Raw genomic sequence first — 57,671 nt, 5'->3', positions numbered from 1 at the left:
ACTTTTCGCCCTATCCAATGTCGCAATGTTCTCACCTCCATCTGTCTAGTTTTCAGGTATCTTCCAATCGATCGGTTCAATACCTTTGGAGGTCAAGAAATCATTGGCTTTGGAAAAGGGACGACTGCCGAGGAATCCGCGATGCGCAGCAAGCGGACTGGGATGTGTAGACTCCAGTACCAGATGCTTGTCCCTGTTAATAAATGTACCTTTCTTCTGGGCATGACTGCCCCACAGCATATATACCATCGGCTCTGAACGTTCATTCAGCGCGCGAATGACAGCATCCGTAAACGTCTGCCAGCCCAGTGCCTGATGGGAGTTCGGCTGACCTTCACGGACCGTCAGAACAGCATTTAATAGCAGGACTCCCTGCTGCGCCCAATGAACCAGAGATCCATGATTCGGAATTGGCAGGTCCAGATCGGCATGAAGTTCCTTATATATATTTTTCAGAGAAGGAGGTACACGTACCCCCGGTCTAACCGAAAAGCTTAAGCCATGAGCCTGTCCCGCTCCGTGATAAGGGTCCTGACCAATAATAACGGCCTTAACCTGATGATACGGCGTCAGCTTCAGTGCGGAGAACAGGTCTTCTTTGGGCGGAAAGACCGTCTGCGTTTTGTACTCGGCGGCGAGAGTGTAACGAATCTTGTTAAAATATTCGGCTTCCGTCTCTTCCTGAAGCACCTTGTCCCAATCGTTTCCAAACATATGTATAGGCTCCTTTCCCCTGATGAATGCAGTTGCGTTCAGCCCAACTACTGAGCTCTTCCTTCTGAGAGCCGCATGTCATGCAACTCATAGACTATCCACCATTTTAACATAACCGGGGACAGCAGACCAGAATTGCACATCAGGGTATAAGTTCACCTCAAAATAAACCTTGTTCTTACTGCAATCCGTATACTCATACAAAAAAGTCATCTCGCTGTTGCGTGATGACTTGATGAATTTACACTTGGACGGGCACCTCTTCGACTTCTTTCACAAGCACACTGCTGATTCTCCGTAATCCTTCCTGAAGGACAGCACGGGGACAAGCCAGATTCAACCGAATACAACCCTCACCATTGGCTACAAACATATGACCATCTTCGAGCAACACACCCGCTTGCTCCGCGAAGAATAACGGTAAACTTACATTTTGGGGAGCATATGCCGAGATATCAATCCAGGCCAGATATGTTGCTTCCGGAATGTGAAAAACAGCTAGTGGTAGATGCTGCTTCAAATACTGTTCTACGCAGGCGAAATTGGCGTCTAGATAACCTTTTAATTGTTTCAGCCACTCATCACCCGTTTCATAAGCCGCTTGCGTGGCAGCAATGCTCAGTGGGTTTTTGAAACCATAATGACGTGTCTGCCAGATGTCTCGAAGTGCCTTATTCGGGATGATGACATTGGAGAACATCAGACCAGCCATATTGAATGTTTTGCTCGGAGACATGCATGTAATGATTCGATCGGTATCCGGGAACAGCTTTGCGAGTGGCGTATGTCTCTTGCCAGTCCGCAGCAGATCACAGTGAATTTCATCCGAAATAATCCATACATTGTTCCTCAGACAGATCTCACCCACACGTTGTAACTCTTCCGTTGTCCAGACGCGTCCAGACGGATTATGGGGGTTGCAGAAAATACAAACCCTTACCTTTTCATCCTTGGCCTTGGCTTCAAAATCCTCAAAATCAATCGAGTAACGTCCCTGCTCATTGAGCATATCCGAACATACCAGTTCAAGATCATTATGCTCCGCTGCTGACTTGAAGAAACCATAAGACGGGGTCACGATCAGTACTTTCTCATCCGATTGACAGACATATTCCACCAGTTCATATAAAGCGGGAATAATTCCGTTTGAGGTCTCCAAATGTTCCTTCGGGAAGGACCAGTCATAGTACCTTTTCATCCAATTCGAGACAGCTTCATAGTATGCCGGATCAAATACCTGAGAGTAACCCATGATTCTACGGTCCAGACGCTCCTTAACTGCATCCAGAATCTCGGGAGGTGTGGCGAACTCCATATCTGCAATCCACATGCGAATGAATTCTTCATCTTTGAATGGAAACGTCATGTCCTCTGTGGCGTTAAAAATATATTGACGGAAACCATCCGTATTCATGGCATTTGTTCCTGTGCGGTCTATAATCTCATCAAAGTTATATTTCATAGCTTCTGCTCCTCTATCTGCTTTACTTTTTCATTGTCGTTTCATGTCGTATTACACCTATTATTTCATGACGCAAGAATTGCATCAAATGCAATACAATCTACCCTGACGAAACAAATGAAGTTAATTGTTTCTCCAAAATAGGTATTTCGATGAGAAAGTGATATATTTCTCATATAACATCATTTTTATGAATGACTTTCATCATTTTCACGTACTCTCAAGAAACATTGCATAAGGAGAACCGATTATGAACAATATCAATCAGGAAGTTGGAAAAAAAATACGAAACTTTCGGAAGTGGCGGGGACTGACCATCCAACAGCTTGCGGATCAGATCTTCAAGAGCAAGGGCACGTTATCCAAATATGAGAGCGGAGATATTACACTTGATCTGGTGACGTTACATCATATTGCGAACGCGCTCAACATCCAGGTAGAGCAACTCTTGTACCAAGAACCTAGGCATGCATCTCCCCTGATGAACGCGGTCCCGTCCAGCTTTTTCAAGAACTCCACCCGCTTCTATTCCTACTTCTATGACGGGCGTAACAACAGTCTCATTCGTTGTGTCATTGACATGATGGCTCAGTCGGATGCCAACCGTTATCGCACCGTGATGTATATGAATGTGAAGGACTTTGAGAACTACCAAGAGTGCGAGAATATGTATTGGGGTCACACCGAGCATTATGATACACTCACCACGCTGATTTTGAAAAATCAGGCCACACCGCTGGAGAACCTATATATTAATATTCTGGCGTCTTTTCAGGAATCAGAGAAAAAATGGGGACTGATGGCTGGTGTCTCTTTCAGACCTTTCATGCCTATCGCGCTCAAAATGTTATTCTCCAGAACCCCGTTGCCCGAGAATCAGGAGTTATATAATGAATTAAAAATCTCAAAGGAAGATCTGCGGACCCTGAAAATATACAACATGCTCGCTGTCACTTGAACAACGCAGCGTTTCTCACAATCTCATATCATATGGATGGAGACAGTCCCTACCCATTAGAAAAGGCACTTCTATAAGCTGTTGAAACCAGCTCATAAAAGTGCCTTTCGCTTTGACGCTTATTGGATCGTGGAATAAGCGAGACTAACGCTTAGTTTTTAATTAAATCAAGCGTTTCGTCAAACATTTGCTTCTGTTCCTCAATCTTGTTCTCATTACCGATCACACAGCGCTGTTGCTGTTCAAGTATGGCCGATAAAAGCTCAGCAAAACCGATAATGTCGCTTTCCTTTGTGCTTAACACTTCGTCACGTTCCTGTTGCAGATCCGCTTCAGTCACATTTGACAGATAACACTCCAGAGAGAATGCACCTTCACCATAAGGTGTTCTCGGCGTATCAAGATCCTGGATCGCACCAATGATATAACGCGTCATTTCCCGCTCGTCTGCCCGGAAATCGGTCAAATATTGCGGTATCTCTTCATATACTTTGTACGTTTTATCGAGGTTCGGATCACGATACGATGCAACGTAGCTGTCTCCGTTCCGTCTGAAGCCTGACATACAGCCATAGGCTCCACCTTTGGCGCGGATATTGGTCCATAAGTAATCCAAGGACAGGATTCCCTGCAAGACCCGTAGTGAACCGGTGTATTGATATCCTTTGTCGATATAATTGCCCGTTTGCACCACGTACTGCACTTCTGACGGGGAACGGAATCCTTCCTTATGAGTAGCAGGTAGGAACGTAAACTCTTCCTTGGCAACCTCATGTGTGAATAGCTTTGCTTTCAGATCGGATACCTGTTGCTCCAGTCCTTCATATCCCTGCTCATCCGCAGTGTAACTAACAAGCAAGTTCTCCGGTCTGAAAATATACCCCGTTAGCTCTTGCAGACTGGAAGATAACTCTTCTTTTCTCGCCTCAAAATTCGCCTGAAGATCCTCTAACCACTGGTAAAAGGCGATACCACTTACAGCTTCCCTGAAATCGGCAACCGCTGAATGTTTGGACGAAGACCGGCCAATTCCCGCAGAGTGTCCGCTGTTGATCAGATTACGTTGCAGATTACCTTTCATCTGAGAGATGATCTCATACAACCGTTTCGAATTATCAAATCGGGACGTGAACACAATTTCTTTGATCATATCAAAGGCAAATCCAAGCTTGTCATACAACACTTTTGCGTTGAACTCATAGGTAGCCTTGAATTCATTATGCTTATGTGCGTTGGCATAAGATCCAATCCCGCTATGAATACCGCCTGAATGAATATGAATTTCATTGGACAGTTCATTGAACGAGTAGTTTTGAGTGTCCACATAACCCAGCACATTCTTAAGCAATCCTGCATACGGCAGGAGATGACGTGGCACTTCTTTGATATCAAACAGCAGTCTCAGATAACCAATTCCGTTGGTGTAGAGGTTATGATGGAGAATGGTTGTGCCGTCGACTTGGTTCACCGTTTGATGCAACGTAGAGGCCTTCGGTTCAATATCTTCAATCGATAACGTCGGAATGACCTGCTGCTGCTCTTTGGTTGAAGGTGTATTCTGATACTCGGCGAGTGCCTCCGTTTTCTGAATCAACGTCTGGACTTCTTCCTTGCTAAGACCGGCCTGAATAGTTTTCAGACGTTCTTTCAACGCTTCTTCTTTGCGTGAGTTCAGCCCTTTGTCCGGTGTCAGAGCTACAAAGGAAGTATGTGTGTTTTGCAATAAATACTTCTCGATCAATTGTTCGAAGTACCCTTCGTTCATTTTTGTCCGCAGCTCAGCAAATACGTCATTGGCTTCCAAATGAGTGAAAGGTGCTTCTTCATCGTATAACCAGCTTTGCAGGGAGGAGAATCCGTAGATCAGGCCTTTCGGCATTCTGCCATAGTCCGCTTCTCTGTGATTGAACTCATAGGAGTTAATTCCTGCAAGGAGCGCTTTAGGATCAAAGCCTTCTTTTACCACACGCTCAAGCACTTCTTTGACCGTTCCGAGGAAATCCTCTTTGCTCGCCAGATTACTCTTCTTCAGTCCAACCGTGAACACAGGCTGATACAGGCTGTCATCATACGAACCGTAGACGTCCTTCGCAATTCCTTTATCCAGCAAAGCCTGTTTCAATACCGCTCCCGGAGCGTTCAGCAGGGCGTATAACAGAATTTGGAACGAAATGTTCAGTTCCTTGTCCAGACTTGTGCCGATCACCGCATTATAGGTCAAGAAGCTGTTATCCACTTCCGATTCCGTACTTCCCGCAGAGTAAGTCTTAACTGTGTCTACCCGTTCTGCAAAGGCAGGTTGAAGTTGAATGGCCGAATCAATCTCGATTCGATCATATGCACTCAGGTAGTTCTCATCGAGCCATTGCAGCTTCTCTTCCATATCCATATCTCCGTAGAGATAGATATAACTGTTGGAAGGATGATAGTATCTCGTGTGGAAATCCAGCAACCCTTGATAAGTCAGATCCAGGATAGCTTCCGGGAACCCGCCAGACTCAGAGGAGTAAGTGGTATCCGGGAAAAGGGAGTTCAACACTTCTCTGCGCACCATTCGTTCCGGTGAAGAAAAGGCACCTTTCATCTCGTTATATACAACTCCGTTGTAAGTTAACTCATCATCTGCAGAGGTCAGGTTGTAGTTCCAGCCTTCCTGCAAAAATATCTTTTCATTCTCATAAATGTTTGTATTTAATACCGCATCCAGATATATATCCATCAGGTTATGGAAGTCGTGATCATTACGACTCGCGATCGGATAGATCGTCTTATCGGGATACGTCATGGCGTTAAGGAATGTATTCAATGAACCTTTCAGCAACTCAACAAAAGAATCCTTGGCCGGAAATTTCTTGGACCCACAGAGCACGGAGTGTTCGAGGATATGGGCTACCCCTGTATCATCTTCCGGAGGTGTGCGGAAACCAATACTGAATACTTTGTTGTCGTCCTGATTGGACAAAAGTACAATTTTGGCCCCGGATTTCTGGTGCTCCAACAGATACGCATCCGATTTCAATTCTTCGATTCTGCGCTCCTGTAACACCTTGTATGGCTTAAGCTGTTTCAACATAAACTTGAGTCCTCCGTCCATAAGATTGTTTTATTGATTTTGTGACTCAATATAAGTTCACATATGGTTATTTACACGAGCATTCCGATGACAGAATAACCTTCCGATCGCTGTATCGTGTAAATGTGTAGTTGAACTTATATCGTTCAGCAAGGTAAAGGTAATATATGCCTACGGATAGTATACACCATTGTTCCGTCTCTTCATAAAAGTCAGATAAATGTACCTTCTGATATGTATTATGCAGGGTTTATGTTTATGAGCTGCATGGTGATGTGGTCTACAATGAAGTGACATTGATATTAAAGAACATAAAAAAAAGATCGCATGCAGCTTGATTAACAAGCGTCATACGATCTTTTCTTTAAGATGCCGAGGACCGGGATCGAACCGGTACGGTAGTCACCTACCGCAGGATTTTAAGTCCTGTGCGTCTGCCAATTCCGCCACCCCGGCAGGATTATGTATTTCTTGGCGACAAGAAATATCTTACCATGAACTAATTAACTTTGCAACACTTTTATAAAAATAATCTAACTATATAAGTTTAACTAATGATTTACACGATAACGGAGAGGACAGAAAAAACTGAAAAAGCGAAGCGCTCGCCTAAAAGCTTTCTGAAAGAAAGCTGCATCGGAAGCATACGCTATCACCGGATTTTCCCTTGAGAAAAGGGAATCGAAAAAATCTGGGGATAACAGCGATTAGAAGGTTATTCTGTCATCGGAGTGTCAGTGTAAATAATCTTTAGTTCAACTTATATAAATGAAACAGGCACTGCAAGCGTCAGCTCGCAGTGCCTAGAAAGTCCGAGTTGCGGTCCCGGACTTCCGGTAAACCAATCTATATTAAGGGAGGTGTGAGATAAGAATACCTCCCCAACATTAAAGAAACCTAAAATCAGCCTTAAATTAAACTAAAAAAGTAAAATAGGTCGAACACGAGCCGCTTCTTCCTCACTGCACTCCACAATAACCAAGATATGGTCCTTTAACAGCCAATCTTCGTAATACCGCGCATCCTCCTCCGAAATCCCCGCTTCAGTCAGTGTAAGCACCAAATCATCAGTCTCACTCCCAATCTCATTACCAGCGAGTCTACGCACTGCATTTCCGATCGACATCGTCTGATCCATTCGCTTCCCCAGACCAGCCAATATGCCTTTCAGAGCGCCAAAGGCACCATCCGTTCCGGCACCCTTCAGAGGTTTGGGCAGACCTGTCTTCTCGCTCACCAGCTCCAGATTAAGCTGCTCCTTCGCCACCGCTCCTACATATTTATCCTTGATGCCTTCCTCTTTCACCTGATTCAGCATCAATATAGCCTCGTTTTCGGTACGGGCCAGCCCAATAATCAATTGTGTCATTCCGTTCCCCTCCTTTTACCCTAATATAACCCCGTAATCCCCATTCAAAAACGGATCGTCCACAGCTAAGACAAATCACCTAGAAGAATGTTGATTTCTCTTCTGGAAATCTATACCTAGTTCTGATAGACTAGATAAAGAAGACAAATTAACCATTGAAAACATTGACATATGGATTTAACATCTCATAATCAGGAGCAATGACTTATGAAAAAAGAGGTAGAAATTGCCATCCGGCGCAAACAACAGATCATGGTTCGTAATACAAGCGGTCAGACGGTAACCGGATTTCCCGAGCGTACCGCTGATACATCCATTCTCTCCTTACGTACCGTTCACGGCAATCTGTGGATACCGTTTGATGAGGTTGAACATGTTACACGATTGTTAAGTATCCGTTCTCATCATTTAAGCGGAATGCAACTCGTTTAGTCGGCTCTGTAATCCTAGAAACTCAGTTCCCGTATAGATACGTTAACTAGATCTATTTATGCCAGCACTTTATACCAAAAAACCAGACGCATGCACGTCTGGTTTTTCTCTTCTACTTATCCTGTAACATACTGCCACTGCCTCACAACGAATGCCTTACTCTATCCTTGTTTCTGTCCACCCATATCCTGTTGTTACTTCACTACAAACTTCACTCGTGTTCCATCCGGATATGTACTTAACTGATTCCCTACCCATGAACCCGCACCGCGATTATCCTTCGGAGTAATGTACTGGATATCTGCACCTGTTCCTCCCTCAGCGCACATCGCCATGGGCCACTCGTCACGATCCTTACCTTTTTTGACCGGAACACCCTTAAGTGATAAATCCCGATTGCCTTCCGCTCCATTACGATCAATGGTGCATACATCCGAATGCCCTGCCTTGATGGCAGCTTTAATATGGTTGGCCGTTTCGGGATAACGCTCTGAAGGGAACGTAATGGTATGGTCTACACTCTTAGTAGTCCCTGCGAATGGATTAGGTATCTCCTCCGGCCATTCGCCCCCAGCCCAGGCATAGAGGGCTACCAGCAGCATCGCTACCAGCGTCAGAACCTGCTTTTTGAAACCTTGCTTACCTTTGTGTTTTCTTCTTGTGCGTCTCTTACTCATGCTGTGTCTCCCCCATTCAACACTTGCATTATAACAGAACGCCCGTTCGTAAAACAATCCAAAAAAATAAAAAAAACAGCCGAGACCGCCCGGCTGTCCTGATTGATTATTATCCTACATTGGGAATGGCCTGTTGGCGCAGCAAGGGCAGTGTCACCTCAAACTGTGTGCCTTTCCCTTCTTTACTCTCCACCGAAATCTGACCATTCATCAGTTCCAGCAGTTCTTTGCAGATGGTCAGACCAAGACCACTTCCGCCAAATCGGCGCGCATGGGAGATGTCGGTCTGGGTAAATGCATCAAACAATTGTTCGATCTGATGCTGAGGAATGCCAATTCCCGTATCACGCACAGAGAATACCAATACAACGGTATCCATCAGTTGTTGCCTCACATCCACCTGTAACTGCACTTCACCTTGTTCCGTGAACTTGATCGCATTACTCAGCAAATTATCCAGTACCTGCCGAAGTCTTAACGGATCACCGATAAGCACATCAGGAACATTCAGATCAGCATGACAGAGCAAACGTATTTGTTTATTCTGTGCCGCAGGTTCATGTGTCTTCACAATCTGTTGAATCAGCTTCAATGGTTGAAACTCAATGTTTTCAACATCCATTTTGCCTCTGCCCAGTTTCGCCATATCCAGGCTATTGTTAATGATGTTGAGCAGCGCCTCACCTGATTGACGTGCAAGCTCCAGATATTCTTTCTGCTCATCCGTAGTTTCACCCATACTGGCAAGTTCGATCATGCCCATAATGCCGTTAAGCGGGGTACGAAGCTCGTGATTCAACTTGCCGATGAATTCCAATTGCCCTCTGCTGTTCATCTCAGCCATGGAAGTTGCAAACTTCAACTGCTGTTCAGCATACTTCCGTTCTGAAATATCGTATTGAATGCCTACAAAATATAAACACTCTCCGGATTCATTAAAAATCGGATCAATATTCAGTTCGTTCCAGAACTTCTGACCACTTTTTGTATAATTTAAAATATCAATCTTAATGGATTGTTGTTTCTTTAATGCATCACGAATCTGCATTACCGTTTCGGGGTCTGTATCCTGCCCTTGCAAAAATCGGCAATTGTGTCCGACAGACTCTTCATACGTGTATCCTGTCAGTTGGGTAAAGTGTTCGTTTACATACATGAGCGGAAGCTCAGGCAAGGTAGCATCGACCACCGTCACGGAGGATTTCACTTTCGAGATGATAAATTCCCATTGTAATGAGAGTTGATTATGTTGGCTCATGCCTTCCTCCTTCATCTCACACACATTAATGTTTATATATTCTGCAATCGTACATTATAAGGAGAGAAAACTAACCAAACGGAATGTGTTGATATTAAATCAATATATTTTAATTGTAACACAGTTATTCAAGTCATGTGGTTCTTGGGTAATAGTTGATAACTAACATTACACAATAACCTAACTACTCATCAGGAGGAACATACATGAAATTTCTGTTAATTATCATCATTATCATTTTGATTGTAGTCTTTTTTACCAGACGCAAACGTTAAGATGAGATCCGTTATGTAAGTGAGAAAGGAAGATGGGTATGAGAACCCTCTTTTTTATATTCATGGTACTCTGTATCATCAATCTCTGTTTCCCAAAATTCGGCTGGTATCTGCGTTATGGCTGGATTTCCCGGGGTGAAGCCGAACCCAGCAGGCCTTATATGACTATGGTCAGAACGACCAGCCTGCTGATGTTGCTTATCGCCTTCACACTCGCTATGGCATGAACTATAGGCATTAGAAGATGACTGCCCTGTTGGGCAGTTTTTTTGTGGTGAAATGACGGGAAAATGATAACTTTGTTTGTGGTGCAATGATGACAATGCCCGTAATATAGATATATCGTTTCGGAAAGGACATCATTGGCATGAACATCGCATTTTATCCGTACTGGGCCGCCAAAACGCTGCTCTCGCTTATTAATGTCATATATATCATGGTCATTACTACGTATATATACGGTCTCACTGGATCGGTACTCTCTGCTGCAATGTTTCCACTTATTCAAATCATTGCACGCAAGATAGCAGATCTCACTTTGCCATTACTTGTGAACCGTTTCCCATTCTCCAGACTATTGATCAGCATTTCCATAGCCAAAACATTAATCATGACCTGTATAGCCATTTCGTTGAATCACTTGATTTCACAACTGCCGCTTCTATTGTTCGGCGTGGTCATACTATCCTTATTGGACGGATGGGAAACTCCGTTACTGAATGCTTTAACGCCACGATTGGTTCAAGGAGAAGACCTCGTGAAGGCAAATAGCCTACTATCTTTCTCCAATCAGACTGTAACCATTGTCGGTTACGCCATGACGGGATTCGCCGTGATGAACTGGGGGGCGTCACAGACCTTCTGGGCAGCTACAAGCCTGTCCTGGGCCGTTCTGATCTTCATGATTGCCATGGGCTCGCTCACACGGAATGTAGAACAACCTCAGAAATCTGCTGTATCGTGGAATGTATTGAGGGAAGGCTGGAGTATACTTTGGAACATTCCATCATTACGACTGCTCACGCTGATGGACATTGCTCAGGCTCTTGCGGGTTCCATCTGGATTGGAGCTGTCACACTGGCCTTTGCAAAAGAAGCTCTGGGACGAGGAGAAGGTTGGTGGGGACTCATGAACTCGAGTTACGCTGCTGGAACCATGCTTGGAGGTATTCTGGCTCTTGCGCTGGCCAAACGTATTAAGAAGCATCTAATCGCAAGTATGACCATGGGTTCTCTCCTCTTCAGCCTGCTGACCGTCGTTTATGGTCTAAACAACCTGCCATGGCTCGCTTTGGTGTTATGCATACTCATGGGTCCAGTTCATCAGATTCGTGATGTGACTCAGCAGACAGCGCTTCAGAACAGTGTACCTGTCGAATCCTTAACCAAGGTATACGCCACTCATGGCTTCCTGATATCCACGGTTATGAGTGTATCCATAGTCATCTTTGGTCTAGTCGCAGATCAACTGGGCGTTCGGTGGGTATACCTTATCGGTGGAGCCTTGTTTATTGTATCTGCGATATGCTCATTATCGTTGAGCAGGGTTCACAGGAACCAGCCCATTGCTAAACATACGAAAAATATGTAAATCAAAGAGACGAGCAACATTCTGCTCGTCCCTTACAATCTCAATCCAATCGATAATCTGTCAGCGGCCTGCCTTTTTTATAATACAAATTAGGTGACAATATATTGAAGAAAATATGCACATCCGGCATGTATGCTTCTTCCAAAATAGCTTGCACCGACGATGCAATCCGATTATGAATCTCCTGGTCACGTTGAAACATCAGAATCTCTATAGAAGCCGGAGAAGGTGTTAGCGCTTGTACATCATGACGCTCTGCCTTCATTCTCTCCCTTGGAATATGAGTAATTAGGGCCATCTGCTCTGTAATTTGGGGTACAACTTCCTCTAGCTGAGGACCTGTGAATCCTTTAAAGCGAATAAACGGCATTGCTATCCCTTCAATCTCTGTTAATAGTCTCTTATGTGATTTTAAGCACATTGTTTTCAGTTGTCAAATATCATGGATGGCTATGTTGCTGCTTATAAATAGGAAAAGCCCCGCTGAAGTCTCAGCGGAGCCACTGTTTGTACGTTTCTATACGTGACTTACAGCCAGAAAGATTTTGTGATGATCACCAGCAGGATGAAAAGCACAAGAATTGCACTTGTAGAAGTCCATCCGCCACCAGCATTACAACAACCGTATCCAACTTGACTCATTTTGATTGGCCTCCTTTGAATTTCAAGGTATGCCATAACATATGCGTATTCCGCGCAAGTGACCGGGCGAATCGGCAAGTTCATCAGCCCATTCATCAAGGATTCATACCCGGTGATTTAACCGGATGGTTCGATGGAGATTTTCAGTTGTTTTTCTTGTGACTCCTGAGGTGACGGGTCTGTATTTTCTCTGTCCAGAAGGATTGTACGAGTACGTGTATCACTTCGGGATGTCAGAACAACCTTTCCATCAGGTGTAATAAAATAGGCGATTGGAATGGAGATCTCGCTATCACGGTACGAACCATCCGCATGGCTTGTCCCCATGACAATACATTGATGCTTCAAGGCGATCTGCCGAGCCTCTTCGACCCACTCACCGTACTGCTCTTCACTGAACATGCCCACACCAATGGAATGCATCACAATGTCCACATTCCCTATATTCTCATTGCCAAATCCTTGCAGGACCAGCTCATCACACAATAAAGTGCTTATTACCCAACCCTGTTCCTGAGCCGTCTCAGCAGGTGTATATTTAGCTTTCTCCAATACAATCTCTCCAGCCTTATTGATGATGATGGATCGGTCCTTTGGACGTTCGTCCAGTCTGCGATGACCTGATACAATCATGGTCCCATATTCAGCCGCCAGGCGGCAAGCGTCCTCTACATTCTGATTCAAATAACCTTCAGGAAAAAATAATACATCTGCATCAGGGTGTTGCTTGAGTTCGGCTTCAAGCTGCAGCAAATCCTGTTCCAGCCTCGGTTGTCCAATAATAATCTTCATCTGGTATCCCCCATTCATCAATAAAAGCCGGTTCATACCTGAATAAGGTACAAAACCGGCTTAAAGGTTGTACGGACAGACAGTGTTCCTGCTCAACGCACTTCGCTTCAAGAGTAATTGTTTCTCATGTTATTGCTCGACGACACAATTACCTTTACAGTTGAATGATATGTAGTTAGGCATTTCTACGTTCAATACTATCATAGATAGCCTGTCCATCATAGCTTCGATCTGTAGCGATATCTTTCACCAATAGGACACTGTCTGCATTTCCAGATAAAATACTCAGTGCCCCCAACACCCAAGCAAATGGATATAATGCAACGGATAACATTTTCTTCATAGCTCTGTCTCCTTTATGTACTATAGAAATAATTGGTTGAATATCCCATTAATACGATGAAGTTCAATTAAAGGTTTCAATTTCTATATAAAAATTACCAATTACATCCAAGATACATATAGGAGACAAGACTTCAATTGTTCCGTTCAGATCAACTCGAAACTCTGGAGCAACGCTGCTGCCTCTTCATGATCAGGTTCCAGAGCTAGTACCTTACGGGTATATGACAGGGTTTCTTCTTCCAGTTCAAGTTCGTAACAGCACACAGCCAAATCGTACAAGACGGCTGGATTATGATTACTCGGGTCTGCAACCAATGATATCTCCAGAAACCGTTTTGCATCCTCATACATATACATCTCATATAACAGCTGCCCTGCCAGAAATGCGAGACCTCCTTGCTGCTCCATCACATAGTAGGAGGACCACATCGTATGAATACCAGACTGAATATCAAGCATTTCCTCATCACTTGCATCAGGAAGAAGACTGGAAATGTGGGTAGCACTGTGAATCAAGAACTCAGCATCATATCCACCCAGACGCCAAAACGGTAAAATATGCTTCAACTCCATACTTTCCATTCGAGAGTCTACCCATTGTTTCATACTGAAAAAGTCATCCGGCCCAAAACGTTCAACAAATCGATGGTAGGCCAGTCGCGTGTTCACATAACTGATCGGTTCGTCCACCATTAACATGCACCCAACGTTCAGATCTTTATAATGATGTGTTGTGAATCGCGTATGTGCTCCCTGTTGTTCCAAGACATATTGAATCGCATGGTAGTTAGCCGTTAAAGAAAAACTCCCGTGCAGAACGAATTCAGGTGGCTCTGCGAACTTCCAGTTATCCAGTCGATGATCCCCTTTATCAGCGGTAATCAACACATAACCTGACTGAGACAGCCTGTTCAACCGTTCGAGACAGGACAAGCCAATTGCGGGAAAAAGGATGTGTGAATCCTCCAGTTCCTCTTTGTACAATGTGATCAGTTCCGAATACGGATAGTTATCTGCACTGTATTCCGGCGCTCGGCGATACTCATAACTCAGCGTCATGTTCTTCAGCATCTCAGCGGGTTCAAGATCATGACGACGATCCGGAGACTGAACAAGCAGATCGCACTCGTAGATCTCGCCATCCCCAATATAGATTAATTCCTGCGGAATGCTGTCAAAAAAGTAATTGGCAATCAACAACAACGGTTGTTTCAGATCACCCGGCCGAATAACTGTACCCGCAACGACCAGTTTTAGCTCCGTATCTGCTACAGCGTCAAAACGCGCAAAATCCACTATACCTTGTTGAATAAAGGATTGCATGGATGGATGCTCTCTCCAACCCCGCACATTCTCCGCTACGAGATCTGTCAATACATATCTGAAAGGAGGTAAATCTATTCCTGCAAAATCCTTTAATTCAATCAGTTTAAGCAGGATTTGGTGTGCCAAACGCCCTACACCCGCCCCAAGTTCCAGAATAGTCACGGTCTCGGTGATCTGTCCCTTATTCGCGAGGTCCTGAAGAAAGCCAAAAATCATCTCTGCATACGCCGTGGCAATCATCGGATTACTGGTAATATATTGAGGGACCTGATTCTCTGTCCAAGCCTCTAGCCCCTTTTGTTCATAATAAGCTCTCTGCCAATCCCAGACTGGAGCTTCGCTGTAACGAAAACGTTGACTTTCATTTGACGTCATTAAAATGGAAACCTGCTTTCTATCACTAATTTCATAAGATTCTCAGATGTTGACGGACTACTTTAGTTCGAATACCATTCAGTCTCTGTAATGCATTATATCATAGAACCCTGCCTACTCGATGAAGTTCAGTTTTCCCCTTTAACTAGAAAAAAACCTGCTTTTGAGGGCAGGTCTGTGATGTCCTTCATTCAAGAAGAATATTGATCTAATTCATTTAGGCAAGGCCGCTGAGCATTAGTCGGAATACAAGACTCCGTCGAAGTTCTCGGGGCCTACACGGATCGTACCCAACAAGTTGGAACTCACAAATGCAGTGTACGTCAATTGAGGTGTAATTGGTGGGTTGAAGTCATCGGCAGAGAAGGTAATAATCTGAGGTGCCAGGATGCTCAAACTAAATGTGGAAGTTGCAGAATAAATAACAGGATCTGTTGGCGCAGTTCCTCTGACAATTGTGATGGTGATACCAACCAGCGCTAAAGGAAGTTGTACAGACACAGTTCCCTTGAACTGCACCCGCGGGTTTGCTCCAATGCCAGCAGTGGTGATCAAACCGATTTGTCCAAATAATTGAGGCGTGTTAATTACAAGGATTGGTATGGCAATTGAGTTAGCCAAACTCGCATTCTGCGAGGTTCTTGCATCAATAAATTGACTCATGAAATCTACCTCCTATGTGTGGGATAGGATAGTATATGCGAGATTTGGTGTACGGCGTGGACATACACTGAATTACGCAAAAAAAGGGCATATTAGAAAGACACTATTAACAAATTACCTTTTTGACTCTAGCACCTAAATGAAGACAGAAAAAAACCCTTGCTAGGCAAGGGTTTTAAGAGTATGGGCCCTACAGGACTCGAACCTGTGACCAATCGGTTATGAGCCGACCGCTCTAACCAACTGAGCTAAGGGCCCTAGACATAATGTATAACGTGCAGATGATGGCTGTGAATCATCCAAGTGAAACTAAATTGCGGGGGCAGGATTTGAACCTGCGGCCTTCGGGTTATGAGCCCGACGAGCTACCGGGCTGCTCCACCCCGCGTCAGTAAGAAATATTAAAACAGCGACTTAATTAATATACACTATCGTCACCCTATAAGTCAAGGGGTAAAGTCAGGGAATAAAACGTACACCATAACGACCTTTACGTGATCGATAAACTTCAACTTCCGCCGGTTCATTATGACCGTAAATCCACCCATCCTGCTCCATACGTTTGGCCAGACATCCTGCCTGAAATTTGGTTGCATACAACTTGCTGAAATATACCCAGTGCATACCGCTCGTCCTTTCCGGAGTCGTCATTTATTCCTGCTTTTTGTAGAATACCCCATTTTCATAAAAATAGCCGCCAAAGATTAAAATCTTCAGCGGCTATATCCTGATCATGATATGACTACTTCATCAAATCTCACTGAAACGTAGCTTTAGGATCCTTTTTCAATTTCTCCAGCATCTCGTTTCCTTTAGCTGCCCACTCACCAAGTGCTTCTTTTGGTGTCTTTTTGTTTTCTAGCACTTGGTTGAAATATTCCATACCTTTTTCATTTACTTGCCATAAACCTGGGGATTTTTGATACATTTTATCCAGATTGGTATTTGTTGGCGGAATCGGCTTCAGCGCATAGAATGCTTGAATGTTATAATCCAGGCCGTCTTTGGGCTTAATGAAGCTCTTACGTGATACCATCTCATAGCTGCTGCGTGCTTTGATCTTAGCCCAGTCCTCACTGTTCATGTACTTGATCAGCTCCCACGCATCATCCGGGTTCTGAGCCGCACTATTAATCGCCATGAGGTTGCTCAGGTAGATGCTGCCTCCAATTTCAGGAGCTTCCGGGTGAACTGGAGGTGTTACAACATCCCAATCCACTTTCGTAAAGTCTTTCATTTTATCCGCATTTTTATTCGCATCAATTAATTGATTAATATAGCTGTAATCACCAATAACCATGGCTGACTTGCCGCTCAGGAATAGGTCACCCTGTACCGGATCGTATCGTCCACTCGGATTCTGATCTTGTGGTTCGTCACCTTTAGGAATAACTTTGTCAATCGCAAGTTTGCTGATGGTGCTCCATACTTTCTCCCATTGAGGAGAATCTACTGTCATCTTCTCTGCTTTGTCATCAAACGTCTTCAGCTGCAACGAGCTGTAGTACTGTTGCATGGAGTAGTACGGCGAACCACCCTGATATGTCGTGAAGGAGAAACCAAATACATGGTCTTTACCTTCACCTTTCGTTAGACGGGTACCCAGATTGAAAATATCGTCCCATGTCATGTTGTCCGTTGGCGGTTCCACGCCTGCTTTTTCAAACATACCCTTGTTATAGAACAAAGCCGATGAAGAGAACGTTGGTGTCAATGCATAGATGCTCTGATCCCCAAGGTCCTTAATTCCCTCCAGTACACTAGGCACGATATCACTGGTATCAAACTTATCTTCCTGCATCAGTGGGTCCAGCTGTTTCACCAGATTCTCCTGAATTAATGATTTCACAGTGGCGGTATCGGCCACGATAACGTCAACCGGGTTATCCCCAGTCATAATCTTCTTCAGACTCTCCATCGTATCCGGGACTTCCGGCTGTTCTTCCGTGTTGCCATAACCATACATGCTGCTCTGATCAACAGCAGCTACAATTTCGATGGTTACATTGGGATGTGTCAATTCAAAAGCATCGGTGAATTGCTGACGGAAGTAACTGTCATCCTGTCCTCCCCACAACGTAGCCACACGTAATACACGCTGCTCCGTATCCTTGGCCTCACTTGCCGTACAGCCAGCAATCAGCGGCAGTGCTAGCGTCGCAGTAGCGATGACAGCCAGCACACGTTTTCCCCACATACTATTCTTCATTTCCCAGTTCCCCCTCTTAATTATCTTGGCGGTGTAATCACAATACGTTCACCGTCAAATTCCAATGTAGCCCGGTTATCAATGGATAAGGCCTCCAGATACTCTTTTGGCACCTGAAGCCGCCCTGCACGGTCAATAATGACAAATGCTTCGTGAATGTCCGGCATACCCGATTCGGACAAGTTATGCTCATCATCCAGATTCGGGTTGCGCTTCACAAACTCGGTACTGGTCAAGCCGTCCCGAATCGCAACGATCCGGTCTACCTTGCCAGCAAGCGTCAAGTCATGGGTAACGATGACAATCGTAACGCCGAGTTCCTTGTTCATTCTTCGGAAAATGCCCATAATTGTATCACATGTCTCGGAATCGACCGAACCGGTTGGTTCATCTGCAAGCAGAATTTTGGGACGATTGGATAATGAGATCGCAATCGCTACCCGTTGCTGCTCTCCTCCTGACAATTGATGCAATTTGTTATGCATCCGATCCTTAAGACCTACCCATTCGAGCAACTGTTTCGCGTAAGCACGATCACGCTTGCCTCCCAGAATCATGGGAGTCTCTACATTTTCCAATGCAGTGAGATAAGGCAGCAAGTTACGACCGTTATTTTGCCAGATAAAACCTACCGTATGACGTTTGTATTCGACCAATTGGGCATCTGTCATTTTCAGCAAATCCCAGTCTCCCACAACAGCCGTACCAGCTGTAGGACGATCAAGCCCGCCCAGAATATTCAGCAGCGTGGATTTACCGCTACCGCTGTTACCGATGATGGCCATCATTTCACCTTGATTGACAGTCAGGTTGAGACCCTGAAGGGCAACGACTTCCACATCGCTGGATTTAAAAATTTTGACAAGTCCTTCGCATTGGATCACGTTTACCTCTCCTCTCCCATTTTGACTGCCTGGTGAACCCGCAATCTGCGAATCTGCCAGAGCAACATCGTTGCACCAATGACCAGCATCACTACGGTGACCCCATACAGTTGCAACATATCTTGCTGTTCAAACACAATCCGGAACGGAGGTACCTGAGCAGATACATTATCCGTTGTTTGCAGGAATGGCAGGAATAAACGACTGGATACCTGACCAATACCGATACCGAGCAGGATCGATAGACCTGCTGTGAACACCTGCTCCAGCAGCAGCATACCGCTCAGTTGTGCGCGTGATAACCCCATGGCTCGTAATACACCAAACTGCACAACACGTCCAGACAGGTTGAAGAACCAGTACAGCACGTATCCGATCAACGAGATAATAACCGAAACCAGGAAACCAAGGCTCAGAATCCCGAATACGCCACCTCTTGACGGATGTTTACCCTGAGATACCAATTCGGTCCGTACGTCACGCACAGACGATAACTCAATGCCTTCTGCTGCAAGTTTCTCCATTAGTGGAGCCACTTTGGCATCCGGTTCCATTTTCAGCCATACCTCATAAGGAATCAGAGGCACCTGATCATAGATATAATCCAGATTCGCCACGAAGAATGGCATCTGATCCGGATACTGGGCTGGCCAGTAAGGAATGATCCCAAACACGACGAATTCAATCGCCTGTCCCTGTACACCCATGGAGACGAGGTCTCCAGTTTTCAACTTAAATTTGTCAGCAAATTTGGAAGAGATCAATACAGCCCCTTCATATTTACCAAGCAAGTCAAGATACTTGTAGGGATGTGCCGGGAACAGATCGTTGCGGAACCATGCCACTTGAGCAAAGTCCACATTATCAATTCCGACCAGCATCCCCTGTCCGCCCGATTTACCAGAGACGATAATATTGCCTTTGGTCTGCAGCACTCGTGCTGCATGTTCAACCCCGTCTAATCTGCGGAACACTTCGAATGGAGGTTCGGAGTAGATGACTTTGGATGGCTGCGAAGAACCGCCGCCACCACCTGGAGCACCTCCGCCGCCATTGCCTCCGCCGGAACTACCACCAGCAGAACCTCCTCCTCCATTGCCACCACCTTGTTGACCTCCACCCGTACCGCCATTCTGTCCGGAACCACCGGGTTTAACCTCAGGTGTTCCTTCCCACACAGTCTGCATAATCACATCAGAACCATAACGGTACAAGGTACGCTCAGTTGAATTCAGATCAATCGTCCGAGCAGCAGCCGAGTTGTACACCCCAAGTCCCAGTGTCAGTACAAGGAGGATCATCAGCGGATAATATGAAGAAGATGAACGCGATAGCTGTGTTAATGTCAGATACAACGGGACCGGGAGAAACTTGCGACCGATCAACTGAATGAGCTTTAATATCCACGGGAACAAGCGCAGGAAGAATAGTCCAAGCGCAAAGATCGCGAGTGCTGGTACAAAGAACAGAAACGGCTGTACCTGCAACTGATCAGTTGTCATTCCGGTCTGGAAGGTCAACATCTGACGTTCATAGAACAGGTAGTATCCATATCCGGCCAGACCCAGCAACACAACGTCCAGGAACCAGCGTTGCCATACTGGAGCACGGTCTGTCCGTGCTTGCCGCCGTTTGGCAGATACAATGGTTGCCCGTGCATAGGTTATCGCAGGGATAAGTGATGCGATGATCGCAACAAGGACCGCTGCTACGCCCAGGAGAATAGCTTCTTTTGATACACCGATCGGAATAGACTTCCGATCTACGAACGAGAGAAAACCACTTGCTGAACCGATACTCTTGGCCATAAACCAACCAAGCAACGGCCCAATAACCAGCGCAATAGCGCCCAGAAATATGCCTTCAAGCAGGTAAAGAGAGAAGATCTGCCGAGCTGAAGCTCCACGGCTGCGCAATACCGCAATATCACTCTCTTGCTTTTGTAATGACTGTCTGGCATTCATCGCAATGAAATAAAAGACCATCGCAATCATCGGTGCTGCCAAGGTAAACAACATGGTCTGCAATTGCAGACTCTGACTGCGGAACTGCTTGAGCAGATCACCAAAGGTGATGTCCACTTTTGTATCTTTCAGCCGCTGGTACAGATCGATATCCAGCCTTTCCAGCATGGAAGTCAGACCTGATAACTGGCTGGTTTGAATTTCTTTCAGATCAAAGGCATAATACCAACGTGAATTTTGAAGTGGAATCCCTTTTTCCTTCAGTAAAACATCATTAAAAACCGATTCATCCACATAAAGTCCATTCATCATGCCGTCAAATCCTTGTACCCAGTAAGGGCTGTTCGGATCATCTGCCTTGAAGGACCCCGTAATCTTCACACGTAACGTAATATCAAGGCCGCTATACACCGGATATTCCAGAATGTCACCGATATGCAGATCGTTACGGTACATGCCCTCTTCCAACATGACTGCCTCGATCGTGTCATCTTTGACCTGGTTTCCAGGTTTCACCCCGGCAGAGTAATTCACCTGTGCATCCAGCCCACTCATCGTGCCCAGACTCATACTGCGTACCCTGCTGGCATCCACTTTGGTTGGATCTTCCGGGCTTACCTCTGTGCTGCGAATGGATCTCGAATTCACATACGTATGAAAAGGAAACCCGATGTCGCGAGGAACATCCTCACGAATATAACGATCTACTTCATCCAGACCCCGAGTGTCTGTCTTCACGCCACCGGGTGCCTGATAACTCATCAGCAACGAACCGGCTGGCAACCCTTCACTGTTATCCTGCAGCGTCTGCGCGACGACCCGTTTCAGCGCACCATCGGCATACATTGGAATACTGACGGTGAACGCTACCGCCACAATCAATCCGATCAGTGTGCTGAAGGTCATCCAGCGCGTGTTCCACATTTTGCGGAACAGCAGCCGAAGCAATGGCAGCCCCATTAGCGTCCCACTACTTTCTGGCCTACGGTCAGACCTTTCAAAATCTCAACATCTGTCGATGTCTGCTGACCAACTTCAACGTCCACTTCACGCTTGCTGCCATCACTCTCCACGACTTGTACATACGTTCTTGAACCGATGGAGCGTAAAGCGGATACAGGAATCACAATTGCGTTCTCGGTACGCTGCGTTACAATTGAGACCGACAGTGGTGTGCCACGTTCCACGCCTTTTGGCATTTTTGCAAGGGTAACGATAACATACTTATCCAGCGTTTCCTTGGTTGGAGGCGTACCGCCTTCCCCCGTTCCTTCGCCACTGCCGCTTCCCGATGCTTCCGCAATAGGCATGACTTTAATTTTGCCAGCGACTTTACCAGCTCCATTAATGTCTACTTCTGCCTTCATACCCGCAGAGAACTTCTCCAGATCTTCCTTGGCAAAGGTAGCTGCCACAACCAGATTTGAAGTGTCCGCAATCGTAGCAATCGGATCATACGCTTTCACGGCTGCACCTTTCTCTACCTGCACAGCAATAACGGTGCCGCCAAACGGAGCAGTCAACGTGGCTTTGCCCAGTTGTTCTTCCAGATCAGCGAGTTCCTGGCGCAGTTCTTCAAAAGCAATCGTTGCTTCTTCGAACTCCACCGGGTCCATCTCATCCTTCTTGCGGAGTGTTTCCTTCATTTGAACTTCGGATTTGCGAATAGCAAGTTTCTTGCCACGGATCTCCTTCTCCACACTCTCCACATCGAGCACCGCGAGAAGTTGGCCCTTTTTCACTTTATCCCCTGGTTTAACATTTAACTCTTTGACATGCATGCCATCAAGCGTGAAGTACACCTTCTCTTCCCGCTGACTCATCATCTTGCCGCTGCCACTTACTTTTTTCTCCAACGTTTCCGTCCGGACTTCATACTCCGGTTTCTTGGAGATCGTTGGCGGCGTAATAGGCGGAAGCACTTCTTCTTCTGTTTCTGACGGCAGCAATGAGCAGCCGGACATCGTTGCAACCATTATCGCACCAAGTACAATAAGTGCTGCGCGTTTCCCCCTCTTCGGAGCGGCCCCTTTACCTGATAAATCTGCCGTCCGCCATTTCATAAACATGGTCCGCAACCTCCAAAATTGTAGGATCGTGTGTAGTCATACATATTGTTACTTGTTCTACTTCAATAATATTGCGGAATACGGCCATGACCTGAGCGCCCATCTTGGAATCCAATTCCGCTGTAGGCTCATCCGCAAGCAACAATCTGGGTCTATGGGCAATGGCCTTGGCTATAGCCACACGCTGTTGCTCTCCCCCGGACATCTCGAATGGTCGGTGCTTCACCCGTTTGGATAGTCCAACCAGATCCAGACAGTGACCAACCCTGTCCTTCCATTCCGCTCGCGGAACATCCGCCATGCGCAGCGACAGTTCTACATTTTCCCAAGCAGATAATAAGGGCATGAGTGCATATGCCTGAAAAATAAAACCGATCTCTTTACGCCGCAAAGCGGTCCGCCGCCGGTCTCCCCAATCCTGAAGAGGCTGGCCAGAGAACAGAATGTCTCCACTTGAAGGCTGATCCAGTCCACCGAGCATATTCAGCAGTGTTGTTTTGCCTGAGCCCGATCGCCCCTTCAGCATGACCAGTTGTTGCGGATTCACTTCCATATCAATGCCTTTGAGCACATGGATAATGCGACTGCCTGTCTGGAAACTGCGATGCACGTTACGCACCTCCAGTACAGGTCCATCATATGGAGGTAGCATATCCTTCTTTGGTTTGATCTTCTTCTGGGGTTCATCAACGGTGGTGACAGCAGCTGCAACCACTTCATCCGAAGCGATTTCACTTTCAGATAAAGATGCTTCACTTGTCGGGTGCGCTGGTTCACTTATGTATGTATTTTCCCCCGACTCCGTCGATGCCTCCAACGGTGTTTCCCCCTGTTGATGTTCATCGCCTGACTGGCTCTTGGCAGTTCTTTTTCTGAGAAATAAATTCTTCATGCCAACAATCACGCTCATCCTTTCTTGATATCCCGATCATTTCTTCAAAAAACCTAAAATTAGAAATCTGTTCCAACCTACACTGAATTATAAACGACCGATCACAACTAAAAGTTACAAGCTTTTTACAACGGTAGAGTGAAAAAGTTAATATTTTGATGAACAAACGAAAAAAGCACCCCAAAGTGCGGGATGCCTCTTGCATATTCGATCGTTTTGCCGCTATGACGGCAATCATTACAATTTTGATACCGTTCATTCATAACATTTTTTCGAGGTACCAATGATATTATTTACCAAATGAAGAAGGATCTTCACGCCAGGATTTGAGCAATTCAAAGTCACTCTCTTGAATTGTTCCCTGAGCCAAAGCCACATCCATCAGCGCGGTGTAATTGGACAACGTCTGAAGTGGAATTCCAGCATCTTCAAATGCTTTAACACCTTTATCCAGCTGGTAGCTGAAGATGGCAAGTACGGCGAGCGGTGTTGCACCTGCTACACGTACAGCTTCGGCTGCTTTGATCGAGCTTCCACCTGTAGAGATCAGGTCTTCGATGACAACCACTTTCTGTCCTTCGGTAATCAGACCTTCGATCAGGTTCTCCTTGCCGTGTCCTTTCGCTTTATCACGAATGTAGGCCATCGGCAGATCCAGCTTCTGAGCCACCCAAGCAGCATGCGGGATACCTGCGGTTGCCGTACCTGCAATAACTTCTGCATCCGGGTATTGGTTACGAATAATCGTTGCAAAGGCTTCAGCGATATCGTTGCGAATCTCCGGATAGGACATCGTTAAGCGGTTATCGCAGTATATTGGTGATTTGATGCCGGATGTCCATGTAAATGGCTGCTGTGGACGTAACGCCACGGCTTTAATTTTCAACAGTTGGGAAGCAATATGATTCGGAATCTCATTCAGTTCGATCATGCGTTCAACATCTCCTTCAAAATGGTTTCTGCCGCTTCACGCGGATTGGGAGCGCCTGTAATGGGTCTGCCTACAACAATGTAATGACTGCCTCTGGCGATGGCTTCACCCGGCGTCAAGACGCGTGTCTGATCTCCCAGACCACTACCCGCTGGACGAATTCCTGGTGTAACGGTGTGAAAAGCACTGCCACACGCTGCCCGAATTGCAGGTACTTCCAGCGGAGAAGCAACAACCCCATCCAGTCCAGCCTCTTGGGCCAGTCCTGCATAACGGACCACAGCAGCTTCCACACTTCCCGGGATGCCAATCTCGTTATTCATCGTTTCCAGACTTGTACTGGTGAGTTGGGTGACTGCAATGATCTCGGGCTTGCTAAGGGAAGGATAGGCAGCGATTGCTGCCTCAGCACCTTCACGTGCAGCACGCATCATGAGGTCTCCACCCGCTGCATGTACATTGAACATGTCTACCCCAAGACGTGTGATACTTTCAGCACCGCCACGAACGGTGTTGGGAATGTCATGCATTTTCACATCCAGAAAAACGGAGTAACCTTTGGATTTCAACTCCCGAATAAAGTCAGGTCCTGCTGCGTAGAACAGCTGCATACCCACCTTGAGATAACAGGGAATGCCTTCAAGAGCTTGTACCAATGCTTTCGCTTCTTCCGCTCCAGGATAATCCAGTGCCACCATCAGACGGCCAGCCATTTCATTGAAACTCGCTTGATTCATCACCAGCGCTCCCCTCCACTTGCTCATTTTTTCCGTTTTTGCCCGATATAAAGGACATCCCGCCAGCCCGCAGGCTGACTGATGTCCTTCATCAGAGAGTTATTTATTTTACAAAGACAGGCATTGCTTCCGAAGAGAAGTTGATCGTTTGCAGCATAATCAGCAGCGCACGAATCGTATCCAATGAAGTCATACATACAATGCCGTTTTCTACCGCTTCACGACGGATACGGAATCCATCACGCTGCGGTGTTTTGCCTTTGGTGAGTGTGTTGAAGACAAAGTTTGCTTCGCCGCTGCGGATCATATCCAGAATATTCGGCGAACCTTCACTTAATTTGTTCACAGTCGTTACCGGAATGTTCGCTGCTTCAAGCGCAGCTGCTGTTCCGCCGGTAGCCATGATTTTGTAACCCAGTCTGTAGAAACCTTCGAGCAAAGGAACCGCTTCGTCTTTGTCTTTGTCTGCTACAGTTACTACGATCGCTCCGGTTGCCGGAATTTTCATTCCAGCGCCGATGAGACCTTTGAACAACGCTTTAGCGTAATTCGGGTCACGACCCATAACCTCACCTGTAGACTTCATCTCAGGTCCGAGGGTTGGTTCTACACGACGCAGCTTCGCGAAGGAGAAGACCGGAACTTTAACAGATACATGATCCGATTCAGGCCACAGCCCGTCAACATAACCAAGATCTTTTAGTTTCACACCCAGAATGGCTTGTGTTGCCAAGTTCGCCATCGGAATGTTGGTTACTTTGCTCAGGAATGGTACGGTACGGGATGAACGCGGGTTCACCTCGATAATGTACACTTGGCCATCATGGATAACAAACTGGATGTTGACCAAACCTACCGTTTTCAGTTCTTTCGCAATTTTGATTGTAATCTCTACAATTTTCTCTTTCATATCCTGGGACAGGTGTTGAGGAGGATATACCGCGATGGAGTCACCAGAGTGAACCCCTGCACGCTCGATATGTTCCATGATTCCTGGAATCAATACCGTTTCACCATCACAGATGGCGTCAACCTCAACTTCTTTACCCATCATATAACGGTCGATCAGGACCGGATGCTCTGGATTGATTTTAACCGCCTGTTCCATGTATGTCAGCAATTCAGCATCGGAGTATACAATCTCCATCGCACGACCGCCAAGTACATAGGAAGGACGAACCAGTACCGGGTAGCCCAGACTTTGAGCTGTTTCTACCGCATCATCAACGGAAATGACTGTTTTACCTTTTGGCTGTGCAATCTCCAGACGGGAGAGCAGACGTTCGAACTTCTTGCGATCCTCCGCCTCATCGATGCTTTCCAGATCCGTTCCGAGAATGGTTACACCTGCATTACGCAGTGGTGCTGCCAGGTTGATGGCCGTTTGACCACCGAACTGTACGATAACCCCTACTGGTTTCTCCTGTTCAATCACGTTCATGACATCTTCGAAGAAGAGCGGTTCAAAGTACAGGCGATCGGATGTATTAAAGTCCGTAGACACCGTCTCCGGGTTATTGTTGATAATGACTGCTTCATATCCTGCTTTTTGTAATGCCCATACTGCGTGTACAGTAGAGTAGTCGAACTCGATCCCTTGACCGATCCGGATTGGTCCTGAACCAAGTACCACAACTTTTTGCTTGTCTGAAGGGATCACTTCATTCTCTGTCTCGTAAGTTGAGTAGTAATATGGCGTTGTTGCTTCGAACTCAGCAGCACATGTATCTACCATTTTGTACACTGGGCGCAGGTTCTCTGCTTCCCGACGAGTTCTAACTTCCGCTTCAGTTGTTAATGTGCCTCCTGGTTGACCTTGCGCACGCAGTTCAGCAATGGCACGGTCTGTGAATCCAAGGCGTTTCGCTTGATACAGAATGTCGGAAGACAATTCGGATTCTTCGCGAATGCGATCTTCGAATGCGATCAGACCTTCGATTTTGTCCAGGAACCACCAGTCAATCTTGGTCAAATCCTGTAGCTGTTGCAACGTATAACCTCTGCGGAATGCTTCGGCAATCAGGAAGATACGCTCATCATCTGCTTTGATCAGACGTTCGTTCAAGGTAGCTTCGTCCAGCGTTTCGGCATCCTTCAGGTAGAGGCGATGTACGCCAATTTCCAGGGAACGAACTGCTTTGTGAATCGACTCTTCGAATGTCCGGCCAATCGCCATTACTTCGCCTGTTGCTTTCATCTGAGTTCCCAGTTTACGGTTCGCCGAGATGAACTTGTCGAACGGCCAGCGAGGAATTTTGCTCACGATATAATCCAGTGTAGGCTCGAAGCAAGCATACGTTTGGCCTGTTACCGGGTTCACGATTTCATCCAACGTGTAACCCATGGCAATTTTGGCAGCCATTTTGGCAATCGGATAACCCGTTGCTTTGGAAGCCAGAGCCGATGAACGGCTTACCCGTGGATTTACTTCGATAACATAGTATTGGAAGCTGTGTGGGTCCAGTGCAAACTGTACGTTACATCCACCCTCGATGTTCAGGGCACGGATGATTTTCAGGGAAGCTGAACGCAGCATTTGATATTCACGGTCCGACAGGGTTTGGCTTGGTGCTACAACGATACTGTCGCCTGTATGAACACCTACCGGGTCGAAGTTTTCCATGTTGCAGACAACGATACAGTTATCGTTTTTGTCCCGCATAACCTCATACTCGACTTCTTTCATGCCTGCAATGCTCTTCTCGACCAGACATTGCCCAATTGGGCTGTAACGAATTCCCGCTACCACGGTCTCGCGCAGCTCTTCTTCGTTCGCACAGATTCCGCCGCCTGTTCCGCCCAGCGTATAGGCTGGACGCACGATGATTGGATAACCAATCTCATTTGCAAATTCAAGTGATTCTTCAAGTGTCGTTACGATCACACTCTCAGGTACAGGCTGTTCCAGTTCACGCATCAGGTCACGGAACAGATCACGATCTTCCGCTTTCTCGATGGATGTGAGCTGTGTTCCGAGCAATTTCACATTTTCACGTTCCAGCACGCCTGCACGTGCCAGTTCTACCGCCATGTTCAGACCTGTCTGACCACCCAGTGTTGGCAGCAAGCCGTCTGGACGCTCCTGACGAATGATTTGGGTTACAAAATCCAGTGTAATTGGCTCAATGTAGACTTTGTCAGCCATGTTTGTATCCGTCATAATGGTCGCCGGGTTGCTGTTGATAAGTACAACTTCCACGCCTTCTTCTTTCAGAGCCTGGCAAGCTTGCGTACCGGCATAGTCGAACTCGGCCGCTTGACCGATGACGATTGGACCGGAACCAATCACCAGGATTTTTTTGAGATCTTTGTTAATCGGCATGTTATTGTGCTCCTTTCACTGCGGCTGCCAATACGGCTTGACGCGGCTTTTGCGGGTTAGTGATCTTGTGCTCGCGAATCATCTCGATGAAGCGGTCGAACAGATAGCTGTTGTCGTAAGGACCCGGGGCTGCTTCAGGGTGATATTGAACCGAGAATGCCGGGAATGATTTATGTTTCAGACCTTCAATGGTCTTATCGTTATTGTTGATATGTGTAACTTCCAGGTCTGTACTCTTCACAGACTCTTCGTTTACGGTAAATCCATGGTTCTGGGATGTGATGAAGCAACGTCCGCTCTCCAGTTCTTTCACCGGGTGGTTTCCTCCGCGATGTCCGAACTTAAGTTTTTCGGTGTCTGCTCCTGCTGCAAGTGCGAACAACTGGTGACCCAGGCAGATACCGAAGATCGGGTATTCGCCAAGCAGTTCACTGATCATCTTAACTGCGTGAGGTACGTCTTTCGGGTCCCCAGGGCCGTTGGACAGTTGAATGCCATCCGGGTTCAGGCGACGAATCTCGTCTGCTGTTACATCGTGTGGAACAACAACAACGTCACAGTTACGTTTGCTGAGTTCGCGCAAGATTCCTGTTTTAGCACCGTAATCCACAAGCACAATACGTTCAGCCGTTCCTGGGCTGTTGTAGACATGCTCCGTAGAAGTCATTGGCACCTGGTTACGCAGCTCGGCAATGGTGGTGTCTCCCATCATCTCCAGCAGTTCTTCCACAGGCTTCGATCCTGTTGTGAGAATTCCCTTCATTGTGCCGTGGTGACGAATCCGGCGAGTCAACATGCGTGTATCAATTTCGCTGATTCCTACGATGCCGTATTCTTTGAGCAGATTGTCTACGCTGTATTCCGCACGCCAGTTGCTTGGCGTTGGCTCATGACGACGCACAACGAAACCATGTACGTATGGACGAATCGACTCAAAGTCATCACGCGTAATGCCGTAGTTTCCGATCAGCGGATACGTCATGGTTACGATTTGACCGCAATAGGAAGGATCCGAAAGCACCTCTTGATAGCCTGTAATTCCCGTATTAAAAACGACCTCACCTGTAGTTTCACCTTCAGCACCAAATGCTTTCCCGGTGAACAGTGTGCCGTCTTCCAACAATAATCTTGCCTGTGCCTGCATCCCATTTCACTCCTCTGTGTTTATCAACGTTGAATGCATTGGGGTTGAACATGGGGGACGTTACGATTGTGCGGCTCCGCGTACAGAAAACCCTTTGATCGCTGTTATCCCCGGATTACTTTTTATCATTTTTCAAATGATGTAATCCGGTGATAAAGGCGAACGCTTTGCTTCTTCGGGTCTTTTCTGTCCGCTCCGCAGTTACGTTAGTGTCCAAGTTCAAAATCATGACATTCAACTTTGCTTGTTTCGTATGTTAGACTCTCGGCATGATTTGCCTCGAGTTAGTTGAAAAGATGTTACTGGTGTAAAAGTTGTAGATTAAGTTTTAAAGTTAGAGTTAAAAATATAGAGTTACTAATTTATTAATTTGCTAAGTTACCGTTTTACTGTTGTACCGTGTTATGCCACACGCTTTTGCCATCCACCCATGTTTGTACGGCCCAGCCTTTCAGCTTCCAGCCTGTGAATGGGGTGTTTCTTCCTTTAGTTGCAAACGTTGCAGGATCAACCGCTTTTTCCTCGTTCAGGTCAATCATCGTGATATCGGCTGGTGCTCCCTCTTCGAGTTTGCCTGTGTCCAGTCGGAATACACGTGCCGGATCAGCTGTCATACGTTTCACCAGGAAGTCCAAGCTCCACAGTCCTGTTTCCACAAACTTGGTGTACAGCAGTGGGAAGGCGGTTTCGAACCCTACGATTCCGAAAGGTGCCAGCTCCATGCCTTTGGCTTTCTCTTCTTCACTGTGTGGCGCGTGATCAGTTACGATCATATCCAGCGTACCGTCTAGCAAGCCTTCAATACAAGCCTGCACATCGCGTGGTGAGCGTAGTGGCGGGTTCATTTTCCAGTTGGCATCCATGCCCGGGATATCTTCATCCGACAACACCAGATGGTGTGGACATACCTCAGCAGTTACTTTAATGCCGATGGACTTCGCTAGACGAATCAGACGAACCGATTGCTCTGTACTTACGTGACAGACATGGTAGTGAACTCCTGTTGCTTCTGCGAGCAAGATATCACGGCCAACGTGGATGGCTTCGGATTCATTTGGAATCCCTTTGATGCCGTGGCGCTTCGAAAACTCACCTTCCGTCACATATCCACCAACAACCAGTGAGTCATCTTCACAGTGTGCGATCACTGGCATATCCATGCTTGCCGCGAGGCTCATGGCATCTTTCATCATTTGAGCGTTTTGTACGCCTACACCGTCATCTGTGAATCCAATAGCGCCTGCTTCTTTTAATGCGGCAAAATCGGTAAGTTCACGACCCAGTTCATTTTTTGTAATGGCAGCATAAGGCAACACTTTAACCAGATCAGCTTCTTTGGCCTTATCCAGTACCAGCTTCACAACTTCCGCTGTATCTGTTACTGGTCTTGTGTTTGGCATGCAAGCGATTGTTGTAAAACCACCTTGTGCTGCTGAACGGGCACCTGTCTCGATCGTCTCTTTGTGTTCGAATCCAGGTTCACGCAGATGCACGTGCATATCGATCAATCCCGGAATGACCAGTTTGCCTGATGCGTCTGTTACACTCTGCGCTGATTTTTCGGCATCCAGTACAGCTTGGTCTTCCAGACCAGCGATCTTTTTAATTTTACCTTCATCTATAATGATGGTTTTCCGTTCAAGTTCCCCTTTTTGGTTCAAGATGTTCGCGTTTTTTATAATCTGTAGCATAATTGCCCTCCGCTTCGGTTCTGTCCAGCTTACCAGGCAAGCCGGATGATTTTCTTTATCGTGTACTCTCTTATTGCTCAATAAGAACTACCGTACCGTCAGCCTATGACCCACAGCCAGACCCTGTTACAGTTTCATCGCACGTTCCATAACCGCCATGCGGATGGGAACGCCATTTGCCATCTGCGGGAAGATCCGTGATGCTTCACTTTCCACAACCGCGTCATCTACCTCGACGTTGCGATTCACAGGAGCAGGGTGCATGATAATGGTGCTTGGTTTTAGGCGTGATGCCCGTTCTTCCGTCAATCCGTAGTGTTCGCGATAATCCTCAGCTGAAGTAATTAAGCCATGTTGATGACGTTCCAGTTGAACACGGAGCATCATGACTACATCTGCATCCAGCGCTTCTTCAAGACCGACATAAGGAGCATGCTCTGCGAGTTCCGGTGCCTGCATCGTTTGCGGAGCACAGAAGCGTACATCTGCACCAAACTTTTGCAGTGCCCACAGGTTGGAACGAGCTACACGGCTATGCAGGATGTCACCAATGATGGAGACACGCAAGCCCTTCAGTTCGCCAAATGCTTTCCTCATTGTGTAGAGATCCAGCAACGCCTGTGTGGGATGCTCATTGTTGCCATCTCCGGCGTTCACGAGTGGTACATTCACTTTCTGAGCCAGTTGTTGCAGAACGCCTGCCGGTTTCAACCGGATCACGCCTGCATCAATGCCCATCGACTCAAGTGTTCGTACCGTATCGTAGATGGACTCTCCTTTTTCCACACTGGATGCGGCTGCCGTAAAGTTCAGCACTTGTGCACCCAGGCGTTTCTCTGCCATTTCGAAGGAAAAGCGGGTACGTGTGCTGTTCTCGAAGAACATGTTCGCAACAAAGCGTGATTCCAGTACAGGAGCCAGTTTCTCTTTCTGCGCTTCCCAGTGAGCCGCTCTGTTCAGAATGGACTCGATTTCTCCTCGACTAAGTTCCTTCAGTCCAAGCAAGCTTCGGTCTCTCAATGCTGTCTGTGTAATCATTATGCTTGCTCCCCCCGGTTCTGAGTGATTTTGACTTCGTCCTGTCCGTCCGTTTCCATGAGTGCAACTTCGATCTCCTCTGATTTGGAAGTCGGCACATTCTTGCCGATAAAATCAGGTCGAATTGGAAGTTCCCGGTGTCCGCGGTCTGCGAGTACAGCCAGCTGAATGTTCTGCGGTCTTCCACAGTCCATCAGGGCATCCATCGCTGCGCGAATCGTCCGTCCGGTATAGAGCACATCATCGAACAAAATCACTTTTTTGTTATGAATCGAAAGTGATTCAGGTGTCATAATCAACCTTTCCTTGCGATTCGCTTTATTTTCGTCCAAGCGGTCATCGCGGTAAGGAGTCACATCCAGTTCTCCCCAGGGGACTTTGGCGCCTTCGATTTCTTCGATCTTGGCGGCAATCCGTTCTGCGAGGTAAACCCCGCGTGTGCGGATACCGACCAGCACACAATCGTCGATTCCTTTGTTTTTCTCCAATATCTCATGGGCAATCCGTGTTAGTGCGCGGCGGATCGCCGTCTCATCCATAATGACATGTGTCTCTGTGCTCATGCGTTCAGCCTCCTCAGGATTTCCCTTCAGCATCATGGCCCCGTGACGAGGAGAAAAAAAAAGACTCCTTGCCGTGTTTATTGGCAAGGAGTCTCCGAACTTCAGACCGCTCTGAAGAAAGTTTACTCTCGGGGATGCATCGCTTCATTTGCCGCAGCAAAAAAACGATGTATCGTTCACGTTACCTTGCCAGTCTCACGGGACTGATTTAAAGGTGCTATTCATGTCGTTCATATTGCAGGACCTCGCAGGGTTCTGTAATCAATATGTCCGTTTGTCTTCATGAATTATGACAGAAAGACAACCCCCTGTCAACACCTCACCATCGCAGGTGAAAACCCTCTGCTACGTTCTTCTTAGAATCAGCAGTTAGGCTGAAAAACATCCATGCACAATACATCTCATTGGTTATTCATAATTATACAACATTTCTGCATATTTATCCATAGGCAAATGAGAAATTTGATATAACCAAAATAAACCTTTGACTATGCTTATGTAGAGACAAACACTTCTTTTTAGAAGAAACGGTGAGTCTCATTTAAGCAATATATGAAAGCTCTGCATTAGGTCCAATTGAAATGGGTACAGTTTATAAACATGAACCCATTCATAGATGCTACCATAATGCCGATATACATAAGATTCACAAATATGCGTCATAGAAATAAGATACGCCCTACATTTATGTACATTTAGGAGGAAGTCATGCGTCACATTTGGCACGTTTACAAAACAGACTGGTTACATATTCTGAAGGTTCCCACAGGTATATTTTTAATTGTGGCTATCATTTTACTGCCCGGGGTGTATGACTGGGTCAACGTGAAGTCCGTATGGGACCCGTACAGTAACACCCAGGGGATCAAAATTGCAGTGACAACCGAGGACAAGGGTGCAACTGTTGAAGGAACCAATGTTAATATCGGAGACGAACTGGTATCCAGCCTCAAACACAATGAAAAGCTGGGCTGGACTTTTGTAGATCGGACCGAGGCTAGTCGGGGTGTACAGACTGGAGATTATTATGCAAGCCTGCTCATTCCCGGAGACTTTTCATCCAAAATTACAGGTATCGTTGACGGAAAGCTGGAGCGCCCAGAGGTGATCTATACCGTTAATGAGAAGGTGAATGCCATTGCTCCTAAAATCACAGGCTCTGGTGTATCTGCCATAACAACGCAAATCAATGAGAGTTTCACTGAAGCCGTCAGTGAGGCCGTTCTAACCAAGTTGAAGGAAGCCGGGGTTGAAGTTAACGCCCAGCTTCCAACTTTGCGAAAGATGGAGAATGGCATTTTCACACTGGAGAAAAATCTTCCGGCCATACAAGCCGCTGGTCAAAAGGTACTGGAAGTAGAAAAAGCCATGCCTGAGATTGTAAAAGATGCTCAAAAGATCGTTGAAATCGAAAAAAAACTGCCTGAAATTAATGAAGCGGCACAGTATGTGCTCAAGGTGCAGAAGTATTGGCCACAAATTAATGCTGCAGCTTCCGAAGTGCTGGCTATTCAAGGGCGGATACCGGATATACAAAAAGCGGTAGAACGCATTCGAGAAGTGGATGAAAACTTTGGTCACGTATCAGGTGTTATTCAAACAGCACTGGATAAAACCAACAAAGCTCTGTCTATCGTCACGGCCGCAGAACAAGATCTGGACAAAGTATCACAAATCGCCGGCAACGGGATTGAGCTGGCCGAAGGCCTGAATCAATTTGTAGATTCTAGCGAAGAAGCGTTTCAGGCTATTGGCCCAACGATCCGCCAAAATCTGCTGCTGGTGCAGCAGATTACTAACGCTGCTGGAGACGTATTTGCACAATTGCAAAATTCGGATCTTGAAAACCTTCCTACAGCAGAAGATCTCGACCGGATTGCTTCGCGTTTAGGGATTGCGGTAAAACTCGTGGACAGTATGTCAGAACTCCTGGGCAAAATAGACAACTTGCTTCCAAGCCATCCACTTGCCGATAAAATTACACAACTGAACTCCGTTTCAGATAAACTTCAGTTGCAAATCCGTCTGGCTGGGATCATGAGTGATGCCATACGTCGCAATACAACACTGCCCGCAGATGTCATCGCTCAGTTAAATACGCTCTCCAAGGACATTAGCAGCGGCATTGGCAATTTCTTGAACACTTACGAAAGTGATATATCGCCGGCTCTATCGGCTGGAGCGGATAAACTAAGATCCATCCTCTCCACTTCAGCAAGTACACTACAAGGAGCAAAAGATCGAATTCCGGATATTGCGGACATTCTTGCATCTGCCAAAGAAGGAATTACGTTTGGGCAGACCGAGTTGACAAAAATCCAGAGCGACCTGCCTCAAATACAATCTAAGATCCATGAGATATCAGAGACACTCGCGAACAAAAGTGAAGGTTTTATCCAAGCTTTGAACACCGTGTCTTCATTAATTCGAAACGATCTGCCCAAGCTGGGAAACAAACTGAACGAAGCGGCTGATTTTGTTCGTAATGATCTGCCTAATGCCGAGAAACAGATAGGCAAAGCATCCGAATTTGTCCAGAACCAGCTTCCGGAGGTCGAAAAAGGAGTACATCGTGTTGCCACGCTGGTACGTGATGATCTGCCAGCATTAGAAAGTGCCATCAGTAAGGCTGCTGACAAACTTAGGGAAGTCGAAGGTAATAACCAGTTTGCCGAGCTCGCCAAACTTTTGCGCGGCGATATCGAAGAAGAAAGTGCTTTCCTTGCAAGTCCGGTGCAAATCAAGGAACAACAACTTTACCCAATTCCGAATTATGGATCGGCCATGTCACCATTTTATGGCGTGCTGTCCTTGTGGGTTGGCTCAACACTGCTGATTTCTCTGCTTCGTGCCGAAGCTGAAAATCCAGAGGGCAGGTTCCGGGGATATGAGTTGTATCTTGGACGTCTCGCTACTTTTCTGACCATTGGGTTACTTCAGGCGATATGCGTCACCCTGGGAGATATCTTAATCCTGGGTACCTATGTCGCAGATAAACTGTGGTTTGTCCTGTTTGCCATGCTGGTGAGTGCCGTATTTGTCACCATAACGTACACCCTGCTGTCCGTTTTTGGGAATATCGGAAAAGGGATCGCCATTATCTTCATGGTGTTCCAGTTCTCCAGCTCCGGCGGTACGTTCCCAATCAGCATGACATCACCCTTTTTCCAGGCATTAAATCCGTTCATGCCCTTCACGTATGCGATCAGTCTGCTGCGTGAGTCGGTCGGCGGCATATTGTGGTCTACTGCAATCAAGGATATTCTGTGGTTATGTATGTTCATCGCGCTAAGTCTCATTGTTGCTCTCGCTTTGAAACGTCCACTCAGCAGTCTCACCAAACGTTCAGCCGAGAATGCCAAGAGGACCAAAATTATTGCTTAACTCATTTACTGGACACTAAATAAGATAAGACCATTGGACTTCCCATCCAATGGCCTTATCTTATTTCATTATATGAATCGATACATCTTGATTAATTCACTGAGCGTTCCTGTTCCAACTGATTATAGGATTGTTTGATTGTTGTTAATGTTTCTACATGGCGATAGATGTTGTTACTTGCCGTAACGATAACACATAACATGATCAAGCCTATAACCACTTTTTTCCCCAATCCCGGACGAAGGCTGATGACAAAACCTCCACCCAACAGGAAGAACGCAAACAGATAGTGCCCCGCATACAGGTACATATCATATTGAAATACAGCCAATCCAAAGCCCACGACTACATGAAGCAAAAAGGCAAATAGAATATATGGCACAAGGGTCCATACTTCACGTTCACGAATGCCCTTAATGAAGCCCATGAGTGCCAAAAGTAAAATAAAGATACCTGTAATCTGCACATAGATTGGATTGGAACGGGATAGATCCGTAACAAAGGCTGCCATGCCCGGGTCCAGTAAATGCATCTTCGGTGTCAGCATCGGATTGATGGTTAGCATGGTCAATGCTTTCCAGTGAATAGCGAACTGGAATGGTGTAGCATAGCTAGTCCCACCATTTTGAATGCCCAATAGCCAGTTACTAACCCAGCTTCGACCTCCAAATGCAACATACTGAATACCAGTTAATACGACGATGATCAGAACCGCCAGTGCCATGATGCCGATGTATTTTTTCAAATTTGCCTTATTGCGCCATGCATGCATATTGAAGAATGTGGCAGCAGCAAATGGTACGATATTGGTCGAGGTTAGTCCAAAGTTAATGGACGCAATCAATGCATTGGGTACATATCGTACGTCTTGACGCTCACGAGTATACTGCATGTAAACCACTGAGAACAGAATAACAAACTGTACATACGGATACGAATCCGGGATCAACGCGGTATACATCAGGTAGGAACTGAAACCAAACAGTAAGGCGAACAACAGCGGTACAATGGTTGGTTTATCTTCTTTTTGACTCAGGAACAGATACGCCAGCACCACTGAACCCGCATTAATCAGCGATTGCAGGATTAAGAAGAACCAGTTGCCTCCCAGCAGTTTCGCTACAGCCGCAAGGGTGACTGCGAGAAAGGAGATCAGCGGATGGATCACGGAAGAACTGTTGTCCCCATAATACATTGAAGGATCAAAGTTGAATAAATTGATTGGAAACAGCGTTGTATTAAATGGGGTATACTTCCCAAGCATCTCTGCATTATTTTCAATGTACAGAATATACGAGCCGTTCATTAAACCATAGAACAAAGCAAATCCTGCAAACAGGTAAAAGGCTGTCCAGTTGGCTCTGCGATTATAAAATAAGTAATCTAAAAAGTTCATGCTTTCATTTCACATCCTGATTAAATAAGTTCTAAAATACCAGTAACAGTAGACCACCCATAATACATGCCACACCTATCCAGCGTAAAGGGCCCACCATCTCTTTAAATACCAGCCGCGCTATGATGAGAGTCCAAACATATGTTAATGCGTTCGCAGGCAACACTACGGTTAATGGAAGAAACTTTAGCAATACAATATTCAGCAACGCACCCGTTCCGTAGAATCCAAGTCCCATGAGTACATGCAGACGATTGCGACTGGATGCATAAGCTTTCAGTCCGGCCCCGCCCAGTGCACCACACAACGTCATGACAATTAATACGGCAACCATCCAGCTATCGATCAACACTGGTTAATGTCACCCCGATTCCAAGCAACACAACTGCTGCCAGCTTCTGCACCGTAATTTCTTCCCCAAGCAAAAAATATCCATAGATTAAGGCAAATACGTAGCTGACACACATCAGAGGATAAGCAACAGAGAGTTTTTCCAGAGCAAAAGCTTTAATCATCAAAATCGCTCCAAGTCCATAACACAGAAAACCAACACCCAGGTAGATCCACTCGGTTAATCCCAATTTCCAGAACAATTGACCCGTTGCTGTCAGAAATGCGGAAACGAGCATCAACCATTTACCAGTATGACGCGATTTTATTTCCCCCACGTTAATGCCTCCATGTCCGGAACACGCTTGTTAATAAAGTATCGTTGACTCACTAGCTGCATGACTGGAAGGTCGGATAAGGAGTCCGAGTAGGAACATGACTGGTCATAATCAATGACCATATTCTTCTCACTCAGATAAGCCTGAATTCGGCGTACCTTCTCTTCCCCTTTGCAATTGCTGCCATCAACTCTGCATGTGTAACCATTCTCATGACGGACAAGTTCAGTTCCAATTACATGATCCACCCAGGGGAAATTATTAAAGTATTTCATATAGGCATGCGGAGATGCAGTTACCAGTAAGACATGATAGCCTGCTTCTTTACGATGTTGCATCTCTACACTGGCCTCGGCAAAAATGGACGTACGCAAACGAGTATCAAAGAAATGTTCGAGATCTTTTTCAGACATACGCTCAATCTCTTGAAAGTAGGATCGTTTGACTTGTTCAACCGTCATGAAACCTGCCTTGAATAACACGGTATGTAATGCGATGACAGGTAATCTCCATACCTGCCACGGGTAACGGCGAACACCGTAATGCACAAATTGAAACATGGAATCACTGCGTATGATCGTTTTATCAATATCAAAAATTGCGACTTTCGTGCTTTTCACCCTGATCCCCCTCAGCCTTTATTCAAAGATAGCAAAGATTGTAACAACACTTATCACATACAACATAACCGTAATTAATATGGGCTTGTCCTCAAACAGCACCCGATCGGGCGAACCTCCCTGGTTCTTCATGTGGATCAGATACAGGTAACGGAACATGCCGTAAATGACCAATGGAATCGTCCACATGAGATGAATGGTTCGATCTGAAGTGAATGTGAACAGGGAATAACTGATAATCGTAGCTGTCGTCACAATCGTATTGAATTGATCCAGTAATGTAATGGAGTAGTTATCCAAAACCTTACGGTGTGATCCCGTATTTCCCTCAAGCAACGTAAGTTCATTTCTGCGTTTGCCAATGGCCAGAAATAACGACAACAGCATTGTACAGATCAAAAACCACGGTGTGAACGGCACATGGATCAGCACACCACCTGCAATAGCACGAAGTACAAAGCCGGCTGCAATGGTCATCATATCCAGGATAACGAGATGTTTCAGCACAAATGAATACGAGACATTTAATAAGAAATAGACGATACATAACACCCCAAATAGAGGGTTCATCATGAAGGCCGTTCCTACGGAAAGGATTAATAGAATAATGCCAAACAACAACGCATGACTCGGATTCACCTGCCCAGAAGCCATAGGACGATACTTTTTCACCGGATGCTGTCGATCCCTGTCCCGGTCTACAAAGTCATTCAAAATATAAACACAGCCTGCAACAAGGCTAAATAGAATAAAACCAAGCAACGTCGCAAGAATGGTTTCCGTCCGAATCTCCTCAAAAGAGAATAGTAACGCAGCAAATAACAGCAGATTTTTGGTCCACTGTTTGGGTCTTAACAATCTGATTAATCCTGACACTGTACTGCCTGTTCCTGTAGCCGGTGAGGACACCGTACTTGTTCGTGATGATAACAATTGTAATAACTCCCTTCAAAAACAACTTCTGTATATAACAAATAACGTAAAGATCTAATCATATGTTGCTTGTATAATTTTGTAAAGGGAGTAAATGAAAAAAATCTAATATGGGCATAAAAAAAGAGACCGTTACCGGTCTCTTCGTTTTCACATGTTTAATCTATAGGGTACTACAATTAAAATTCGAATTGCACGTCGCTCAGACGACGTTTGATCTCAGCAATAACACGTTTCTCTTCTTCTTCACCCTTCGCTTCAAAGGTTACGGAGAAACGAACAAAGTTACCCGCATCATCCCAAGGTACGGATGAGATCAGTTTCTCACGGATCAGGAATTGGGAGAAATCTTCGCCTGATTCGAAGCGACGTCCTCCAACCACACCTTTTGGTGCTTCAACATACAGGAAGAATGAACCTTTAGGTTTTTCAGCCTGGAAGCCCAGTTCGTTCAATGCGGCAACGAGCATGTCGTGACGACGGGAATATTTCTCTGCAATTTTTTCCGTAATTTCAGGGTGATTCAATCCGTAAGCGGCAGCCTTTTGAATCGCGATGAACTGACCGGAGTCATTGTTGTCCTTCACGTCACTGAATGCTTTGACTACAAGCGGGTTACCCGCTACGAATCCGATTCTCCACCCCGTCATGTTGTATGACTTGGATAGAGAGTGCAGCTCTACGCCGACATCCTTCGCTCCAGGTACCGACAGGAAGCTGAACGGTTTCTTGCCATCATACGTCAATGCTGCGTATGGAGCATCATGTACAACCACAACATTGTATTTCTTAGCCCACTCCACGACTTCAGTGAAGAACTCGACCGTCGCGCTAGCGCCTGTAGGGTTGTTCGGGTAGTTCAGGTAGAGCAACTTCGCACGTTTTGCGATGTCTTCCGGAATAGCCGTCAGATCAGGCAGGAAGTTGTTCTCTTTCGTCAACTGAATGTTGAACACTTCTCCACCCAGATACTTCGTATGTGTGCCCATAACCGGATAACCTGGAACGGTCATGATGGTCACATCACCCGGATTGATGAAGCATGAAGGCATCATCGCCAAAGCCGGTTTGGAGCCAATGGAGTGTACGATTTCAGTATCTGCATCAATACCTTCTACGTTAAATACGTTTTTCAGGTAAGAAGCAGCAGCAGCCTTGAATTCAGGAATACCATTGTCGGCATAACCACGGTTCTCAGGTCTGGAAGCTTCTTCTGCGAGTGCAGCCACAATGCCTGCATCCGCCATTTCGTCCGGTTCACCTACACCAAGGTCGATCAGTTCCACATCGGGAAAATCTTTTTTGGCCGAAGCTTTGGCACGTTTGATTTTCTCGAATTTATAAATGTTCGTGTCTTTACCATAGTTGGAGCCACCGATACGGTCGGCAAAATTAGTCTGAATGTAAGTTTCTTGATATTTATCGATACTCATAACGTTGTTCATCTCCTCATTTGACGCAAATTTCTACACTTTAATATGAAGCATTTGCGTGATCAAAGCCATGGACAAAGTATCCGAACATTTGTACTTTCTTGGAGCTGTTAACGACTGCGTAGCGAGGCAAGCACGTCTTCCATATCTTGCGGAATCGGAGCTGAAAATTCAAGGTATTCTCCCGTTGTTGGATGCACAAATCCAAGAATGGCCGCATGAAGAGCCTGTCCTTGCATTTTGATGCCTTTATTCCGTCCATAAGTTGGATCTCCTACAAGCGGGTGACCAATAAATTTCATGTGAACCCGAATCTGGTGAGTACGTCCTGTCTCCAGTTTCAATTCCAACAAGGTGTAATCATTAATCCGCTCAGTAACGGTAAAATGCGTAACGGCATGTTTACTGTTACGTTCTGTGACCGTATACATTTTGCGGTCATTGGTATCCCGTCCAATCGGTGCATCAATGGTCCCTTGATCATGGTTAAGATGACCATGAACGAGCGCAATATACCGTCTATTCACGGTATGTTCCTTCAACTGAGCAGCCAGTGATGCATGAGCACGATCGTTCTTGGCAGCCATGATCAAACCCGATGTATCCTTATCGATACGATGCACAATACCAGGACGCAACTCCCCATTAATACCCGAGAGGTCTTTACAGTGGTGCATAAGTGCATTGACGAGTGTGCCCGACGTATGTCCTGGTGCTGGATGCACCACAAGACCACGTTGTTTATTGATCACGATCAAGTCGCTATCTTCATATACCACTTCCAGCGGAATATCTTCGGCAATGATCTCAACGGCAGCCGGTTCAGGAATCTGTAACTCAACCAGATCCCCTTCGGATAACTTGGCATTGGCTTTGACAACAGCACCATTTACCGTAACCATCCCGTCTCCGATCCACAATTGAACCTGGGAGCGAGATACGTTATCCACAGCTTCCGTAATATATTTGTCAATTCGTTCTTTTTTATGTTCAGCGGCAACGGTCCATTCCATACGTTCATTGCCATTCATTAGTTCTTCGTCGTTAATCTGTTCCTTATTCGGATTACTCATGATGTTCATTCCCTTCAATCTTCGCGGCTGCTTTTTCGCGCCGTCCTTCAAGCAACGTCTCCACAATGATTAACGCTACACCGATGCAGATTGCCGAATCGGCGATGTTAAAAATGGGAAACGTATAACTTCCAAAATTAAGTTGTACAAAATCTACAACTTCTCCGGTCAATGCCCGGTCAAGGAAGTTGCCAATTGCTCCACCAAGCACCAAACTAAGCGCCACAGGCAGCAATTTGTGCGGGGTATCTTTTACCTTTTGCAAATACCAAATCAAGGCAACGACCACAATCAACGTAACCACGATAAAGAACCAACGCTGGTCTTGCAGAATGCCAAAAGCTGCTCCTGAGTTACGATGTGATGTGATGACAAAGAAATTGCCGATGACCGGAATTTCTTCTCTGAGTTCCATCCGGGTTGCAATCAGATACTTGGTTCCCTGATCCAATAAAAATACGATAAAAGCGAGGATATAATACACCACGTTTGTTTGTCACTCCGTTCTTGTCTTTTCCAAACGATACCAGGCTTACGCCAGACTTGTTTATTGTAGCACAGCTGTTTGGAAATCGTCCACGACGCGCTATATCAGCAACGCTTATGGCAAAAACGATAACATTTCCCTTCTGTAATCTTGCCCTTAATGGCACATCCTACAATAGAGTCAAAATCCGGATTCCAGCATGAACGCAGAAAGGGGAAAATCATGTCACATTTTACTAACAAACAACTGCAATTTTTACGTTCCCAACTGATGTCCGATAAGCGCGATATTGAGCATAGACTTTCGGAAAACGAACATTATGGCCTTGGGGACTCCCTTAAACTACAGACAGGTGAATTATCACCGATTGATAACCATCCTGGCGACATAGCTACGGAGGTGTATGAACGTGAGAAAGATATTTCCCTGCTGGAACATGATGAATTCCAATTGGAACGAATCGATTCTGCACTTCACTCCATCGAAGAAGGACATTACGGAACATGTGCGGTCTGCCAGCAACCCATCCCTTATGAACGCATGGAAGCTGTTCCCTACACCAAATACTGCAAAAAACATCAACCGGAAACCGTTGTCTCCGAAAACCGTCCTGTAGAGGAAGAATTCCTTGCCCCGGCATTTGGTCGAACCAGTCTGGACGAGCGTGATGACCAAAATGGCTTCGATGGTGAAGACACCTGGCAGATTGTTGAAAGCTGGGGCACATCGAACTCACCAGCCATGGCTGAAGGACGTGATATCGACAGCTATGATGTTATGGCGATTGAAGCAACCGATGAAGTGGAAGGCTGCGTTGAAGCGTACGAAAGCTTTGTTGCCACGGACATCTATGGTCATGACGTCTCCATCGTGCGCAATCGGCAATATCGTCAGTACCTGGAGAACCGTGAAGGCGAGGGTCTGTTAGAACCGGATATGGAGACGGATGACATGTACTAAATGTACTTTGATATCTTTCACCTTTAATTGATAATCGCTTAGTAGGTGTTCATATCAAGCTGACGCTGGACAATGCGCACAATATCAGCGATGTAGTCTCCAACAATGGGAAGATTAAGCGCCCCAAGTAGCTGCAAAACGTAAATGATCGTTGCTGCGAAAAAGGTAAACCCAATCGCAATCCCCACACCTCGGGCGGCTCCAGACAACAGGTTAAGTCCAATCAGCTTCCATGGCCTGTTCAGCAATTCTGTGTATTGCGCAATTCGTGAACGTTCCAGTTCATTCGCCAGACGGTTCGTCAGGGTATGTAACTCTTCAATTTTGTCATGCGAATTTAGATTGTCTGATGTTGATTGTTGTGAAGTGGATGCGGGTTGCTTGTCATGTTCGCTCATGTTATGGTCAGTTCCTTTGATCAATATAGATTGACTGCACTATAGAATCATTGCCTTTTTGCTTAAAAAACAAACGAGCCCAGAACCAGGGAATATGTCCCTGCCTCTGCGGCTCGTTGGTTTATACTCTAAATTCTGCCCTAATTGGATGGGACATGCTCCGAATTACGCTTCGATGTAAATACCGATCGATTTGCCTCCGGCTTCAACACGTTCCATCGACTCATTCGAACCAAAAGTGACTTCGGTTACGAGAACATTTTCACGCAACACATCATCAAACGCCTGAATAGCTTCCTGAAGGGATGCATCCACATCCAGCGTCAAACGTACTCTTTTCTCAATTGGCAGATCCAGTCGTTTCCGGGTATCCTGCACAGCACGAACCACTTCGCGGACCCAGCCTTCCTGTTCCAATGCTGGCGTGATTTCGGTATTGAGCGCCACCGTCAGACCGTAACCTGATGCTGAAGCAAAACCTGATTTGGCCTGTTTATCAACCAATAATTCTTCGCTCGTCACTTGCAGCTCTTCGCCTTCCGGAGAAACGATGTTCAGCACACCCTCCGAAACCACTTTACGCGTCTCATCAGCCGACATTCCCTTGAAGAAGTTTTGCAGGAATCCCACGTTTTTACCGTACTTCTTACCTGCAACTTTCAGGTTCAGCTTTAATGTAAAGTCAACAAATTCCGCATCATTATGCTCCGTACGGATTCCTTTTACGTTGATCTCTTCCTTGATGATCTCTTCATAACTTGCCAGGTCAAACCCTTTATCCAGAGAAACAATCAATTCGGACAGTGGCTGACGTGTCTTGATGCCTGTTTCGTTACGAACGTTACGGGCAAGTTCAACCACGCGGCGAGCCGTCTCCATGTCCTGTTCCAGTCCTGCATCAATCATCGCTTCATTGGCTACCGGATAGTCTTCCATGTGCACACTCTCACCTGTTGCAAGGTTCAGATAGATATCTTCTGCCAGCATCGGTGTGAACGGAGCAACCAACTTCGCAGTAGTCACCAGAACCTCAGTTAATGTGCGATATGCGTCCAGTTTATCCTCTGTCAGACCACTTCCCCAGAAACGGTCACGGGAACGACGGATATACCAGTTACTCAGTTCATCAACAAATGCTTCAATCGCTTTGGAAGAGTTCAGATAGTCGTTAACCAGCAACGCTTTTTCTACAACCAGGATCAGGCTGTTCAGTCTCGACAGAATCCAGCGATCCAGCTTGTGTGCGGACAGTTGGAACGGGTGCTCCTGTGGATCAAATCCATCAATGGTAGCATAAAGCGTCAGGAATGCATGGGTGTTAACCAGCGTATCCACCATTTTGGATTTGGCTTCGCCTACGATACCTTTGGAGAAACGTTTGCTGTTCCACGGTGCACTGTCAGACAACAAAGCCCAGCGGAATGCATCTGTACCGTATTCTTCAATCACTTCCCAAGGATCGATAACGTTACCTTTGGATTTGGACATCTTCTGTCCGTTCTCATCAAGAACGTGTCCTGTAGCCATAACCGCTTTGTAAGGCGCTTTGCCTGTCAAAAGGGTAGAAACCGCCAGCAAGCTGTAGAACCAGCCACGTGTCTGGTCAATTCCCTCACAGATCATATCAGCAGGATACTGCTGTTCGAATACTTCTTTATTTTCAAATGGATAGTGTTGCTGGGCAAACGGCATGGAGCCGCTGTCGAACCAGACATCGATCACTTCCGGTGTACGTTTCATTTCATATTTGCCACAAGAGCTCATGACTTTAACGTCATCCACATATGGTTTATGCAATTCAAGATTCTCAGGCACATCACCTACCGCACGAGCACGCAATTCTGCAATGCTGTGTGGAGCAAATTGTTCGCCAGTCTCCTCGCACACCCAGATGTTCAGCGGTGTTCCCCAATAACGATCACGGCTGATGTTCCAATCCACCAGATCCTCAAGGAATTTCCCGAAGCGACCTTCACGAACGTGACCTGGGTACCAATCCACTTCACTATTGTTGGCAATCAATTGGTCCTTGATGGCTGTCGTTTGGATAAACCAACTGTCCATTGCATAGTACAGAAGCGGTGTATCACAACGCCAGCAGAACGGATAGCTGTGCTCATATTTTTCTTTGCTGAACAAACGTCCATTTTCAGACAGATATCGCACGATATCAATATCACAATCCTTCACGAAACGTCCGGCAAAGTCAGTAACCTCAGCTACAAATTTACCTTCCAAGTCCACCATGTTCACAAAGCTGATCCCATTCTCACGGCATACACGGTAGTCATCTTCACCATGGGCAGGAGCCATGTGTACGATACCCGTACCACTTGCATCCGTTACAAAGCCTGCACCCAGAATGATGTTGGCTTTCTCAGCCTGTACGTAGTTGAACGGAGGATCATACGTTTTGCCAACCAGGTCGGCACCTTTCAGTGCACCGATGATCTCATACTCACCTTTGGTATCTTTCATCACTTTTTCAACCAGATTGGTTGCCATGATGTACACTTCATCACCTTGACGAACACGGGAGTAGTCCATATCCGGATTCACGGCAAGTGCAACGTGTGAAGGCAGTGTCCAAGGTGTTGTCGTCCAAGCCAGTACAAATTCTCCGCTGTCATTCAGTTTGAATTTCGCTGTAGCGCTCAGGTCTTTGACGTCTTTGTACCCTTGTGCAACTTCATGGGAACTCAGTGTTGTCTGACAAGATGGACAATACGGGCTCACACGGTGACCACGATACAACAGACCTTTCTCATGGATTGTCGCCAGGATGTTCCATACACTCTCGATGTAGTTGTTATCAAGAGTGATGTATGGGTTATCCATATCCGTCCAATATCCGATGCCTTCTGTCAGATCACGCCATTGTTGCTCGTACTCGAAAACACTCGCTTTACATTCGTTAATGAATTTTTCCACGCCGTAATCTTCGATTTCCCACTTGTGGGAGATACCAAGCTTCTTCTGTACACCCAGTTCTACAGGCAGACCATGTGTATCCCAGCCTGCTTTACGAACAACACGGTAACCCTTCATCGTGTTATACCGTCCAACAAAATCCTTGATTACCCGTCCCAGTACATGACCGATATGCGGTTTACCGTTCGCTGTTGGTGGACCCTCGTAAAATACGAAGTTTGGCTTGCCCTCCCGGTTTTCGATGGATCTTTTGAATGTATTCTCCGTTTTCCATTTATCTAACACGCGTAATTCTCTGGCACGTGCCTTCTCTTTGACGTCAACTCGTTGCATGATGATTATCTTCCCTTTCTTTGGTTGGATTGTGGACCGTCCACAAAAAGCGTTTCAATCCCCCTAAATCCCCCTTACCAAGGGGGACCCCATAGGCGCTCCGCCCTCTGGACACCCGGGATGGGTTGTCGGTGGGGATCGGTGGCGCTTATGGGCGAGGGGTGGATGTGCGTAGTGGCGGCCATTTTGCGGCTGTTCCCTGCGTGAACGCCGCATGGCCTTACCGCGAGGCGGGTGTTGCCGGGTGCTTCGCTCTCCCGGCGGGCGACTCTCTCCTTGAGTTCCCTTCGGGCCTCATGAACGCTCGCCTTAGCGAAACCCGTGTGCCGGGCGCTTCGCTCCCCCGGCGGGCGGCTCTCTCCTTGAGGTCCCTTTGGGCCTCATGCACGTTCGCCTTAGCGAAACCCGTGTGCCGGGTGCTTCGCTCCCCCGGCGGGTGGCTCTCTCCCTGAGGTCCCTTTGGGCCTCATGCACGTTCGCCTTAGCGAAACCCGTGTGCCGGGTGCTTCGCTCCCCCGGCGGGGCGGCTCTCTCCCTGAGGTCCCTTCGGGCCTCAGGAACGCTCGCCTTAGCGAACCCGTGTGCCGGGTGCTTCGCTCCCCCGGCAGGCGGCTCTCTCCCTGAGGTCCCTTCGGGCCTCATGGGCGTTCGCCTTTTTTGGACACAAAAAAGCCCCGTCCCTGGAAAGGGACGAGGCTATACTCGCGTTACCACCCTAATTCTGTTCATCACAAACCACATCCAGGCAAGCCTAGGTATGCTCTGTCATCAACAGCGCTTATGCCCCGCTAAACTACTGCAGGGTGCCGTTATAACGTACGGCTTACGGTTCGGCTTACACACGGCAATCAAGATCACCGCTTCAGCGTCACTTCTCCGGGGAGATATTCGGCTATAACTCATCCATTGGTTTGCACCAACCACCAACTCTCTGAGGGATGAGATCATAACGTACTGAACCCGTCATGGAATCACTATTCATTATGAATATAGTTATAGCCTCTTTGCAGACAAAAGTCAACCAGGCGACAGACTAATAAATTTCTTTCATCTCCCGCTCACGGTCACGCACTTCCTGCTCCCGGCTCTCTAGCACTTCCCAACCATCCTGAGTCAACAGTTCAAGCTGCGCTTCAACAAGCGTGCGGAAACGGGCACGATAAATCGATGCCTGCTTTTTCAGTTCTTCCACTTCCAAAGCAATTTTACGCGATTTTCCCAGCGATTCATTCACGATCCGGTCTGCATTCTTCTCTGCTTCCTTCACGATCAACTGCGCTTCTTTCTTCGCATTGTTCTTCACATCATCAGCAGCTTCCTGTGCAATGATGATCGTTTTGCTAAGTGTCTCTTCAATCGTGGCAAAATGATCCAGCTTTTCCTGAACGGACAGCAACTGATTGCTCAGCTCTTTGTTCTCGCGAATGACGCCTTCGTAATCTTTGATGACTTGATCCAGGAATTCATTGACTTCATCCTCGTCATACCCGCGCAAACGTCGGGAAAATTCCTTGTTGTGTATGTCCAGCGGCGTTAATGGCATGCTGTCCACCTCCTGTTAAAGTTCCTTCCCATCCAGAGAAGGTTTGCAGCACATGGGTACCACCCAAGGGGCCGTATCGTTGATGCCTATAAACTTGGCAACGTATACGGAATGCAGGATCAGAATTGCATCCTCCAACGTTCATGTAAAGCTTTGACTTAATGTATATCGGATACACCGCGTATTTTCTACACCTTTATGATAAACATTTCGACAAGAAAGCGGATTTTCCTGCAACAGACTCAGGCAAATTTGCCGATTTTCACTCTGCAGCGCCCTTTTTTGGTCATCCCATCCTGTTCCATAACCTTGAAACGGCCAAATCCCTGTATGGATACGACATCACCCGCTTTTAGCGATTTGGAGGGATCTTCCTCAACCTTCCAGTTCACACGGCAGCGCCCAGCTTTGATTGGCACCAGCACTTTACTGCGACTAAGCCGATACACATCTGCGCAGATTCCATCCAAACGAAGAGAAGCGACCGTAATGTCCATCGTCTCCAGCTTACTCTCTGACCATCGCATCTGATTCAAAGGAAGTAACTCTGTGAACACATGTAACCGATGAACCTGATTCAGTTGAAGCGATAAAAAAGCGCCGGTTTCCGCCGCCACCACTGTATGGCAACCGTCCTCCAGCACTTGGATATCCCCGATCTTTCCACGTTTCATCCCAAGCCCGAGCAGGGAACCCATATAGTCCCCATGCTCCAGCTCCGAAATTTTCTGATCATCAGACGTGATACTGAGCACCTGCATCCCCATATCCTCATCATCCAGATACATATAATCAGGTGCAACCAGCGCACGCTTGCGTTCAGCAGCCTCGTAACCACCATCCAGACGAATCTGAACGTCGTTACGACGATTGGCAAGAGTCTGTAAGATAAAAACCTGTCTTGGATCAAGGAAGTCAGTTAGCTTCATGTCATGATACTTACCTGCCCGCTCAACCCAATCCGAAGCCTTATCTACAAAATCCCGCTCATCATGGCTAAAATGTTCGTAAATTTCACCGCTCATCTATATCACCCTACCCTAATATACAAAATACCGAAGTATGGAGATCAGCCCATTAAGCGCGAGTTGCAGAACGATCAGCGCCACAATTGGGGAAATATCCAGCACACCGAACAAAGGGGGGATAAATCGACGGAATGGTCTTAGATATGGCTCCACTAATTTGCCCAGCCATTCACCGATGAAGCTTTCCCGCGCATTGGGAAGCCAAGACATCAATATGTAGACAATGACCATGTAAAAGTAAATCTGGTATAACGTGTACAACACGCTTTCAATCTGATACAAAAGTGGCTCACCTCATTCTGTTATAATCTTGCTCGCTGTCAGCCAGTATTTCCGTAATTGAGCCCTGAATTTCAACCGTATCTGGCGTACAGAGAAAAATGTTTCCGCCGATTTTGGAAATACCGCCACCCAATGCATATACCGTGCCACTCAAAAAATCAATAACGCGCAGCGCTTGGTCCTGGCGAATTCGTTGCAAGTTCACCACAACGGTACGATGCGAACGCAGATGGTCGGCAATTTCCTGAGCCTCGTCATAAGAACGCGGTTCATACAGGACAACTTTAACATTTTTCTGGGAATGAATGCTCACCACATTATTCCCCCTTTGGTTTCTACGTTTATCGAGACTGGAGGTTTCAGCTTCCTGATGTTCAGCCTCATTTTCCTCCTGCGCAGCCATTCGTTCACGTTCCACAATCTCTTCCTCTTCCTGAAGTCCGAGGAAATTCATAAATTTATTCATTACGCCCATCGTGAACCCTCCTCTTTTCCTACGAGAATCGATCCTAGCCGTACCCAGGTTGCACCTTCTTCAATGGCCACTTCAAAATCATTGGACATCCCCATCGACAGCTCAGTCAATGGCTCTGCTGTAAGGGCTTGTCCATTCAATTGATCTCTCAGCTCACGCAAGCCACGAAATACGGGACGCGTCAGCTCCGGATCTTCCTCATGAGGTGCCATGGTCATCAGGCCAACGACCTTGAGATTGTTGAACGAACGAATATCACGCAAAAAAGAACTTGCCTGTTCAGGCTGTAATCCATACTTGCTCTCTTCACCCGAAATATTCACCTGCAAAAACGTTTCCACTTGGATGCCAAGTGAAGCGGCTTTTTTATCCAACTCCTTCGCCAATGACAAACGATCCAGTGAATGTATGTAACGAAACTTGCCAATCACGTCTTTCACCTTGTTTGTCTGCAAATGACCGATAAAATGCCAGGTACCCTGCTGACCAAAAGCTTCCCATTTGGCCTGTGCATCCTGCCACCGGTTTTCTCCAATATGCTCAAGACCATGATTCAGCACCGATCCCGTTGTTTCAAGTGAGACATATTTCGTGACCGCAATCACATTCACATCATCACGATGACGGTTACTGCGCCGACATGCGTCTTCGATCTTCTGATTTACCTGTTGAATACGCTCCTCCAATGACACAGAGGGTCACCTCTCTTCCAGCCCAATCCAACTCGCCATCCGCCCTGTAACACCATTTTCCTTCCGATAGGAGAAAAATAGTTCGGGATGACAACTTGTACACCATGTTGTACATTCGATATGATCCGGCATTATTCCTGCTTTCATCATAATGTGTCGATTACATTCTTTCAAGTTTAACATCGTTTTACCGTTATTCACGGCTCGATATGCTTGTTTAGAAGCAGAATCCTTGTATTCATCATTAACCGGGGAATCATCAAACCAAACCCGTACATGCTGCATGACCGCCTCATCCACTTCATAACAGCAATCCCCAATCGAGGGACCGATTGCAGCCCGGATGTCCTGCCTGCGGCTGCCATACTCCCGTTCCATCGTCTCCACCATGGATACAGCGATACCCGCAACTGTACCTTTCCAGCCGGCATGAGCAAGACCTACCGCTTGCTGCACTGGGTCATAGAAATAAAGCGGAACACAGTCTGCGTAGAAAGAAGTCAGCAGCACACCAGGCACATTCGTGACCAATCCATCCGTATCCTGCAACGCAGATTGACGATCAAATAATCCTCTGCTCCGATCTTCAGCGGTAATTACAGCTACATGTTTGCCATGCACCTGCTCTCCACAGGTCCATGCTTCTGCTGCAAAGCCAAGCTTCTCGGTTACAAGTCTGCGGTTGTTAAGTACAACTTCAGGGTCATCCCCCACATGATAAGCACAATTGAGCGTGGCATACGGAGCTTTTCCGACTCCACCATGCCTCGTCGTAAAACCGACTGACAACTGTTCAAATTGCTGTGTCCAGGGCTCAACATATAATAATAACGGATCAGGACTGAAATCTGAATTTGGGTTCTTGGTCCGTTCAAGTAATTCCTTATCCAATACAAAGGGTTCCATTATCTCACCTCACCACTTCCAGTGTACCAAATGAGCCACATTCTGTCTCATTTATATCGTTCGACGCTGATTACGGTCTGATCGTTCAATGCGTTCCACACGGTCTGTGCGGTTATGCTGCTGTTCATCATACAGGCGCGCTTCGCGATCACGTTCGTCATACGTGTTTTCCTTTACCTCATCCATCTTTACCAGAATCACATCTGAGCCAATCTTCACAATATTTCTCCAGGGAATCACCAGATCCGTTCCCCCGCCAAAAAGACCCATAAAACGGCTGTACCCCGGCACTACAATCGCTTCAATTCGTCCCTGCTTCAGATCCAGCTCCAAGTCACTGATCTGACCCAGGCGTTTACCATCCGTAATGTTAATGACATCCTTTGTCTGAAAGTCCGAGATTTTCATGCCTCGTGCCGCTACTTCGCTCGTATTTACTTTCATTCATCTCCGCCCCCTGTTATTCCTCTTCTGCCCGTTCCTCACGCTTCTATACAATATATGTTTCAGGGGCGAAAAATGTCCTGTTTTTCATTGAATGTGGAAACGGCTTAACACAAAAAGACGACCAACGGTATACACTGCCCCGATTGATCGTCCTCCTGCTCTTGCATCGTGTTACGACTTCACATGTTTCTGCATCTGTTGTATCGCTGATTTCTCCAGTCGTGATACCTGAGCCTGGGAAATGCCAATTTCATCAGCCACTTCCATCTGGGTTTTCCCTTCGAAAAACCGCATCGACAAAATCATTTTTTCCCGCTGACCAAGACGATGCATCGCTTCACGCAGTGCAATTTCCTCGATCCACGAGACATCCTTGTTTCTGTCATCACTGATCTGATCCATGACATAGATCGGATCTCCACCATCATGATAAATCGGTTCGAAGAGCGAGACCGGGTCCTGAATGGCGTCCAATGCAAAAACAACATCTTCCTTCGGCACATTCAGTACTTCCGCAATTTCGAATATCGTCGGTTCCCGGGAGTTTTTATTCGTCAGGCTGTCACGGACCTGAAGTGCTTTGTAAGCAATGTCCCTCAAGGAGCGAGATACCCGAATTGGGTTATTATCACGCAGGTATCGACGGATTTCACCGATAATCATCGGCACCGCGTAGGTTGAAAATTTGACATTCTGGGATAAATCAAAATTATCAATGGCTTTCATCAGGCCGATGCAACCAACCTGGAACAGATCATCGACAAACTCCCCCCGATTGTTAAAACGCTGAATGACACTGAGTACCAGACGCAGGTTGCCATTCACTAATTTCTCTCTTGCTGAGCGATCATGGTGTTGCTGAAGGGAATGAAACAATTCCCGCATTTCAGTGTTGGTGAGGACAGGCAATTTTGCGGTGTCCACGCCACAAATCTCGACTTTGTTTCGGGTCATCGTGATTTACCTCCCAAGGAGAAACATTAATGTACATTATCTCCGGGGCAGGCTTTTTTATTCGTACTTGGCACCCTTGCCAGTAATACCCATTCTGACCAAAGATGTATTTCAGACCATTTTATTGAACTCCTTGCGGAGTCTTTTAATGATTCTTTTTTCGAGTCGAGAGATGTAGGATTGGGAGATTCCGAGGAGATCCGCTACATCTTTTTGAGTCTTTTCTTCCCCATCCGTCAGGCCAAAACGAAGCTCCATAATCATTCGCTCGCGCTCCGTTAATTTTTCCAGTGCCTTGTGCAAAAGTTTCCGGTCTACCTGCTCTTCAATATTCCGATAGATTGTATCGTTTTCAGTACCCAATACATCGGATAATAATAGTTCATTTCCATCCCAATCAATGTTGAGCGGTTCATCAAAAGAAACTTCAGTTCGGATCTTACTATTACGTCTCAGGTACATCAAAATTTCATTTTCGATACAACGTGAAGCATAGGTTGCCAGTTTGATTTTCTTTTCCGGGTCAAATGTATTAACTGCCTTAATCAATCCGATGGCTCCAATGGAGACCAAATCCTCAATATTGATTCCAGTGTTTTCAAATTTGCGTGCGATGTACACCACCAGACGCAGATTGCGCTCAATAAGCATCGCGCGAATGGCCGAGTCTCCCGAGGATAATTTTTGCAGTAAAAATTCTTCTTCTTCCCTTGTCAATGGCGGCGGAAGTGCCTCACTTCCCCCAATATAATAGATCTCTTCGCTTTTGAGTCCCAATAAAAATAACAGACGGTAATATTGCAGCTGCGCCACCAGTTTCCATTTCACAAGCATGTACGTTCCTCCTATACCACATTCAGCGGCTTTTCTGTTGCTCCCGCAGAGAGAGCCGTAGACTGCGCAGAAGCAGCGTCTTGCACAAGTTCAGGATGAATCACGGCCTGGTATTTCCCATCCGACGACAAAACACCTCCATCCAGCCCAATGAGTACTCTTGTCGTCTCATAACATGTTTCCTCCATCGTCACCTTCACCCGGTCCGGCTTCATGGCCAACATAAACGCAGTCCCTTTGTTAATGCCCCGATAAGGCACTAGCCGCAGTCGATCCTGCCACTGAAAACTTTCCTGATCAAGCTCGAGAATAAGGTTGTCCGGCGCCTCGTCCTTGAGTCTACCCTTCCATGAAGCAGGTAACATGTCTTGCCATAACGAAACCTCCATCACCATGACCGGCATGCGCGATAAGGGATCTGTAAGTTGATTGCCCGTATCCAGAAGGCCTGTACAAGAAATGACTACCTCATCGATGCAGACCTCAACTTTGCCCAAATAGGTCGTCATGCGATCCGTTTTCCGTTTTGAACTCTGCACAGCTTTGAATAAAAACAGGACAGCAAAAAATACGATAAACGTGAACCAGAAAGCAATTTTCAGATCAAATGACATACCGCCAGAAGCCGTGAACCAAATGCCGTTAAACAACTCACCGGAGCTCTGAAGCATGTAATGCACACCCAGAATACCTCCGGCAGCGACAAAATTAATCACATAGAAGGTACCGAGCGTCCTCGCAAAAGCCTGCAGACCCTTAAAACCAAAAGCAATCGTAAGCATGACCAGCGAGAACCCGAACTTGATCAAAAAGGTGAACATAAAATCAAACTCCGGTACAAACATCATGACCACGTATAATGCACCCACAATGGCTGACAGCAACCATCGCCACCAAACCAGCTTTGTCTTGCGCATCCAGGCGGTCATTCCGATGAGTGCACCGTCAATACACAGGTTTGTCAAAAAAATTAAATCCACATAAACAACCAAAGTCTTCACCTGCCTGCGCGCAACATATCGAAATACCGGTACCCGATATCCTGATATTCATGAGCATATTCACAAGTATACGGAGCCCCCTGTTCAAAGTCTGTCTAATCATGGGGGTGTGGTTCCAACTTTTTTTGTCGGAATTGCTCAGGCCCTTTGTTCAGAATTTGTTCATTGCTGTATGCTATGATATCTAAATAAACAGAAAAAACCCGGTCGCTCCATAAGGAGTACCGGGTTTCCAATAAATTGATTTGCGTATTAATCGTTGTTGTTATTGCGTGAACGATTGCGTAAAAATGTCGGAATGTCCAGCTGATCATTGCTCGGCTGATTTCCGAAAGGACGCAGGTTCGGCGAACGCGTATCCGTCGTCTCCGCTGTTGCTGGAGCTGGCTTACGTCCTGGTGGTGGTGGAGCAGGTTTATCTTCAAAACCAGTTGCAATAACTGTAACCTTAATCTCCTCTTTCAGGTCTTCGTCAATGATGGCACCAAAGATCATGTTTACTTCCGGGTCGGAAGCAGACGTTACGATCTCTGCCGCTTCGTTCACTTCATACAGGGACAGATTAATGCCACCCGTAATGTTCATGATTACGCCGCGAGCACCTTCAATAGAAGTTTCAAGCAAAGGACTCATAATGGCTTTCCGTGCTGCTTCTGCCGCACGATTCTCACCTGTTGATTCACCAATCCCCATAAGTGCAGAACCACGTTCATGCATAATCGTTTTGACGTCAGCAAAGTCAAGGTTGATCAGACCCGGTACAGCGATCAAATCAGAGATACCTTGTACCGCTTGACGAAGTACGTTATCCGCTTGACGGAACGCTTCAAGCATAGGTGTCTTTTTATCTACGATTTCGAGCAAACGATCATTAGGAATTACGATCAGTGTGTCGACTTTTTCCTTGAGAGCTTCAATACCTTGCTCTGCATGGCTGGAACGCTTGCGTCCTTCAAATGTAAATGGGCGAGTTACGACACCCACTGTAAGTGCACCACACTCTTTAGCGATTTCGGCAATAACCGGAGCCGCACCTGTACCTGTACCACCGCCCATACCGGCTGTAACAAATACCATGTCTGCACCTTTCAATGTGTTCATGATCAGATCGCGGGACTCTTCCGCTGCTTTTTTACCTACATCCGGGTTGGCGCCAGCACCAAGACCACGAGTCAATTTATCACCGATTTGCAATTTATGCTCGGATTTCGCCAGGTGTAACGCCTGCGCATCCGTATTCACCGTAATAAATTCAACACCTTGTACACCATTTTCAATCATACGGTTGACTGCATTGCTTCCGCCGCCGCCTACACCGATGACTTTAATTTGAGCCAAGCTCTCCATCTCGAAATCAAATTCCAACATATTATTCCATCTCCCCCTCAATGTGCATGGATGGCCCGTCCAATTTTTGATTTGAACCGAATCAATTTCATATATCGACGAACGAAAGCGTTTATTTTAGTACCGGCGCATTCAGACGGCTTACAAGAA

General features: G+C 46.4%; 53 protein-coding genes, 3 tRNA genes and 1 other annotated feature (1 of these 57 running past the window's edge). Of the genes, 6 read left to right on the top strand and 50 right to left on the bottom strand.

Annotation, left to right across the window (positions count from 1 at the left end):
* From BLS69_RS03020 to BLS69_RS03010, 3 genes are all read right to left on the bottom strand, one after another.
* On the bottom strand, nt 1-26 hold the start of the coding sequence (locus tag BLS69_RS03020; protein WP_017687369.1) for a hypothetical protein. 394 nt of this gene lie to the left of the window's left edge; 26 of the gene's 420 nt are visible here — the first part of the coding sequence; its start codon is at nt 24-26; its stop codon lies off the left edge, out of view.
* Between the two features lie 19 nt (nt 27-45).
* Entirely contained in the window at nt 46-714 is a 669-nt protein-coding gene (ung, locus tag BLS69_RS03015; protein WP_091028548.1) for a uracil-DNA glycosylase, read from the bottom strand.
* A 241-nt stretch (nt 715-955) separates the two neighbouring features.
* Complete coding sequence (locus BLS69_RS03010) at nt 956-2,176, bottom strand: MalY/PatB family protein (RefSeq protein ID WP_091028545.1); 1,221 nt, start codon at nt 2,174-2,176, stop codon at nt 956-958.
* A 250-nt stretch (nt 2,177-2,426) separates the two neighbouring features.
* Between BLS69_RS03010 and BLS69_RS03005 the strand changes: the two genes are divergently transcribed.
* Nucleotides 2,427-3,134 (top strand): helix-turn-helix domain-containing protein, encoded by a 708-nt coding sequence (locus BLS69_RS03005; protein ID WP_017687366.1) that lies wholly within the window; start codon nt 2,427-2,429, stop codon nt 3,132-3,134.
* A gap of 151 nt (nt 3,135-3,285) precedes the next feature.
* On the opposite strand, the gene BLS69_RS03000 is transcribed toward BLS69_RS03005, so the two are convergent.
* The 3 genes from BLS69_RS03000 to BLS69_RS02990 form a co-directional block, all read right to left on the bottom strand.
* Entirely contained in the window at nt 3,286-6,207 is a 2,922-nt protein-coding gene (locus BLS69_RS03000) for an insulinase family protein (RefSeq protein ID WP_091028542.1), read from the bottom strand.
* A 370-nt stretch (nt 6,208-6,577) separates the two neighbouring features.
* Nucleotides 6,578-6,663 (bottom strand) — tRNA-Leu (locus BLS69_RS02995).
* Between the two features lie 463 nt (nt 6,664-7,126).
* Nucleotides 7,127-7,576, bottom strand: coding sequence for a general stress protein (locus BLS69_RS02990; protein ID WP_091028540.1), 450 nt, complete (start codon nt 7,574-7,576; stop codon nt 7,127-7,129).
* Nucleotides 7,577-7,783: 207 nt separating this feature from the next.
* Here BLS69_RS02990 and BLS69_RS02985 point away from each other — a divergent pair, with 207 nt between their 5' ends.
* Nucleotides 7,784-8,008, top strand: coding sequence for a hypothetical protein (locus BLS69_RS02985; protein ID WP_091028538.1), 225 nt, complete (start codon nt 7,784-7,786; stop codon nt 8,006-8,008).
* A 194-nt stretch (nt 8,009-8,202) separates the two neighbouring features.
* On the opposite strand, the gene BLS69_RS02980 is transcribed toward BLS69_RS02985, so the two are convergent.
* The gene (locus tag BLS69_RS02980) at nt 8,203-8,685 is read right to left on the bottom strand and encodes a NucA/NucB deoxyribonuclease domain-containing protein (RefSeq protein WP_091028535.1); all 483 of its coding nucleotides are present in this window, start codon (nt 8,683-8,685) and stop codon (nt 8,203-8,205) included.
* A 109-nt stretch (nt 8,686-8,794) separates the two neighbouring features.
* Entirely contained in the window at nt 8,795-9,943 is a 1,149-nt protein-coding gene (locus tag BLS69_RS02975) for a sensor histidine kinase (RefSeq protein WP_176872551.1), read from the bottom strand.
* Between the two features lie 313 nt (nt 9,944-10,256).
* On the opposite strand from BLS69_RS02975, the gene BLS69_RS02970 reads away from it, so the two are divergent.
* Both BLS69_RS02970 and BLS69_RS02965 read left to right on the top strand, forming a co-directional pair.
* Nucleotides 10,257-10,445 carry a DUF6199 family natural product biosynthesis protein gene (locus BLS69_RS02970; RefSeq protein ID WP_051447369.1) on the top strand — a complete coding sequence of 63 codons (189 nt, stop codon included), beginning with the start codon at nt 10,257-10,259 and terminating at the stop codon, nt 10,443-10,445.
* Between the two features lie 140 nt (nt 10,446-10,585).
* A complete protein-coding gene (locus BLS69_RS02965) occupies nt 10,586-11,809 on the top strand; it encodes an MFS transporter (protein ID WP_091028530.1) in 1,224 nt (407 codons plus the stop codon).
* 40 nt (nt 11,810-11,849) lie between these two features.
* On the opposite strand, the gene BLS69_RS02960 is transcribed toward BLS69_RS02965, so the two are convergent.
* The 21 genes from BLS69_RS02960 to pyrR form a co-directional block, all read right to left on the bottom strand.
* Nucleotides 11,850-12,179, bottom strand: a complete 330-nt coding sequence (locus BLS69_RS02960) for a DUF1904 family protein (protein ID WP_091028528.1) — start codon at nt 12,177-12,179, stop codon at nt 11,850-11,852.
* Nucleotides 12,180-12,337: 158 nt separating this feature from the next.
* Nucleotides 12,338-12,451 carry a YjcZ family sporulation protein gene (locus BLS69_RS02955; protein WP_082219140.1) on the bottom strand — a complete coding sequence of 38 codons (114 nt, stop codon included), beginning with the start codon at nt 12,449-12,451 and terminating at the stop codon, nt 12,338-12,340.
* Nucleotides 12,452-12,568: 117 nt separating this feature from the next.
* Complete coding sequence (locus BLS69_RS02950; RefSeq protein WP_091028526.1) at nt 12,569-13,243, bottom strand: hypothetical protein; 675 nt, start codon at nt 13,241-13,243, stop codon at nt 12,569-12,571.
* Nucleotides 13,244-13,418: 175 nt separating this feature from the next.
* Nucleotides 13,419-13,586 carry a hypothetical protein gene (locus BLS69_RS32045; protein ID WP_165980229.1) on the bottom strand — a complete coding sequence of 56 codons (168 nt, stop codon included), beginning with the start codon at nt 13,584-13,586 and terminating at the stop codon, nt 13,419-13,421.
* A 146-nt stretch (nt 13,587-13,732) separates the two neighbouring features.
* Nucleotides 13,733-15,289, bottom strand: a complete 1,557-nt coding sequence (locus tag BLS69_RS02945; protein ID WP_091028523.1) for a tetratricopeptide repeat protein — start codon at nt 15,287-15,289, stop codon at nt 13,733-13,735.
* A gap of 237 nt (nt 15,290-15,526) precedes the next feature.
* Nucleotides 15,527-15,952 (bottom strand): hypothetical protein, encoded by a 426-nt coding sequence (locus tag BLS69_RS02940; protein ID WP_062835427.1) that lies wholly within the window; start codon nt 15,950-15,952, stop codon nt 15,527-15,529.
* A gap of 184 nt (nt 15,953-16,136) precedes the next feature.
* Nucleotides 16,137-16,210 (bottom strand) — tRNA-Ile (locus BLS69_RS02935).
* 56 nt (nt 16,211-16,266) lie between these two features.
* Nucleotides 16,267-16,340, bottom strand: a tRNA-Met gene (locus BLS69_RS02930).
* A gap of 71 nt (nt 16,341-16,411) precedes the next feature.
* Complete coding sequence (locus BLS69_RS31820) at nt 16,412-16,603, bottom strand: hypothetical protein (protein ID WP_047843730.1); 192 nt, start codon at nt 16,601-16,603, stop codon at nt 16,412-16,414.
* Nucleotides 16,604-16,709: 106 nt separating this feature from the next.
* The gene (locus BLS69_RS02925; protein ID WP_074095833.1) at nt 16,710-18,161 is read right to left on the bottom strand and encodes an ABC transporter substrate-binding protein; all 1,452 of its coding nucleotides are present in this window, start codon (nt 18,159-18,161) and stop codon (nt 16,710-16,712) included.
* Between the two features lie 20 nt (nt 18,162-18,181).
* Nucleotides 18,182-19,045, bottom strand: a complete 864-nt coding sequence (locus BLS69_RS02920; RefSeq protein WP_091028519.1) for an ABC transporter ATP-binding protein — start codon at nt 19,043-19,045, stop codon at nt 18,182-18,184.
* 2 nt (nt 19,046-19,047) lie between these two features.
* Entirely contained in the window at nt 19,048-21,969 is a 2,922-nt protein-coding gene (locus tag BLS69_RS02915; protein ID WP_091028516.1) for an ABC transporter permease, read from the bottom strand.
* Nucleotides 21,969-23,078, bottom strand: a complete 1,110-nt coding sequence (locus BLS69_RS02910) for an efflux RND transporter periplasmic adaptor subunit (RefSeq protein ID WP_091028513.1) — start codon at nt 23,076-23,078, stop codon at nt 21,969-21,971. The genes BLS69_RS02915 and BLS69_RS02910 overlap by 1 nt, the downstream gene beginning before the upstream one ends.
* On the bottom strand, nt 23,041-23,988 hold the full coding sequence (locus tag BLS69_RS02905; RefSeq protein ID WP_091028511.1) for an ABC transporter ATP-binding protein: 948 nt from the start codon (nt 23,986-23,988) through the stop codon (nt 23,041-23,043). The genes BLS69_RS02910 and BLS69_RS02905 overlap by 38 nt, the downstream gene beginning before the upstream one ends.
* Nucleotides 23,989-24,259: 271 nt before the next feature.
* The gene (gene pyrE / locus BLS69_RS02900; RefSeq protein WP_036614805.1) at nt 24,260-24,901 is read right to left on the bottom strand and encodes an orotate phosphoribosyltransferase; all 642 of its coding nucleotides are present in this window, start codon (nt 24,899-24,901) and stop codon (nt 24,260-24,262) included.
* Nucleotides 24,898-25,638: an orotidine-5'-phosphate decarboxylase gene (gene pyrF, locus BLS69_RS02895; RefSeq protein ID WP_091028508.1), complete on the bottom strand. Its 741-nt coding sequence runs from the start codon at nt 25,636-25,638 to the stop codon at nt 24,898-24,900. The genes pyrE and pyrF overlap by 4 nt, the downstream gene beginning before the upstream one ends.
* A gap of 103 nt (nt 25,639-25,741) precedes the next feature.
* Complete coding sequence (gene carB, locus BLS69_RS02890; RefSeq protein WP_062835433.1) at nt 25,742-28,960, bottom strand: carbamoyl-phosphate synthase large subunit; 3,219 nt, start codon at nt 28,958-28,960, stop codon at nt 25,742-25,744.
* Nucleotide 28,961: 1 nt separating this feature from the next.
* Nucleotides 28,962-30,104: a glutamine-hydrolyzing carbamoyl-phosphate synthase small subunit gene (carA, locus tag BLS69_RS02885; RefSeq protein ID WP_062835434.1), complete on the bottom strand. Its 1,143-nt coding sequence runs from the start codon at nt 30,102-30,104 to the stop codon at nt 28,962-28,964.
* A gap of 386 nt (nt 30,105-30,490) precedes the next feature.
* A complete protein-coding gene (locus BLS69_RS02880) occupies nt 30,491-31,795 on the bottom strand; it encodes a dihydroorotase (protein WP_091028507.1) in 1,305 nt (434 codons plus the stop codon).
* A gap of 126 nt (nt 31,796-31,921) precedes the next feature.
* Nucleotides 31,922-32,833 (bottom strand): aspartate carbamoyltransferase catalytic subunit, encoded by a 912-nt coding sequence (locus BLS69_RS02875; protein WP_036614815.1) that lies wholly within the window; start codon nt 32,831-32,833, stop codon nt 31,922-31,924.
* The gene (gene pyrR / locus BLS69_RS02870; RefSeq protein ID WP_091034809.1) at nt 32,833-33,396 is read right to left on the bottom strand and encodes a bifunctional pyr operon transcriptional regulator/uracil phosphoribosyltransferase PyrR; all 564 of its coding nucleotides are present in this window, start codon (nt 33,394-33,396) and stop codon (nt 32,833-32,835) included. Before pyrR ends, BLS69_RS02875 begins: the two co-directional genes overlap by 1 nt.
* Nucleotides 33,397-34,104: 708 nt before the next feature.
* On the opposite strand from pyrR, the gene BLS69_RS02865 reads away from it, so the two are divergent.
* Nucleotides 34,105-36,780: a YhgE/Pip domain-containing protein gene (locus tag BLS69_RS02865; RefSeq protein WP_091028505.1), complete on the top strand. Its 2,676-nt coding sequence runs from the start codon at nt 34,105-34,107 to the stop codon at nt 36,778-36,780.
* A 91-nt stretch (nt 36,781-36,871) separates the two neighbouring features.
* Here BLS69_RS02865 and BLS69_RS02860 read toward each other — a convergent pair whose 3' ends face one another.
* From BLS69_RS02860 to lspA, 8 genes are all read right to left on the bottom strand, one after another.
* Nucleotides 36,872-38,176 carry a DUF6080 domain-containing protein gene (locus tag BLS69_RS02860; RefSeq protein ID WP_091028503.1) on the bottom strand — a complete coding sequence of 435 codons (1,305 nt, stop codon included), beginning with the start codon at nt 38,174-38,176 and terminating at the stop codon, nt 36,872-36,874.
* Nucleotides 38,177-38,207: 31 nt separating this feature from the next.
* Nucleotides 38,208-38,528: a DMT family transporter gene (locus BLS69_RS02855; protein WP_308737804.1), complete on the bottom strand. Its 321-nt coding sequence runs from the start codon at nt 38,526-38,528 to the stop codon at nt 38,208-38,210.
* Complete coding sequence (locus BLS69_RS02850) at nt 38,515-38,805, bottom strand: EamA family transporter (protein WP_371129058.1); 291 nt, start codon at nt 38,803-38,805, stop codon at nt 38,515-38,517. The genes BLS69_RS02855 and BLS69_RS02850 overlap by 14 nt, the downstream gene beginning before the upstream one ends.
* A 26-nt stretch (nt 38,806-38,831) precedes the next feature.
* Nucleotides 38,832-39,464 carry an HAD-IB family hydrolase gene (locus BLS69_RS02845; RefSeq protein ID WP_036614827.1) on the bottom strand — a complete coding sequence of 211 codons (633 nt, stop codon included), beginning with the start codon at nt 39,462-39,464 and terminating at the stop codon, nt 38,832-38,834.
* 18 nt (nt 39,465-39,482) lie between these two features.
* Nucleotides 39,483-40,373: a decaprenyl-phosphate phosphoribosyltransferase gene (locus BLS69_RS02840; protein ID WP_074096975.1), complete on the bottom strand. Its 891-nt coding sequence runs from the start codon at nt 40,371-40,373 to the stop codon at nt 39,483-39,485.
* 203 nt (nt 40,374-40,576) lie between these two features.
* Entirely contained in the window at nt 40,577-41,830 is a 1,254-nt protein-coding gene (locus tag BLS69_RS02835) for an LL-diaminopimelate aminotransferase (RefSeq protein WP_036674844.1), read from the bottom strand.
* Nucleotides 41,831-41,940: 110 nt separating this feature from the next.
* The gene (locus tag BLS69_RS02830; RefSeq protein WP_371129030.1) at nt 41,941-42,903 is read right to left on the bottom strand and encodes an RluA family pseudouridine synthase; all 963 of its coding nucleotides are present in this window, start codon (nt 42,901-42,903) and stop codon (nt 41,941-41,943) included.
* Nucleotides 42,896-43,390 carry a signal peptidase II gene (lspA, locus tag BLS69_RS02825; protein ID WP_091028497.1) on the bottom strand — a complete coding sequence of 165 codons (495 nt, stop codon included), beginning with the start codon at nt 43,388-43,390 and terminating at the stop codon, nt 42,896-42,898. The genes BLS69_RS02830 and lspA overlap by 8 nt, the downstream gene beginning before the upstream one ends.
* A 222-nt stretch (nt 43,391-43,612) precedes the next feature.
* Here lspA and BLS69_RS02820 point away from each other — a divergent pair, with 222 nt between their 5' ends.
* Nucleotides 43,613-44,350 carry a TraR/DksA C4-type zinc finger protein gene (locus BLS69_RS02820; RefSeq protein WP_091028495.1) on the top strand — a complete coding sequence of 246 codons (738 nt, stop codon included), beginning with the start codon at nt 43,613-43,615 and terminating at the stop codon, nt 44,348-44,350.
* Nucleotides 44,351-44,388: 38 nt separating this feature from the next.
* Here the strand turns inward: BLS69_RS02820 and BLS69_RS02815 are convergent, their stop codons facing one another.
* From BLS69_RS02815 to ftsZ, 13 genes are all read right to left on the bottom strand, one after another.
* Complete coding sequence (locus BLS69_RS02815) at nt 44,389-44,748, bottom strand: DUF5665 domain-containing protein (RefSeq protein WP_091028493.1); 360 nt, start codon at nt 44,746-44,748, stop codon at nt 44,389-44,391.
* Between the two features lie 165 nt (nt 44,749-44,913).
* Complete coding sequence (gene ileS, locus BLS69_RS02810; RefSeq protein ID WP_091028491.1) at nt 44,914-48,012, bottom strand: isoleucine--tRNA ligase; 3,099 nt, start codon at nt 48,010-48,012, stop codon at nt 44,914-44,916.
* Between the two features lie 683 nt (nt 48,013-48,695).
* Nucleotides 48,696-48,988: a binding site (T-box leader), on the bottom strand.
* Between the two features lie 57 nt (nt 48,989-49,045).
* Nucleotides 49,046-49,555, bottom strand: a complete 510-nt coding sequence (locus tag BLS69_RS02800; RefSeq protein ID WP_062835445.1) for a DivIVA domain-containing protein — start codon at nt 49,553-49,555, stop codon at nt 49,046-49,048.
* A 242-nt stretch (nt 49,556-49,797) separates the two neighbouring features.
* Nucleotides 49,798-50,580, bottom strand: coding sequence for a YlmH family RNA-binding protein (locus tag BLS69_RS02795; RefSeq protein WP_091028488.1), 783 nt, complete (start codon nt 50,578-50,580; stop codon nt 49,798-49,800).
* A gap of 15 nt (nt 50,581-50,595) precedes the next feature.
* Entirely contained in the window at nt 50,596-50,865 is a 270-nt protein-coding gene (locus tag BLS69_RS02790; protein ID WP_260632824.1) for a YggT family protein, read from the bottom strand.
* A 7-nt stretch (nt 50,866-50,872) separates the two neighbouring features.
* A complete protein-coding gene (locus BLS69_RS02785) occupies nt 50,873-51,340 on the bottom strand; it encodes a cell division protein SepF (protein ID WP_036614853.1) in 468 nt (155 codons plus the stop codon).
* Nucleotides 51,331-52,032: a YggS family pyridoxal phosphate-dependent enzyme gene (locus BLS69_RS02780; protein WP_017687312.1), complete on the bottom strand. Its 702-nt coding sequence runs from the start codon at nt 52,030-52,032 to the stop codon at nt 51,331-51,333. The genes BLS69_RS02785 and BLS69_RS02780 overlap by 10 nt, the downstream gene beginning before the upstream one ends.
* A gap of 6 nt (nt 52,033-52,038) precedes the next feature.
* Nucleotides 52,039-52,938, bottom strand: coding sequence for a peptidoglycan editing factor PgeF (gene pgeF, locus BLS69_RS02775; RefSeq protein WP_091028486.1), 900 nt, complete (start codon nt 52,936-52,938; stop codon nt 52,039-52,041).
* 51 nt (nt 52,939-52,989) lie between these two features.
* Nucleotides 52,990-53,382: a YlmC/YmxH family sporulation protein gene (locus BLS69_RS02770; RefSeq protein WP_165980230.1), complete on the bottom strand. Its 393-nt coding sequence runs from the start codon at nt 53,380-53,382 to the stop codon at nt 52,990-52,992.
* A 174-nt stretch (nt 53,383-53,556) separates the two neighbouring features.
* On the bottom strand, nt 53,557-54,339 hold the full coding sequence (gene sigG / locus BLS69_RS02765) for an RNA polymerase sporulation sigma factor SigG (protein ID WP_017687309.1): 783 nt from the start codon (nt 54,337-54,339) through the stop codon (nt 53,557-53,559).
* Nucleotides 54,340-54,450: 111 nt separating this feature from the next.
* The gene (gene sigE / locus BLS69_RS02760) at nt 54,451-55,173 is read right to left on the bottom strand and encodes an RNA polymerase sporulation sigma factor SigE (protein ID WP_017687308.1); all 723 of its coding nucleotides are present in this window, start codon (nt 55,171-55,173) and stop codon (nt 54,451-54,453) included.
* 11 nt (nt 55,174-55,184) lie between these two features.
* Nucleotides 55,185-56,165 carry a sigma-E processing peptidase SpoIIGA gene (gene spoIIGA, locus BLS69_RS02755; protein ID WP_091014080.1) on the bottom strand — a complete coding sequence of 327 codons (981 nt, stop codon included), beginning with the start codon at nt 56,163-56,165 and terminating at the stop codon, nt 55,185-55,187.
* A 261-nt stretch (nt 56,166-56,426) separates the two neighbouring features.
* On the bottom strand, nt 56,427-57,542 hold the full coding sequence (gene ftsZ, locus BLS69_RS02750; RefSeq protein WP_091028484.1) for a cell division protein FtsZ: 1,116 nt from the start codon (nt 57,540-57,542) through the stop codon (nt 56,427-56,429).
* Nucleotides 57,543-57,671: the final 129 nt, after the last annotated feature.

It is taken from the genome of Paenibacillus sp. CF095, from assembly GCF_900101225.1.
In the GTDB taxonomy this organism is placed as follows: domain Bacteria; phylum Bacillota; class Bacilli; order Paenibacillales; family Paenibacillaceae; genus Paenibacillus.
This window is presented reverse-complemented; position numbering and strand designations above follow the sequence as displayed.

Excerpts from the sequence above, each read along its gene's own strand:
- BLS69_RS02905 (WP_091028511.1), bottom strand. The coding sequence starts at position 23,988 with ATGAGCGTGATTGTTGGCATGAAGAATTTATTTCTCAGAAAAAGAACT.
- ung (WP_091028548.1), bottom strand. The coding sequence starts at position 714 with ATGTTTGGAAACGATTGGGACAAGGTGCTTCAGGAAGAGACGGAAGCC.
- ileS (WP_091028491.1), bottom strand. The coding sequence starts at position 48,012 with ATGCAACGAGTTGACGTCAAAGAGAAGGCACGTGCCAGAGAATTACGC.
- BLS69_RS02875 (WP_036614815.1), bottom strand. The coding sequence starts at position 32,833 with ATGATTACACAGACAGCATTGAGAGACCGAAGCTTGCTTGGACTGAAG.
- BLS69_RS03005 (WP_017687366.1), top strand. The coding sequence starts at position 2,427 with ATGAACAATATCAATCAGGAAGTTGGAAAAAAAATACGAAACTTTCGG.
- pyrR (WP_091034809.1), bottom strand. The coding sequence starts at position 33,396 with ATGAGCACAGAGACACATGTCATTATGGATGAGACGGCGATCCGCCGC.
- carA (WP_062835434.1), bottom strand. The coding sequence starts at position 30,104 with ATGCAGGCACAGGCAAGATTATTGTTGGAAGACGGCACACTGTTCACC.
- BLS69_RS03010 (WP_091028545.1), bottom strand. The coding sequence starts at position 2,176 with ATGAAATATAACTTTGATGAGATTATAGACCGCACAGGAACAAATGCC.
- BLS69_RS02850 (WP_371129058.1), bottom strand. The coding sequence starts at position 38,805 with ATGCTCGTTTCCGCATTTCTGACAGCAACGGGTCAATTGTTCTGGAAA.
- BLS69_RS02945 (WP_091028523.1), bottom strand. The coding sequence starts at position 15,289 with ATGACGTCAAATGAAAGTCAACGTTTTCGTTACAGCGAAGCTCCAGTC.
- pyrF (WP_091028508.1), bottom strand. The coding sequence starts at position 25,638 with ATGAATCAAGCGAGTTTCAATGAAATGGCTGGCCGTCTGATGGTGGCA.
- BLS69_RS02975 (WP_176872551.1), bottom strand. The coding sequence starts at position 9,943 with ATGAGCCAACATAATCAACTCTCATTACAATGGGAATTTATCATCTCG.
- BLS69_RS02955 (WP_082219140.1), bottom strand. The coding sequence starts at position 12,451 with ATGAGTCAAGTTGGATACGGTTGTTGTAATGCTGGTGGCGGATGGACT.
- BLS69_RS02865 (WP_091028505.1), top strand. The coding sequence starts at position 34,105 with ATGCGTCACATTTGGCACGTTTACAAAACAGACTGGTTACATATTCTG.
- BLS69_RS02960 (WP_091028528.1), bottom strand. The coding sequence starts at position 12,179 with ATGCCGTTTATTCGCTTTAAAGGATTCACAGGTCCTCAGCTAGAGGAA.
- BLS69_RS02965 (WP_091028530.1), top strand. The coding sequence starts at position 10,586 with ATGAACATCGCATTTTATCCGTACTGGGCCGCCAAAACGCTGCTCTCG.
- BLS69_RS02950 (WP_091028526.1), bottom strand. The coding sequence starts at position 13,243 with ATGAAGATTATTATTGGACAACCGAGGCTGGAACAGGATTTGCTGCAG.
- ftsZ (WP_091028484.1), bottom strand. The coding sequence starts at position 57,542 with ATGTTGGAATTTGATTTCGAGATGGAGAGCTTGGCTCAAATTAAAGTC.
- BLS69_RS02815 (WP_091028493.1), bottom strand. The coding sequence starts at position 44,748 with ATGAGCGAACATGACAAGCAACCCGCATCCACTTCACAACAATCAACA.
- BLS69_RS02820 (WP_091028495.1), top strand. The coding sequence starts at position 43,613 with ATGTCACATTTTACTAACAAACAACTGCAATTTTTACGTTCCCAACTG.
- BLS69_RS02940 (WP_062835427.1), bottom strand. The coding sequence starts at position 15,952 with ATGAGTCAATTTATTGATGCAAGAACCTCGCAGAATGCGAGTTTGGCT.
- BLS69_RS02860 (WP_091028503.1), bottom strand. The coding sequence starts at position 38,176 with ATGAACTTTTTAGATTACTTATTTTATAATCGCAGAGCCAACTGGACA.
- BLS69_RS02770 (WP_165980230.1), bottom strand. The coding sequence starts at position 53,382 with ATGAAAGTAAATACGAGCGAAGTAGCGGCACGAGGCATGAAAATCTCG.
- BLS69_RS02830 (WP_371129030.1), bottom strand. The coding sequence starts at position 42,903 with ATGAGTAATCCGAATAAGGAACAGATTAACGACGAAGAACTAATGAAT.
- BLS69_RS02925 (WP_074095833.1), bottom strand. The coding sequence starts at position 18,161 with ATGAAGAATAGTATGTGGGGAAAACGTGTGCTGGCTGTCATCGCTACT.
- BLS69_RS02880 (WP_091028507.1), bottom strand. The coding sequence starts at position 31,795 with ATGCTACAGATTATAAAAAACGCGAACATCTTGAACCAAAAAGGGGAA.
- pgeF (WP_091028486.1), bottom strand. The coding sequence starts at position 52,938 with ATGGAACCCTTTGTATTGGATAAGGAATTACTTGAACGGACCAAGAAC.
- sigG (WP_017687309.1), bottom strand. The coding sequence starts at position 54,339 with ATGACCCGAAACAAAGTCGAGATTTGTGGCGTGGACACCGCAAAATTG.
- carB (WP_062835433.1), bottom strand. The coding sequence starts at position 28,960 with ATGCCGATTAACAAAGATCTCAAAAAAATCCTGGTGATTGGTTCCGGT.
- BLS69_RS02835 (WP_036674844.1), bottom strand. The coding sequence starts at position 41,830 with ATGAGTATCGATAAATATCAAGAAACTTACATTCAGACTAATTTTGCC.
- BLS69_RS02985 (WP_091028538.1), top strand. The coding sequence starts at position 7,784 with ATGAAAAAAGAGGTAGAAATTGCCATCCGGCGCAAACAACAGATCATG.
- BLS69_RS32045 (WP_165980229.1), bottom strand. The coding sequence starts at position 13,586 with ATGAAGAAAATGTTATCCGTTGCATTATATCCATTTGCTTGGGTGTTG.
- BLS69_RS02800 (WP_062835445.1), bottom strand. The coding sequence starts at position 49,555 with ATGCCATTAACGCCGCTGGACATACACAACAAGGAATTTTCCCGACGT.
- BLS69_RS31820 (WP_047843730.1), bottom strand. The coding sequence starts at position 16,603 with ATGACGACTCCGGAAAGGACGAGCGGTATGCACTGGGTATATTTCAGC.
- sigE (WP_017687308.1), bottom strand. The coding sequence starts at position 55,173 with ATGCTTGTGAAATGGAAACTGGTGGCGCAGCTGCAATATTACCGTCTG.
- BLS69_RS02990 (WP_091028540.1), bottom strand. The coding sequence starts at position 7,576 with ATGACACAATTGATTATTGGGCTGGCCCGTACCGAAAACGAGGCTATA.
- BLS69_RS02910 (WP_091028513.1), bottom strand. The coding sequence starts at position 23,078 with ATGTTTATGAAATGGCGGACGGCAGATTTATCAGGTAAAGGGGCCGCT.
- BLS69_RS02980 (WP_091028535.1), bottom strand. The coding sequence starts at position 8,685 with ATGAGTAAGAGACGCACAAGAAGAAAACACAAAGGTAAGCAAGGTTTC.
- BLS69_RS02785 (WP_036614853.1), bottom strand. The coding sequence starts at position 51,340 with ATGGGCGTAATGAATAAATTTATGAATTTCCTCGGACTTCAGGAAGAG.
- BLS69_RS02915 (WP_091028516.1), bottom strand. The coding sequence starts at position 21,969 with ATGGGGCTGCCATTGCTTCGGCTGCTGTTCCGCAAAATGTGGAACACG.
- pyrE (WP_036614805.1), bottom strand. The coding sequence starts at position 24,901 with ATGATCGAACTGAATGAGATTCCGAATCATATTGCTTCCCAACTGTTG.
- BLS69_RS02795 (WP_091028488.1), bottom strand. The coding sequence starts at position 50,580 with ATGAGCGGTGAAATTTACGAACATTTTAGCCATGATGAGCGGGATTTT.
- BLS69_RS02970 (WP_051447369.1), top strand. The coding sequence starts at position 10,257 with ATGAGAACCCTCTTTTTTATATTCATGGTACTCTGTATCATCAATCTC.
- BLS69_RS03000 (WP_091028542.1), bottom strand. The coding sequence starts at position 6,207 with ATGTTGAAACAGCTTAAGCCATACAAGGTGTTACAGGAGCGCAGAATC.